Annotated in this window: 51 protein-coding genes (1 of these 51 cut by a window edge); 27 read left to right on the top strand and 24 right to left on the bottom strand. The window is 70.1% G+C overall.

What is annotated here, in order from left to right; translation table 11 throughout:
* The 3 genes in view from MKK82_RS02815 to MKK82_RS02805 are tightly spaced (at most 2 nt apart) and all read left to right on the top strand, a layout consistent with a single transcriptional unit that may run on beyond the window.
* Positions 1 to 1,919: the 3' portion of a branched-chain amino acid ABC transporter ATP-binding protein/permease gene (locus MKK82_RS02815; protein ID WP_238289189.1), read on the top strand. 640 nt of this gene lie to the left of the window's left edge; the window shows 1,919 of its 2,559 coding nt (coding positions 641-2,559); its start codon lies off the left edge, out of view; its stop codon occupies positions 1,917 to 1,919.
* Entirely contained in the window at positions 1,916 to 2,839 is a 924-nt protein-coding gene (locus tag MKK82_RS02810) for a 3-hydroxyacyl-CoA dehydrogenase (protein WP_243984608.1), read from the top strand. The genes MKK82_RS02815 and MKK82_RS02810 overlap by 4 nt, the downstream gene beginning before the upstream one ends.
* Before the next feature lie 2 nt (positions 2,840 to 2,841).
* A complete protein-coding gene (locus MKK82_RS02805) occupies positions 2,842 to 3,771 on the top strand; it encodes a 3-keto-5-aminohexanoate cleavage protein (protein WP_238289193.1) in 930 nt (309 codons plus the stop codon).
* A gap of 195 nt (positions 3,772 to 3,966) precedes the next feature.
* Here MKK82_RS02805 and MKK82_RS02800 read toward each other — a convergent pair whose 3' ends face one another.
* Genes MKK82_RS02800 through MKK82_RS02790 form a run of 3 tightly spaced genes read right to left on the bottom strand, consistent with a single transcriptional unit; the run spans position 3,967 to position 6,881 of the window.
* Positions 3,967 to 4,248: a DUF167 family protein gene (locus MKK82_RS02800; protein ID WP_238289195.1), complete on the bottom strand. Its 282-nt coding sequence runs from the start codon at positions 4,246 to 4,248 to the stop codon at positions 3,967 to 3,969.
* 11 nt (positions 4,249 to 4,259) lie between these two features.
* Complete coding sequence (locus tag MKK82_RS02795) at positions 4,260 to 5,627, bottom strand: FAD-binding oxidoreductase (protein WP_238289197.1); 1,368 nt, start codon at positions 5,625 to 5,627, stop codon at positions 4,260 to 4,262.
* A gap of 60 nt (positions 5,628 to 5,687) precedes the next feature.
* Complete coding sequence (locus MKK82_RS02790; protein WP_238289199.1) at positions 5,688 to 6,881, bottom strand: fumarylacetoacetate hydrolase family protein; 1,194 nt, start codon at positions 6,879 to 6,881, stop codon at positions 5,688 to 5,690.
* Between the two features lie 317 nt (positions 6,882 to 7,198).
* Here MKK82_RS02790 and MKK82_RS02785 point away from each other — a divergent pair, with 317 nt between their 5' ends.
* The 6 genes from MKK82_RS02785 to MKK82_RS02760 all read left to right on the top strand — a co-directional run bounded on the left by MKK82_RS02785 (position 7,199) and on the right by MKK82_RS02760 (position 14,628).
* Positions 7,199 to 8,260 (top strand): ABC transporter ATP-binding protein, encoded by a 1,062-nt coding sequence (locus MKK82_RS02785; protein ID WP_238289201.1) that lies wholly within the window; start codon positions 7,199 to 7,201, stop codon positions 8,258 to 8,260.
* A gap of 69 nt (positions 8,261 to 8,329) precedes the next feature.
* Positions 8,330 to 9,640 (top strand): ABC transporter substrate-binding protein, encoded by a 1,311-nt coding sequence (locus MKK82_RS02780; RefSeq protein WP_149308077.1) that lies wholly within the window; start codon positions 8,330 to 8,332, stop codon positions 9,638 to 9,640.
* 23 nt (positions 9,641 to 9,663) lie between these two features.
* Positions 9,664 to 10,620: a carbohydrate ABC transporter permease gene (locus MKK82_RS02775; protein WP_238289204.1), complete on the top strand. Its 957-nt coding sequence runs from the start codon at positions 9,664 to 9,666 to the stop codon at positions 10,618 to 10,620.
* A 47-nt stretch (positions 10,621 to 10,667) separates the two neighbouring features.
* Positions 10,668 to 11,555, top strand: coding sequence for a carbohydrate ABC transporter permease (locus MKK82_RS02770; RefSeq protein WP_149308615.1), 888 nt, complete (start codon positions 10,668 to 10,670; stop codon positions 11,553 to 11,555).
* A gap of 111 nt (positions 11,556 to 11,666) precedes the next feature.
* Positions 11,667 to 13,295, top strand: coding sequence for a dihydroxyacetone kinase subunit DhaK (locus tag MKK82_RS02765; RefSeq protein ID WP_238289206.1), 1,629 nt, complete (start codon positions 11,667 to 11,669; stop codon positions 13,293 to 13,295).
* 376 nt (positions 13,296 to 13,671) lie between these two features.
* Positions 13,672 to 14,628, top strand: a complete 957-nt coding sequence (locus MKK82_RS02760) for a D-2-hydroxyacid dehydrogenase family protein (RefSeq protein WP_238289282.1) — start codon at positions 13,672 to 13,674, stop codon at positions 14,626 to 14,628.
* 2 nt (positions 14,629 to 14,630) lie between these two features.
* Here the strand turns inward: MKK82_RS02760 and MKK82_RS02755 are convergent, their stop codons facing one another.
* The 6 genes from MKK82_RS02755 to MKK82_RS02730 all read right to left on the bottom strand — a co-directional run bounded on the left by MKK82_RS02755 (position 14,631) and on the right by MKK82_RS02730 (position 21,161).
* Positions 14,631 to 15,716, bottom strand: a complete 1,086-nt coding sequence (locus MKK82_RS02755) for an ABC transporter permease (RefSeq protein ID WP_243984607.1) — start codon at positions 15,714 to 15,716, stop codon at positions 14,631 to 14,633.
* 14 nt (positions 15,717 to 15,730) lie between these two features.
* Positions 15,731 to 16,654, bottom strand: a complete 924-nt coding sequence (locus MKK82_RS02750; RefSeq protein ID WP_238289209.1) for an ABC transporter permease — start codon at positions 16,652 to 16,654, stop codon at positions 15,731 to 15,733.
* Entirely contained in the window at positions 16,651 to 18,237 is a 1,587-nt protein-coding gene (locus MKK82_RS02745; RefSeq protein WP_238289211.1) for a peptide ABC transporter substrate-binding protein, read from the bottom strand. The genes MKK82_RS02750 and MKK82_RS02745 overlap by 4 nt, the downstream gene beginning before the upstream one ends.
* Before the next feature lie 2 nt (positions 18,238 to 18,239).
* Complete coding sequence (locus MKK82_RS02740; protein WP_238289213.1) at positions 18,240 to 18,677, bottom strand: GlcG/HbpS family heme-binding protein; 438 nt, start codon at positions 18,675 to 18,677, stop codon at positions 18,240 to 18,242.
* Positions 18,678 to 18,971: 294 nt separating this feature from the next.
* Positions 18,972 to 20,000 (bottom strand): alpha/beta fold hydrolase, encoded by a 1,029-nt coding sequence (locus MKK82_RS02735; RefSeq protein ID WP_238289215.1) that lies wholly within the window; start codon positions 19,998 to 20,000, stop codon positions 18,972 to 18,974.
* A 96-nt stretch (positions 20,001 to 20,096) separates the two neighbouring features.
* Positions 20,097 to 21,161 carry a WcbI family polysaccharide biosynthesis putative acetyltransferase gene (locus MKK82_RS02730; protein WP_238289217.1) on the bottom strand — a complete coding sequence of 355 codons (1,065 nt, stop codon included), beginning with the start codon at positions 21,159 to 21,161 and terminating at the stop codon, positions 20,097 to 20,099.
* A gap of 736 nt (positions 21,162 to 21,897) precedes the next feature.
* On the opposite strand from MKK82_RS02730, the gene MKK82_RS02725 reads away from it, so the two are divergent.
* A complete protein-coding gene (locus tag MKK82_RS02725; protein WP_243984605.1) occupies positions 21,898 to 22,671 on the top strand; it encodes a hypothetical protein in 774 nt (257 codons plus the stop codon).
* A 56-nt stretch (positions 22,672 to 22,727) separates the two neighbouring features.
* Here MKK82_RS02725 and MKK82_RS02720 read toward each other — a convergent pair whose 3' ends face one another.
* Positions 22,728 to 23,582: a LysR family transcriptional regulator gene (locus tag MKK82_RS02720; protein WP_243984603.1), complete on the bottom strand. Its 855-nt coding sequence runs from the start codon at positions 23,580 to 23,582 to the stop codon at positions 22,728 to 22,730.
* 95 nt (positions 23,583 to 23,677) lie between these two features.
* Between MKK82_RS02720 and MKK82_RS02715 the strand changes: the two genes are divergently transcribed.
* Positions 23,678 to 24,979, top strand: a complete 1,302-nt coding sequence (locus MKK82_RS02715) for an aspartate aminotransferase family protein (protein ID WP_238289223.1) — start codon at positions 23,678 to 23,680, stop codon at positions 24,977 to 24,979.
* Between the two features lie 56 nt (positions 24,980 to 25,035).
* Here MKK82_RS02715 and MKK82_RS02710 read toward each other — a convergent pair whose 3' ends face one another.
* Complete coding sequence (locus tag MKK82_RS02710; protein ID WP_238289225.1) at positions 25,036 to 26,901, bottom strand: ABC-F family ATP-binding cassette domain-containing protein; 1,866 nt, start codon at positions 26,899 to 26,901, stop codon at positions 25,036 to 25,038.
* 323 nt (positions 26,902 to 27,224) lie between these two features.
* On the opposite strand from MKK82_RS02710, the gene MKK82_RS02705 reads away from it, so the two are divergent.
* Positions 27,225 to 28,304, top strand: coding sequence for an HD-GYP domain-containing protein (locus MKK82_RS02705; RefSeq protein ID WP_243984601.1), 1,080 nt, complete (start codon positions 27,225 to 27,227; stop codon positions 28,302 to 28,304).
* 16 nt (positions 28,305 to 28,320) lie between these two features.
* On the opposite strand, the gene MKK82_RS02700 is transcribed toward MKK82_RS02705, so the two are convergent.
* The gene (locus MKK82_RS02700; protein WP_238289230.1) at positions 28,321 to 29,232 is read right to left on the bottom strand and encodes a UDP-3-O-acyl-N-acetylglucosamine deacetylase; all 912 of its coding nucleotides are present in this window, start codon (positions 29,230 to 29,232) and stop codon (positions 28,321 to 28,323) included.
* 245 nt (positions 29,233 to 29,477) lie between these two features.
* Between MKK82_RS02700 and MKK82_RS02695 the strand changes: the two genes are divergently transcribed.
* From MKK82_RS02695 to MKK82_RS02675, 5 genes are all read left to right on the top strand, one after another.
* The gene (locus MKK82_RS02695) at positions 29,478 to 30,164 is read left to right on the top strand and encodes a Crp/Fnr family transcriptional regulator (RefSeq protein ID WP_238289231.1); all 687 of its coding nucleotides are present in this window, start codon (positions 29,478 to 29,480) and stop codon (positions 30,162 to 30,164) included.
* A 3-nt stretch (positions 30,165 to 30,167) separates the two neighbouring features.
* On the top strand, positions 30,168 to 31,226 hold the full coding sequence (locus MKK82_RS02690) for an ABC transporter ATP-binding protein (RefSeq protein WP_238289233.1): 1,059 nt from the start codon (positions 30,168 to 30,170) through the stop codon (positions 31,224 to 31,226).
* A gap of 352 nt (positions 31,227 to 31,578) precedes the next feature.
* On the top strand, positions 31,579 to 32,499 hold the full coding sequence (locus tag MKK82_RS02685; RefSeq protein WP_238289236.1) for an ABC transporter permease: 921 nt from the start codon (positions 31,579 to 31,581) through the stop codon (positions 32,497 to 32,499).
* Complete coding sequence (locus tag MKK82_RS02680; RefSeq protein ID WP_238289238.1) at positions 32,496 to 33,269, top strand: ABC transporter permease; 774 nt, start codon at positions 32,496 to 32,498, stop codon at positions 33,267 to 33,269. The genes MKK82_RS02685 and MKK82_RS02680 overlap by 4 nt, the downstream gene beginning before the upstream one ends.
* A 106-nt stretch (positions 33,270 to 33,375) precedes the next feature.
* Positions 33,376 to 33,600 (top strand): hypothetical protein, encoded by a 225-nt coding sequence (locus MKK82_RS02675; protein ID WP_238289240.1) that lies wholly within the window; start codon positions 33,376 to 33,378, stop codon positions 33,598 to 33,600.
* Between the two features lie 21 nt (positions 33,601 to 33,621).
* On the opposite strand, the gene ureG is transcribed toward MKK82_RS02675, so the two are convergent.
* The 6 genes from ureG to MKK82_RS02645 form a co-directional block, all read right to left on the bottom strand.
* Positions 33,622 to 34,239, bottom strand: a complete 618-nt coding sequence (gene ureG, locus MKK82_RS02670) for an urease accessory protein UreG (RefSeq protein WP_238289242.1) — start codon at positions 34,237 to 34,239, stop codon at positions 33,622 to 33,624.
* A gap of 9 nt (positions 34,240 to 34,248) precedes the next feature.
* Positions 34,249 to 34,956 (bottom strand): urease accessory protein UreF, encoded by a 708-nt coding sequence (locus MKK82_RS02665; protein WP_238289244.1) that lies wholly within the window; start codon positions 34,954 to 34,956, stop codon positions 34,249 to 34,251.
* The gene (locus MKK82_RS02660; protein WP_243984634.1) at positions 34,922 to 35,410 is read right to left on the bottom strand and encodes an urease accessory protein UreE; all 489 of its coding nucleotides are present in this window, start codon (positions 35,408 to 35,410) and stop codon (positions 34,922 to 34,924) included. Before MKK82_RS02660 ends, MKK82_RS02665 begins: the two co-directional genes overlap by 35 nt.
* Before the next feature lie 137 nt (positions 35,411 to 35,547).
* Positions 35,548 to 37,275 carry an urease subunit alpha gene (ureC, locus tag MKK82_RS02655; RefSeq protein ID WP_243984600.1) on the bottom strand — a complete coding sequence of 576 codons (1,728 nt, stop codon included), beginning with the start codon at positions 37,273 to 37,275 and terminating at the stop codon, positions 35,548 to 35,550.
* 2 nt (positions 37,276 to 37,277) lie between these two features.
* Positions 37,278 to 37,898 carry an urease subunit gamma gene (locus tag MKK82_RS02650; RefSeq protein ID WP_238289248.1) on the bottom strand — a complete coding sequence of 207 codons (621 nt, stop codon included), beginning with the start codon at positions 37,896 to 37,898 and terminating at the stop codon, positions 37,278 to 37,280.
* Between the two features lie 71 nt (positions 37,899 to 37,969).
* Positions 37,970 to 38,983, bottom strand: coding sequence for a LysR family transcriptional regulator (locus MKK82_RS02645; RefSeq protein WP_238289250.1), 1,014 nt, complete (start codon positions 38,981 to 38,983; stop codon positions 37,970 to 37,972).
* A gap of 95 nt (positions 38,984 to 39,078) precedes the next feature.
* Between MKK82_RS02645 and MKK82_RS34145 the strand changes: the two genes are divergently transcribed.
* Genes MKK82_RS34145 through MKK82_RS02630 form a run of 3 tightly spaced genes read left to right on the top strand, consistent with a single transcriptional unit; the run spans position 39,079 to position 41,139 of the window.
* On the top strand, positions 39,079 to 40,320 hold the full coding sequence (locus MKK82_RS34145; RefSeq protein WP_308445447.1) for a GNAT family N-acetyltransferase: 1,242 nt from the start codon (positions 39,079 to 39,081) through the stop codon (positions 40,318 to 40,320).
* Positions 40,317 to 40,931 carry a cysteine hydrolase family protein gene (locus MKK82_RS02635; RefSeq protein WP_238289252.1) on the top strand — a complete coding sequence of 205 codons (615 nt, stop codon included), beginning with the start codon at positions 40,317 to 40,319 and terminating at the stop codon, positions 40,929 to 40,931. The genes MKK82_RS34145 and MKK82_RS02635 overlap by 4 nt, the downstream gene beginning before the upstream one ends.
* 52 nt (positions 40,932 to 40,983) lie before the next feature.
* Positions 40,984 to 41,139, top strand: coding sequence for a hypothetical protein (locus MKK82_RS02630; RefSeq protein WP_238289254.1), 156 nt, complete (start codon positions 40,984 to 40,986; stop codon positions 41,137 to 41,139).
* Here MKK82_RS02630 and MKK82_RS02625 read toward each other — a convergent pair whose 3' ends face one another.
* From MKK82_RS02625 to MKK82_RS02615, 3 genes are all read right to left on the bottom strand, one after another.
* Positions 41,140 to 41,394 carry a hypothetical protein gene (locus MKK82_RS02625; protein WP_243984598.1) on the bottom strand — a complete coding sequence of 85 codons (255 nt, stop codon included), beginning with the start codon at positions 41,392 to 41,394 and terminating at the stop codon, positions 41,140 to 41,142. It lies immediately after the preceding gene.
* Between the two features lie 13 nt (positions 41,395 to 41,407).
* Positions 41,408 to 41,803 carry a MucR family transcriptional regulator gene (locus MKK82_RS02620; protein ID WP_279602686.1) on the bottom strand — a complete coding sequence of 132 codons (396 nt, stop codon included), beginning with the start codon at positions 41,801 to 41,803 and terminating at the stop codon, positions 41,408 to 41,410.
* A 267-nt stretch (positions 41,804 to 42,070) separates the two neighbouring features.
* Complete coding sequence (locus tag MKK82_RS02615) at positions 42,071 to 42,307, bottom strand: HOOK family protein (RefSeq protein ID WP_238289259.1); 237 nt, start codon at positions 42,305 to 42,307, stop codon at positions 42,071 to 42,073.
* Positions 42,308 to 42,606: 299 nt separating this feature from the next.
* Between MKK82_RS02615 and MKK82_RS02610 the strand changes: the two genes are divergently transcribed.
* The 6 genes from MKK82_RS02610 (at position 42,607) to MKK82_RS02585 (ending at position 51,192) form a co-directional block, all read left to right on the top strand.
* On the top strand, positions 42,607 to 43,890 hold the full coding sequence (locus tag MKK82_RS02610; RefSeq protein ID WP_243984596.1) for an efflux RND transporter periplasmic adaptor subunit: 1,284 nt from the start codon (positions 42,607 to 42,609) through the stop codon (positions 43,888 to 43,890).
* A gap of 46 nt (positions 43,891 to 43,936) precedes the next feature.
* Positions 43,937 to 47,104 (top strand): efflux RND transporter permease subunit, encoded by a 3,168-nt coding sequence (locus MKK82_RS02605; RefSeq protein WP_243984595.1) that lies wholly within the window; start codon positions 43,937 to 43,939, stop codon positions 47,102 to 47,104.
* Between the two features lie 167 nt (positions 47,105 to 47,271).
* Positions 47,272 to 48,408, top strand: a complete 1,137-nt coding sequence (locus tag MKK82_RS02600; RefSeq protein ID WP_238289264.1) for a CaiB/BaiF CoA transferase family protein — start codon at positions 47,272 to 47,274, stop codon at positions 48,406 to 48,408.
* The gene (locus tag MKK82_RS02595) at positions 48,344 to 49,198 is read left to right on the top strand and encodes an SDR family oxidoreductase (protein WP_283206439.1); all 855 of its coding nucleotides are present in this window, start codon (positions 48,344 to 48,346) and stop codon (positions 49,196 to 49,198) included. The genes MKK82_RS02600 and MKK82_RS02595 overlap by 65 nt, the downstream gene beginning before the upstream one ends.
* Before the next feature lie 10 nt (positions 49,199 to 49,208).
* Positions 49,209 to 50,357, top strand: a complete 1,149-nt coding sequence (locus MKK82_RS02590) for an acyl-CoA dehydrogenase family protein (protein ID WP_238289266.1) — start codon at positions 49,209 to 49,211, stop codon at positions 50,355 to 50,357.
* A 1-nt stretch (position 50,358) separates the two neighbouring features.
* Positions 50,359 to 51,192: a MaoC family dehydratase N-terminal domain-containing protein gene (locus MKK82_RS02585; RefSeq protein WP_238289268.1), complete on the top strand. Its 834-nt coding sequence runs from the start codon at positions 50,359 to 50,361 to the stop codon at positions 51,190 to 51,192.
* Positions 51,193 to 51,433: 241 nt separating this feature from the next.
* On the opposite strand, the gene MKK82_RS02580 is transcribed toward MKK82_RS02585, so the two are convergent.
* Positions 51,434 to 51,859, bottom strand: coding sequence for an organic hydroperoxide resistance protein (locus tag MKK82_RS02580; protein ID WP_238289270.1), 426 nt, complete (start codon positions 51,857 to 51,859; stop codon positions 51,434 to 51,436).
* Between the two features lie 87 nt (positions 51,860 to 51,946).
* On the bottom strand, positions 51,947 to 53,668 hold the full coding sequence (gene ade, locus MKK82_RS02575) for an adenine deaminase (RefSeq protein ID WP_238289272.1): 1,722 nt from the start codon (positions 53,666 to 53,668) through the stop codon (positions 51,947 to 51,949).
* 129 nt (positions 53,669 to 53,797) lie between these two features.
* Between ade and ilvD the strand changes: the two genes are divergently transcribed.
* The gene (gene ilvD / locus MKK82_RS02570; RefSeq protein ID WP_238289274.1) at positions 53,798 to 55,627 is read left to right on the top strand and encodes a dihydroxy-acid dehydratase; all 1,830 of its coding nucleotides are present in this window, start codon (positions 53,798 to 53,800) and stop codon (positions 55,625 to 55,627) included.
* 269 nt (positions 55,628 to 55,896) lie between these two features.
* On the opposite strand, the gene MKK82_RS02565 is transcribed toward ilvD, so the two are convergent.
* Positions 55,897 to 56,071, bottom strand: a 175-nt coding sequence (locus MKK82_RS02565) for a helix-turn-helix domain-containing protein (protein WP_243984633.1), incomplete at its 5' end; no start/stop codon positions are given.

Below are 56,071 nucleotides of genomic sequence, written 5' to 3'. Positions count from 1 at the left end.
ACGCCACCAACCGCTACAAGCTCGCGGCCTTCGTGATCTCGGCGACGATCACCGGGCTCGCCGGGGCGCTCTCGGCCTACAGCCACCGCTTCACCTCCGCGGACCCAATCTCCATCGCCTTCTCGGGCGAACTGCTCGCCATGGTGGTGATCGGCGGGATGCGCTCGTTCCTCGGGCCCGCGCTCGGCGCCCTGTTCTACATCCTGTTCCGCGAGTTCCTGTCGATCTACACCGCCGACTGGCTGCTCTATTTCGGCCTTCTGTTCGTCGCCTTCATCGTGTTCTCCCCGGACGGGCTGGTCGGCATCGCGGCGCGGCTTCTGAAGCCCTTCCGGCGCGTGCCCGCCGAGGGCGCCGCCATGTCGGCGCGCCGGACCGGCGCGTCGGGGCGGGTCCCGGCGCGCTTCATCGCGGAGGGGCGTACCGAGGGGCCGGTCCTCGTCGCTGACGACATCAGGAAGAGCTTCGGCCCCGTGGCGGCGGTGCGCGGCGTGTCCTTCGCGGTGGCCGACCGGACGCTGCACGCCCTGATCGGCCCGAACGGCGCCGGCAAGACCACGGCCTTCAACCTGCTCTCCGGGATGTTCCGGCCGAGCGGCGGCAGCATCCGCCTCGACGGGCGCGAGATCGCGGGCCTGGAGCCGCACGCGATCACGCGGGCCGGCCTCGGCCGCTCGTTCCAGATCACCAACCTGTTCCCGGGCCTGTCGGTGGAGGAGAACATCCGTCTCGCGGTCCAGGCGCGGCACGCGGCGCATTTCAGCCTGTGGCGGGATGCCCTTTCGATCCGCGAGGTCGCCGACGACACCGCCGAACTGCTGCGCTGGACCGGCCTCGCCGGAATCGAGCGGGCCGAGGCCGGCAGCCTCTCCTACGGCGGCCAGCGCCTCCTCGACATGGGGCTGGCGCTGGCGACCCGGCCCCGATTGCTGCTCCTCGACGAGCCGCTGGCCGGCCTCGCGGCGGCCGAACGCGAGCGCGTCGGCGACCTGATCAAGGCGCTCTCGGCCGACATCCCGGTGCTGCTGGTGGAGCACGACATCGACCGCGTGTTCCGCCTCGCGGACCGCGTCACCGTGATGGCCGACGGCGCCGTGCTGGTCGACGGATCGGTCGCGGACGCCCGGGACGACGCCCGGGTGCAGGCGGTCTATCTGGGCTCCGGCACCGCGGCGATCGCCGCCAAGCCGCGGGCGAGCGCCGCCGAGGCCGAGACGCTGCTCGCCATGGAGGGCGTCGACACCTTCTACGGCAAGTCGCATATCCTCAACGGTGTGAACCTCGCGGTGCGCCGGGGCGAGGTCGTAGCCCTGCTGGGCCGCAACGGAGCCGGCAAGTCGACGCTGCTGAAGACTCTGATCGGCACCGCGCCCCCGGCCGCCGGCCGCATCGTGCTCGGCGGCAAGGACATCGCCGGTCTGTCGCCGGACCGGATTGCCCGTCTCGGCATCGGCTACGTGCCGCAGGGCCGGGCGCTGTTCGCCGGCATGAGCGTCGCCGAAAATCTCGGCCTCGGCCGGCTGCGGCGGCTCACCGGCGCCGGCATCCACTGGGACGAAGACAAGGTCCTCGAGTTCTTCCCGCGGCTCAAGGAGCGTTGGAACGTCGATGCCGCCCGCCTGTCGGGGGGCGAGCAGCAGATGGTGGCGGTGGCGCGCGCCCTGTCTGGCGACACGCGGCTCCTGCTCCTCGACGAGCCGTTCGAGGGCCTATCGCCAGCGGTGACGGAGGAGCTGTTCGAGGCCTTCGACCGCCTGCGCCGGGAGATCGCGATCATTCTGGTGGATCATCACCTCGACCTGGCGCTGGCACTCTCCGACCGGACGGTGGCGCTGGAACGGGGCAGCGTGCAGTGGACGGGTGAATCGCGCCTCCTGCGCGAGGATCAGGATCTGAGGCGGAAGGTGCTGTGGCTATGACCGAGAGCGTCGCGATCGTCGGCAGCGGCCTGATCGGCCGGGCCTGGGCGATGATCTTCGCCCGCGCCGGCTGGGACGTGCGCCTGTTCGATGCCGCCGCGGGCGTCGCCGAGGCCGCCGTCCCGCTCTGCGCGGAGGGGCTGCGGACGCTGGCGGAAAACGGCCTCTGCCCCGATCCGGAGGGCGCAGCGCGCCGCATCCGGGCCGCGGCGACTCTCGCCGTTGCTCTCCAGGGCGTGACGTTCGTGCAGGAGAACGGGCCGGAGCGGCTCGACGTGAAGCGAAGCCTCTTCGCTGAACTCGATGCCCAGGCGCCGCAGGACGCCATCATCGCGTCCTCCTCCTCGGCGATCCGCTGCTCCCTGTTCACCGAGAACCTCCCTGGCCGGGCGCGCTGCCTGATCGGCCATCCGGTGAATCCGCCCCACCTGATCCCGCTGGTGGAGATCTCCGGCGCCTCCTGGACCGCGCCGGACGTCCTGACGCGGGCGCGGGCGGTCTACGAGCGGATCGGCCAGGTGCCGATCACCGTGCTCAAGGAGATCGAGGGCTTCATCCTCAACCGGCTGCAGGGCGCGCTCCTGGCGGAGGCGTTCCGTCTCGCCTCCGAGGGCTACGTGACCCCTCAGGATCTCGACAAGACCGTTTCGGACGGGCTCGGCCTGCGCTGGAGCTTCATGGGCCCGTTCGAGACGATCGAGCTGAATGCGCCGGGCGGCATCGCCGATTACTGCGCCCGCTACACGGGCTTCTACAAGAATCTCGCCGCCGATCCCGCGCCGCCGAGCGTTTACGAGGCGCCGGCCACCGAGGCCATCATGGCGAACTGGCAGGCCCCCGCCGATCTGCCCGCCCGCATGAACCGCCGCGACGCGCGGTTGGCGGCGTTGCGGGCCCACAAGGCTTCACAGAAGGACTGAGCATGGCCTCACAGCGGAAAGTCATCATCACCTGCGCGGTGACGGGCGCGATCCACACGCCGAGCATGTCGCCGCATCTCCCGGTGACCCCCGAGGAGATCGCCGACGCCGCCATCGGCGCCGCCGAGGCGGGAGCCGCCATCGTCCACCTGCACGCCCGCAACCCGGAGAACGGCCAGCCGGACCAGTCGCCCGAGGCCTTCGCCAAATTCCTGCCGGTGATCAAGCAGCGCTCGTCCTGCGTGGTGAACATCACCACCGGCGGCGCGCCCACCATGTCGATCGAGGAGCGGGTGCGCCCGGCGGCGACCTTCCAGCCGGAGGTCGCCTCGCTGAATCTCGGCTCGATGAATTTCGGCCTGTTCGGCATGCTCGACCGCTTCAAGGATCTGAAGCACCAGTGGGAGCGGGACTACCTCGGCAACAAGGACATCATCTTCCGCAACACCTTCGGGCAGATCGAGCACATCCTCACCACCTGCCGCCCGAACGGGACGCGCTTCGAGTTCGAGTGCTACGACACCGCGCATCTCTACAACCTGAAATACTTTTTCGATCGGGGCCTCGTGCAGGCGCCGCTGTTCATCCAGACGGTGTTCGGTCTTCAGGGCGGTATCGGCGCGCATCCTGACGACGTGATGCACATGAAGCGCACCGCCGACCGGCTGTTCGGCGACCAGTACCGCTGGTCGGTGCTGGGGGCCGGCCGCAACCAGATGAACATCGCCGCCATGGCGGCCGCGATGGGCGGCAACGTCCGCGTCGGTCTGGAGGACAGCCTCTGGGACGGGCCCGGCAAGCTCGCCGAGACCAACGCCGCGCAGGTCCGGCGCGTCCGCTCGATCATCGAGGGGCTCGGCCTCGCGGTCGCGTCGCCCGACGAGGCGCGCGAGATCCTGTCGCTGAAGGGCGGCGACAAGGTCGCGTTCTAGAGGCGCCGTCCTTCAGGAGATGGACGATGCGTCGCGATGGCGGGATGCATCGTCCGAGGGCTGCTCGTGTTCACGCAACCCTTCCGTCCCTGCGCGCGGAGCGAAGCAACCCAGTCTGGCGCGACATCGGAGATCTTGCCGCCCCGGGATTGTTTCGCTCAGCACGCAAGGACGGTCGCGATCGCTGTGCCTCCTTCAGGGCTGGCCCAAGATGCGCTCCAGATCCATCCGCGCGACACCCTCGATCTCCAGGATCTTCAACCGAGTCTGATCGCCGGAGGCGATCCGGACCGAGCGGCGGCTGATCTTGAGCGCCTTCGCCATCATCAACACGAGCGCCGCGTTCGCGGACCCGTCCACCGGCGGAGCCGCAACACGGGCCTTCAGGTAGAACTGGCCCTTCTCGTCGCGGGCCCAACCGTCGATCGCGTCACGCCCGCCGCGGGGTGTCAGGCGGACTGCCAGCCGGATCGCCACCGCAAGTAAGCTCAGAAGATCTTGCCGGGGTTCAGCCGGTTGTCGGGATCCAGCGCCCGCTTGACCAGCCGCATGGCGGCGATCTCCTCCGGTGAGCGCGACAGCGGCAGCTTGCCCCGTTTCTCTAGCCCGATCCCGTGTTCCGCGGAGACGGAGCCGTTCAGCTCCGCGAGCGGCGTGTAGATCGCCGCGTCGATGGCGGCGTTGCCGGCCGCGTCGAGGCGGGTCGTGTTCCAGTGCAGGTTGTTGTCGCCGATGTGGCCGTAGACGACGGCGCGGCAGCCCGGGATGGCAGCGAGCCGGTCGAGTGCCCCGCGGACGTAGCCGTCCATCCTGGACAGCGGCACGCTGACGTCGAAGGCCCGCTCGATCCCGTCGGCGTTGAGATGCTCCACGCGGTCGCGGATGCGCCACATGCCCCGGCGCTGCTCCTCCGACGAGGCGATCGCCGCGTCGAGGATCGTGCCGTCGTCCATCAATCCGTCCAGCAGCCCGAGGAAGCGGTCGGCCTCCTCGGTCACGCACTCGATCTCGATGATCGCGTAGAACGGATAATCGTGCCCCAGGGGCGGCGTCGCGCGCCCGGGCGCCGTCATCAGCCGGTAGAAATCCGGCCACAGTCCCTCGAACGACGAGACGCGCCCCTGGAAGGCGCTCTGCGCCGCGCGCAGCACCCGCGCCCCGTCGTCCACCCCCGGGCAGGCGATCAGCGCCGTGGCGTAGCCGGCGGGTTCCGGGCGCAGCCGCAGCACCGCCCGCGTGACGAGGCCCAGCGTCCCCTCGGTCCCGACAAAGAGCTGCTTCAGGTCCAGCCCGGTGTTGTTCTTGATCAGCGGCCGCATGGACGACACCACGGTGCCGTCGGCGAGCACGGCCTCCAGGCCGAGCACCATCTCGCGCATCATGCCGTAGCGCAGGACGCGCAGGCCGCCCGCATTGGTGGAGACGGCGCCGCCGATCGTCGCCGAGCCGCGGGCGCCGAGGTCGAGGGGGAAGAACAGGCCTGCGGCCGCAGCCGCATCCTGAACGCTCTCGATGGTGGCGCCGGTGCCGACCACCACCGTCATGCCCAGCGGGTCCACGGCCTCGATGCCGGTCATGCGCTCCGTCGAGAGGGTGATCTCGTCGGGCGCGCAGAGGGTGCCGTCGACGAGGCCGGTGGCGCCGCCCCGCGGCACGATCGCGACGCCGGCTTCGTGGCACGCCGCCATGACGGCGCTGGTCTCACCGGTGTCGCGCGGCCGGACCAGCGCCAGGGCGGCGCAGGGCTCGGTCGGCCGCGTCCAGTTGGCCGAGCGCCCGCGCAGCTCGTCGCCGGTGACGACGCCGGACGGGCCGACGATCGCGGCGAGGCGGTCGAGGAAGGCGGCGTCGGTCATCGGCATCATCTCAGGAGTGTTCGGGTTGCCGCGTCGGGCGTCGCTCCGCCCGACGCTCTGTCACAGAATCCCGCGCGCCGCGAGGTTGCGCATCAGCGCGCGGGCGCCGAACGTCCAGGGCTCGCAGGCATCGCAGGGACGCATGCGATTGACGAGGCTGCCGAGTTCCGGGCTCGCCACCACCACCCGGTCGCCCTCGGCGTGGGTGAAGCCGAGGCCCGGCCCGTGCCGGTCCTGGATCGGCGCGAACATCGTGCCGAGGAGGAGGAGGGCGCCGTCCGGGTAATTGTGGGTGGTCCCCATCAGCGCCTCCGCCAGATCTTCCGGGTCGCGGCTGATCTCGGCCAGCGGCGAGGCGCCCTCCAGCCGGAAGCCATCCGTGCCGGTGACCTCCAGGGTGACGGTGGTGCGGCGCACGTCGTCGAGGCCGAAGGTGTCGTCGAACAGCCGCAGGAACGGTCCCAGCGCGCAGGAGGCGTTGTTGTCCTTGGCCTTCCCGAGGAGCAGCGCCGACCGGCCCTCGAAATCGCGCAGGTTCACGTCGTTGGCGAGCGTCGCGCCGACGATCCGCTGATCCGAGGCGACGGCGAGCGCCACCTCGGGTTCCGGATTGTTCCAGTGCGATTCCGGATGGAGACCCGCATCCGCCCCGCAACCCACCGCGGAAAGCGGCTGCGCCTTGGTGAAGATCTCGGCGTCCGGACCGATCCCCACCTCCAGGTACTGACTCCAGGCGCCCTGCGCGACCAGCACCTCCTTGAGCGCCATGGCCTCGGCCGAGCCGGGCTTGAGCCGGCGCAGGTCCCGGCCGACCAGACGCTCGACTTCGGCGCGGATCGCCGCCGCGGCGGCGAGATCGCCCCGGGCGCGCTCCTCGATCACGCGCTCCAGCATCGACGTGGCGAAGGTGACGCCCGCCGCCTTCAGGGCCTGCAGGTCCACGGGGGCGAGGAGCCACGGCCGTGCTGGATCGCGCCCGTCGGGCGGCGTGTTCGCCAGGATCGCGTCGAGGCTGCCGAGATCCACGCCCTCAGCACTCCGCAGAGCCGCGCCGGGATCGCGGGCCTCGCACAGGTCGCTGACTGTCGGGAAGGCGGCGCTGATGTCGATGACCCGCGCCGCGCCCGCCGCGTCCGCGCGGATCGCCACGACGCTCGGGCCGGATACGTCCGGCCGCCACACCCGGCCCACGAGGGCTCCGCGACATCCATCCGCGGGCAGGATCTCCCGCGCGGTCAGGCCCGATGACGACATGCGCTCACTTCCCCTGAGATCTCCGCCAGCGGGGCGCCCGGCTCGAACGCCGCAGTCACGAAGAGGCGGTCCCGCGCGGCGGATCCGAATCGTCGCCCCGGCATCGCGGCCGGAGTGCGGTCCCATAGCATCCCGGGCCGCGCCTGATCCCGCCTTGTGTTTCACCGCGGCGGCCTCGTCACCCGTCCGCAACGGATCGCCTGACAAATCGAAGATTATCTGCAGCTTTGCCGTGGAGCCCGCTTGCTTTCCCGCACACCCTCCTTTGTACTGATGTTCTAGAGCCGCCGACAGAGTGGCCTAGATCGGGAGGAAGCATGGCCTCGGTGGGAATCCGCGAGGTTCGCAAGGCTTTTGGATCGACGAACGTCCTGCACGGTGTGTCCGTTGACATCCGTGATGGTGAATTCGTGATTCTGGTCGGCCCATCGGGCTGCGGAAAGTCGACTCTGTTGCGGATGATCGCGGGGCTGGAAAACATCTCCGGCGGCGAGATCCGCATCGGGGAGCGGGTCGTGAACGATGTGCCGCCCAAGGAGCGGGACATCGCGATGGTGTTCCAGAACTACGCGCTCTACCCGCACCTGACGGTCCGCGAGAATATGGCCTTCTCGATGCGGATCCGGAAGGCGCCGACATCCGAGATCGACCTGCGGGTCAACAAGGCCGCGCAGATCCTGGGGCTCACCCACCTCCTCGACCGCTACCCGCGCCAGCTTTCGGGCGGCCAGCGCCAGCGCGTCGCCATGGGCCGGGCGATCGTCCGTGACCCGCAGGTGTTCCTGTTCGACGAGCCGCTCTCGAACCTCGATGCCAAGCTGCGCGTCGCGATGCGGACCGAGATCAAGGAACTGCATCAGCGCCTGAAGACGACGACCATCTACGTCACCCACGATCAGATCGAGGCCATGACCATGGCCGACCGGATCGTCGTGATGCATGACGGGATCGTCGAGCAGATCGGGCCGCCCCTCGAACTCTACGACCGGCCCGATAATCTGTTCGTCGCGGGCTTCATCGGCTCCCCCTCCATGAACTTCGTGCCCGGCAAGGTTCGGACGAACGGGAGCCTCGTCTTCGCCACCGACACGGGACTGACGATCCCGCTGACCGGCGCGCCGGCCGGCGTCGAGGGCAGGCCCCTCATCCTGGGTGTCCGGCCCGAGCATTTCGACCTCGCGCCCGACGGCATCGCCGCCGAGGTGGTCGTCGTGGAGCCGACCGGCTCGGAGACCATGCTGGCGGTGCGTGCCGTCGGCCAGGATCTCACCTGCGTCCTGCGCGAGCGCGTCAGCGAGCGCCCGGGTGAGACCGTCTCCCTGCGGCCGAACCGCGTGCATTTCTTCGACGCCGAGACCGGCCGTCGCTTGGCCAACTGACCTGCACCCCAGCGGATGCAGGAGGCGGGGCGCCCGCCGACACCAGGATCACCGAGGGAGTAGCCTACGATGTCCGTACTCGATCGCCGTTCCCTCCTCGCGGGCGCTGCCGCGACCGGTCTCGCCGCCGGCAGCGACCTCCTGGGCTTCGCCCGGGCCTGGGCGCAGAGCACCGAGTGGAAGCCCGAGCCCGGCGCCAGCCTCTCGCTGCTGCGCTGGAAGCGCTTCGTGCCGAGCGAAGACGAAGCCTTCATGAAGATGGTCGACGCCTTCACCAAGGCGACCGGCGTCAAGGTCACGGTGACCAACGAATCCTTCGACGACATCCAGCCCAAGGCATCGGTGGCTGCCAATACCGGGCAGGGGCCCGACATGGTCTGGGGCCTGTTCTCGTTTCCCGCCCTGTTCCCCGACAAGTGCCTGCCCCTGGAGGACGTGGCCGATTCCCTGGCCAAGAAGTACGGCCCCTGGTTCCCGTCCGCCGAGGCCTACGGCAAGGTCAAGGGCAAGTGGATCGCGATCCCCGTGGCCTTCAACGGCGGCTATCCGAACTACCGCATCTCGGCGATGAAGAAGGCCGGTTTCGACAAGTTCCCGACCGACACGGCGGGCTTCCTCGAGCTGTGCCGCGGCCTGAAGAAGAACAACACGCCGGCCGGCTTCGCCCTCGGCCACGCCACGGGCGACGGCAACACGTGGTGCCACTGGGCCCTTTGGTCCCACGGCGCCAACCTCGTGGACGCCAACGAGAAGATCGTGATCAACTCGCCCGAGACCGCTAAGGCGCTCGAATACGTGAAATCGTTGTACGAGACCTTCGTCCCCGGCACCGTGTCGTGGAACGACTCGTCGAACAACAAGGCGTTCCTGGCGGGCGACCTGTACCTGACCAACAACGGCATCTCGATCTACGCCGCCGCCAAGAAGGACAACCCGAAGCTCGCCGAGGACATGGACCACGCGGTGTGGCCGATCGGACCGGCCGGCAAGCCCACGGAGTTCCAGCTCGCCTTCCCAATCCTGGCCTTCAAGTACTCCAAGGTGCCCAATGCCTGTAAGGCGTTCATCGCCTTCATGATGGAGGCGGCGAACTACAATCCCTGGCTGGAGGCGGCGCAGGGCTACCTGTGCGAGCCGCTATCCAACTATCCCAAGAACCCGATCTGGACCAACGACCCGAAGAATGCGGTCTTCGCCGAGGCGGGCCGCCGCTCCCTGGCCGCAGGCGGCCTCGCCCCGGTGAGCGAGCGCATCGCCGCGGTGCTGGCCGACTTCGTGGTCGTCGACATGTTCGCGTCCCACTGCACCGGCCGGGAGGACGTGAAGGGCGCCATCAAGAACGCCGAGCGCGCCGCCACCCGCATCTTCCGGAACACCTGACCGCACCCGCCGGAGGCGAGACCATGGCGCACACGGCCCTGACGCAGCCCGCCCCGGCCGCAATCCCGACCCGCTCGGCCTGGCAGCGCATGCGCGCGAGCCGCGGCTGGGCGGGCTTCTGGTTCATGCTGCCCACCGCGCTGATCCTCGGCCTGTTCCTGGCCTACCCGCTGCTGAAGGGCATCTGGTTGTCCTTCACCAACACCCGGATCGGCCGGGAAGGGGTCTTCATCGGCCTGGAGAACTACGCGTGGCTCTGGGACGACGACGTCTTCTGGCTGTCGGTGTTCAACACCTGCCTCTACACGGCGGTCGCCTCCGTGGTGAAGTTCGGGGTCGGGCTCTACCTCGCCCTGCTGCTCAACAAGAACATGCCGTTCAAGTCGATCGTCCGGTCGATCGTGCTGATCCCGTTCGTCGTGCCGACCGTGCTCTCGGCCATCGCGTTCTGGTGGATCTTCGACAGCCAGTTCTCGATCATCTCCTGGTCGCTGCGTCATCTCGGGATCATCGACGGGAACATCGACTTCCTCGGTGACCCGGCCATGGCGCGCGCCTGCGTGATCTTCGCCAATATCTGGCGCGGCGTTCCGTTCATCGCCATCACGCTCCTCGCCGGTCTCCAGACGGTCTCGCCCTCGCTCTACGAGGCCGCGACCCTCGACGGCGCCTCCAACTGGCAGATCTTCTCGCGCATCACCCTGCCGCTGCTCACCCCGATCATCGCGGTGGTGATGACCTTCTCGGTGCTGTTCACCTTCACCGATTTCCAGTTGATCTGGGCCATGACCCGCGGCGGGCCGGTCAACGCCACGCACCTGATGGCGACCCTGTCGTACCAGCGCGGCATCCTCTCGGGGACGCTGGGGGAGGGGGCCGCCATCGCCACCGCCATGGTGCCGTTCCTGCTCGCAGCCATCGGCATCTCGTGGTTCGGCCTGCAGCGCCGGGCCTGGCAGTCCGGGGAGTCCGACCGATGAGCGCGCCCGCACCGCCCGCCCATGCCGATCCGCACCTCACGCCCGTCATGGCGGCCCAGCCGGCCGGCATCACCGACAATTCGGAGGGCATGGCCTATCTGGAGCGGCTGCCCCGGCGGCTCGTGACCACCTACCTGCCGCTCCTGATCATCCTCGCGGTGCTGCTGTTCCCGTTCTACTGGATGGCGCTCACCGCCATCAAACCGGACGAGCAGCTGATAGACATGGAGCGGTTCAACCCGTTCTGGGTGGTGGATCCGACGCTCAAGCACATCAACAAGCTCCTCTTCGAGACGCAGTATCCCCGCTGGCTGTGGAACACGATGTACGTGTCGGTGGCGGCGACGGTGCTGTCGCTGTTCGCGAGCGTGCTGGCTGCCTACGCCTGCGTGCGCGTCCGCTATCGGGGCGCGGGCTGGGTGGGGGCGGCGATCTTCCTCGCCTACCTCGTGCCGCCCTCGATCCTGTTCATCCCGCTCGCCACCATCATCCAGGCCTACGGCCTGTTCGACTCCCCGATCGCCCTCATCCTCGCCTACCCGACGATCCTGATCCCGTTCTCCACCTGGCTCCTGATGGGCTACTTCAAGACCATCCCGTACGAGCTCGAGGAATGCGCGCTGATGGACGGCGCCAGCCGGTGGCAGATCCTCACAAAGATCATCCTGCCGCTCGCCTTCCCCGGCCTGATCTCGGCCGGAATCTTCTCCCTGACCCTGTGCTGGAACGAGTTCATCTACGCGCTGACCTTCCTGTCCTCCACCCAGAACAAGACGGTGCCGATCGCCGTGGTCAGCGAATTCGTGGACGGCGACGTCTACAAGTGGGGCTCGCTGATGGCCGGCGCCCTGCTGGGCTCGCTGCCGCTGGTGATCCTCTACTCGTTCTTCGTCGAGTACTACGTCTCGGCGCTGACCGGCGCCGTGAAGGAGTGACGGCGGCCGGTTCGGCGACGGCGGACGTTGCGCGGGTCGCCCAAGTCCGGGAACGATGCCGGCGCCGCCGCCCCTGACGAATCGCGGACTGGCTTCCTCGAAGGTCACGTCATGGCCCACTTCATCGACGCCCGGTCTTCCCTCGTCAACGACGCCCTCGACGGCCTGCTGGCAGGCAGCGGCGGGCGCCTCGCCCGGCTCGACGGCGATCCCGGCATCCGCGTCGTGCTGCGCGCCGAGCGTCGGGCCGGACAGGTCGCGGTGGTGTCCGGCGGCGGCTCCGGCCACGAGCCGGCCCATGCTGGCTTCGTCGGGCCGGGCCTGCTGAGCGCCGCCGTCTGCGGAGACGTCTTCGCGTCGCCGAGCGTCGACGCGGTGCTGGCCGGCATCCTGGCCGCGACGGGCCCGGCGGGATGCCTGCTCGTCGTCAAGAACTACGCGGGCGACCGGCTGAATTTCGGCCTCGCCGCCGAGCGTGCCCGGGCGCTGGGCCACAAGGTCGAGACCGTCATCGTGTCCGACGACATCGCCCTGCCCGGGGCCAGGCAGCCCCGCGGCGTGGCCGGCACGCTGTTCGTGCACAAGGTCGCGGGCCACGCCGCCGAGGCCGGGGCGTCGCTGGAGCGTGTGGCCGCCCTCGCGCGCCGCGCAGCCGCGGCCGCGAAGTCGCTCGGCATCGCCGTCTCGACCTGCACGATCCCGGGCTCGCCCCGCAGCGAGCGCTTGGCCGAGGGGCAGGCCGAGCTCGGCCTCGGCATCCACGGCGAACCCGGCGTCGAGCGCATCGCGTTGCCGCAAGCCAGCGACCTCGCCCGCATGATGGCCGAACGCCTCTCCCGTGCGATCGGCGGGGCCGACCGGCTGGCGCTCCTCGTCAACAATCTCGGTTCGGCCTCGGCACTCGAGATGCAGGTGCTGACCCGGGCGGTGCTCGCCACCGAACTCGGCCGGCGCGTGCGCCTCCTGCTCGGCCCCGCGCCTCTGATGACCGCACTCGACATGCACGGCGCCTCGCTGTCGGTGCTGCCGCTCGACGACGAGTTGGAGGCGGCGCTGGCGGAACCCGTGCCCGTCCACGCCTGGCCGACCGCGGTACGCGTCGCCCCGCCGGTCCTGCGTCCGCTGCCGGAGGGGCTCGCCGGTGAGGCCTTCGCGGCGTCGCGCGACGCGGTCACGGCCGCGCGGATCGCCGCCGTCGCGGAGGCGCTCGTCGCCGCGGAAGGCGCGCTGAACGCCCTCGACGCCAAGGTCGGCGACGGCGATGCGGGCACGACCTTCGCCGGGGCGGCCCGTGCGGTCCGGGCCGATCTCGACCGGCTGCCGCAGGCCGATCCCGCCGCCCTCTGCCGGGCCCTCGCCGAACGGATCGGGCGCGCCGTGGGCGGGTCGAGCGGCGTGCTCGGCTCGATCTTCTTCGCCGCGGCCGCCGCGGCCCTGGCGGACGGCGCCGCGTGGCCGGAGGCCCTGGGGCAGGGCGTCGCACGGGTGCAGGGCTACGGCGGCGCCAACCCCGGCGATCGTACGCTGCTCGACGCCCTGATTCCGGCCGTCGCGGCTCTGAAGGGCGGCGACCTTCGGCAGGCCGCCGCCGCGGCACGTGCAGGCGCCGAGGCCACCGCCCGCATGGACCGGGCGGGGGCCGGCCGGTCCAGCTACCTCGCGGCCGGAGATCTCGCGGGCGTCCAGGATCCGGGCGCCGCCGGCGTCGCGGAGGCTTTCGCGGCACTTGCCGGCGCGTAGGCGCGCGGCTGCTCCCGCGCGGCCCGGGACCGCCGAGCGCGTCCGCGTGAAGGCGCACCCGATCCCCCTGCCTGAGCTGCCCGCGCCGGCGGACCTTCGCGGACGGCTTTAGCAATCGCGTCGCCGGCCGGAGGCTTCGCGGAAGCCTCGGCTGCGCTCCGGCACATCAAGATCGGGATCCGCCTTGGTGAGCCGTCCGCGCCGGGATGGTTCGGCCGCCCGGTCGTGTCCTGTGCGCAGCGCCATGTCGGCGGTCTTGGTTGTCAGGGGCGGCGGCGCCTCGTCCCGGGACGCGTATACCGGCTTCCGGCAGGATGCCGTCCGCCATCGGCAACCGTCGATTGACGCTCCAGGCACCGAGCCCTACGCCATCGCCATGCGGACGTGCCTGATCCTCGACGATTACCAGCAAGCGGCCCTCGCGCTCGCCGACTGGGGGCGCATCGCCGATCGCGTGGCGGTCTCGGCCATCGCCGAGCACATTCCGGATCGCGAGACCCTCCGCGCCCGGATCGATCAGGCCGAGATCCTGGTGATCATGCGGGAGCGCACGCCCTTCCCGGCGGCGCTGCTGGAGCGTCTGCCGCGGCTGAAGCTGCTCGTCACCAGCGGCATGCGCAACCTCGCCATCGACGTGGCGTCCGCCCGCTCCCGCGGCGTGACCGTCTGCGGGACCGAGTCGAGCCCGACGCCGCCGACCGAGCTGACCTGGGCGCTGATCCTCGGGCTCGCCCGGCACGTGGTGCCGGAGAGCCGAAATCTGCGCGACGGCGGACCGTGGCAGAGCACCATCGGCTCCGACCTCGCCGGCGCGACCCTCGGCATCCTCGGGCTCGGCAAGATCGGCACGCGGGTCGCCGAGATCGCCCGCGCCTTCGGCATGCGGGTGATCGCCTGGAGCCCGAACCTGGACGAGGCCCGCGCGGCCGCCGCCGGGGTCGAGCGGGCGGCGTCGAAGGAGGCGCTGCTGGAGGCGAGCGATGTCGTCACGATCCACCTCGTGCTGGGCGAGCGGACGCGCGGCCTGCTGGGCGAGGCCGAGCTGCGCCGGATGCGGCGGGGCGCCGTCCTGGTGAACACCTCCCGCGCGCCGATCGTCGATCAGGTCGCCCTCGTGCGTGCGCTGGAGGCGGGCTGGATCGCCGGGGCCGGCCTCGACGTGTTCGAGACGGAACCGCTGCCCGCCGACAGCCCGTTCCGTCGCTTGCCGAACGTCCTGGCGCTGCCGCATCTCGGCTACGTGTCGCGCAACAACTATCGGACCTTCTTCACCCAGGCGGTGGAGGACATCGAGGCGTGGCTCGCGGGCTCTCCGATCCGCGAACTGGGCTGAGGTCACCCGACGCGCGGATCCAGGGCATCGGCGAGGCCGTCGCCCAGCAGGTTGAGCGCCACCAGCGTGGCGATCAGCAGGACCGCCGGTCCCGCGAGCAGGTGGGGGGCCGCCTCGATGGAGCGGGCACCCTCCGCGATCAGCACGCCCCAGCTCGTCTGCGGCTCCTGCACGCCCAGGCCCAGGAACGACAGGAAGCTTTCCAGCAGGATCACCTGCGGCACCAGCAGCGTGGCCGTCACCGCCACCGGGCCGAGCGTGTTGGGCACGATGTGCCGGAGGATGATGCGGGGCGTGCCGAGCCCGAGGGCGCGGGCCGCCCGGACGAAGTCGCGCTCGCGCAGCGACAGGGTCACGGCGCGCACCACGCGGGCCATGTCGAGCCATTCCACGGCCGCGATCGCCACCAGCATGAGCAGGAGGCTCGGGCGGAAGAACACCAGCAGCAGGATCACGAAGAACACGAAGGGGAGGGCGTAGAGCACGTCGACGAGGCGCATCATCACCGCATCGACGGCCCCGCTCAGGAAACCCGCCGTGGCGCCGTAGGCGACGCCGATGAGCAGCGCCACGAGGCTTGCTGCGAGCCCGATCGCCAGAGAGACCCGGCCGGCGACGAGGCAGCGCGTGAGGAGATCGCGCCCCTGCACGTCGGTGCCGAGGGGGAAATGCAGCTGTCGGATCGGGACCGCGATCGCGAGGCTGCGTCCGGCGTCCCGCTCCTCCAAGACGTCCGGCGGCCCGAACAGCCCTGAGCGCGGCAGGTAGGCGAGGCTGCGCCGGTCGACGCCCGCGTCGGAGCGCAGGGTCAAACGCAGGGTGTCGCCCTCGCGGGCCACCGCCTCCAGCTTGACCCGCATGCGGAAGGCGAGGCGCTCCAGAGCCGGTCCGAGATGCGCTGGATCCGGCTGCGCAGCGAGGCCGGCCGGCAATTGGCGGAGGTCCGGATAGGCGCGTTCGGGCTCGTGACCGGTGACACCCGGACCGATCAGGCAGGCGAGGCCGATCAGGACCAGCACGATGAGAGCCGCCATCGCCGTGCGCGTCCGGCCGAGGCGGCTTAGGGCGCGCCCGGCCGGGCTCGTCATCGCGGGCGCCGCGCTCACGCGTCGGCCCGCAGGCGCGGGTCGAGCCACGCGCAGGCGAGGTCGGCCGCGAGGTTGAGGGCGATGACGAGCCCGGCGACCAGAAGCACCGTGCCCATCACCAGCGTGTAGTCGCGGTTGAGCGCGCCCTCCACGAAGTAGCGACCGATGCCCGGCAGGCCGAAGATGGTCTCGACGACCACGGATCCGGTCAGCAGCGCCGCGGCCAGCGGCCCGAGATAGGCGACCACCGGCAGCAGCGCCCCCCGCAGGGCATGGCGCGTCACACGGGCCGGCGGCAGGCCGAGGCTGCGCATGGTGCGGATCGGCTGCGTGCGCAGCACCTCTCCCAGAGAAGCCCGCGTCAGCCGGGCCAGGGCGCCGACCTGGGGCAGGGCGAGGGTGACGACCGGCAGGACAAGGTGGCTCGGCGATCCGCCCTCCCAGCCGCCGAGCGGCAGCCAGCGGAGGGTCAACCCGAAGGCGATCTGAAGGAGGGGGGCCACCACGAAGCTCGGCAGCGAGAGCGTCAGGGCCGCACCGACACCCAGGAGCCGGTCGACGGCACCGCCACGCCGGAGGGCCGCCGCGATCCCGAGACCGACACCCAGGAGGGCCGCGAGGCCGAGCGCGAGGGCGCCGAGCGTCGCCGACACCGGCAGCCCCCGGACGATGAGGTCGAGGACGCTCTGATCGCGGAACGAGAAGGATGGCCCGAGATCGCCCCGTGCCAGGGATGCGAGGTAGCTCCCGAACTGCACGATCAGGGGACGGTCGAGGCCGTAGACACGACGCAGGTTCTCCAGGGCGGCGGGCGCCAGCGGGCGTTCCAGGTCGAAGGGCCCGCCGGGCGCCAGACGCATCAGGAAGAAGCTGACGGTGACGACGGCGAGCAGCGTCGGGAGCGCCTGCGCGAGGCGGCGCAGGATGAAGCGGATCACGCGTCGAGCCTCAGGAACCGGGTCGGCGCGGCGTTGCGCAGGTTCGGGTGGTAGCCGTGCAGCCGCGGCGCGATCAACGCCTTGGACCGGTAGTGCATCAGCGGGATCCAGGGCAATTCGCGCAACGCGATCGCCTCCGCTTGGTAGAGCAGATCCGCCCGCCGGGGGATATCGCGCTCGGCTGCGGCCCGGGCCATCAGGTCGTCGTAGGCGGCGTTCGACCAGTGCCCGGCGTTCATTCCGACGTTCCCGCTCTGGAGCAGGAACAGGAAGTTCTGCGGATCGGAATAATCCGCGATCCAGCTGTAGCGTGCCACGTCGAAGTCGCCGCCGTCGCGCAGATAAGCGAAATGCGTCTTGGCATCGGTGTAGACGTAGCGGGTCACGATCCCGAGGTCGCGCCACATGTCGCCGACGGCCAGGGCGACGGTGCGGTTGTTGTCGCTGACGTTGAACCGGTACTCCACGGTGAGGGGGCGGTCGGGCCCGATGCCCGCCTCGGCGAGCAGGCGGCGCGCCTCCGCCTCGTGATCGATCGGCAGGCCGAGCCGCCCCGCGGTCTCGGGAGGCGTCCGGTAATTGTCGAGGCCGGGTGGGCACAGCGAATAGGCGGGGCTCATGGTCCCGCCGTTCAGCCCGTCGGCGAGGTATTCCCGGTCGATGACCAGCGAGAGCGCCTGCCGGACGCGCGGGTCCGAGAACGGCGCCTTGCGGGTGTTGATCACCAGGGCCGCCAGGCCGAGGCCGGGCCCGAGCACCACCTGCGGTCCGAAGCGGCGGCGCAGATCGGCGATCTGATCGACCGGCAGATCGGCGAGGGAGTCGATCTCGCCGGCGGCGTAGCGGCGCACGGCCGAGGCCATGTCCGGCGTGGGCAGGAAGTCGACCCGGCGTATCGCCAGCGTCGCCGCCTCGGGATGGTGCGGGTTGGCGTGCAGGCTGATGGCGCCGCCCGGAACCCGGTCGCGGAGGCGATAGGGTCCGTTGGTCACGAGATTGCCGGGGCGGGTGAAGCTGTCGCCGTGACGCTCCACCGACGCGCGATGCACCGGCAGGGCCGTCTGGTGGGTCAGGAGCTCCAGGATGTACGGGGTCGGCTGCTCCAGCGTGATGGACAGCCGAAGCGGTGCCTCGGCGGCGACCCCGAGGGCGGTGGCGGGCTTCTCGCCCCGGTTGACGGCGGCGGCATTCCGGATCGGGAACAGCACCTCGGCGTATTTCGCCCCCGTGGCCGGGTCGAGGATGCGCCTGAGCGAGTAGGCGAAGTCCGCGGCCGTGACCGCCTCGCCGTTCGACCAGCGGCCGTCCGGCCGCAGGTCGAAGAGCAGGGTAACCCCGTCCTCCGCGACGGTCCAGTGTCGCGCGGCGCCCGGGATGAGCGCGCCGTAGTTGTCGTAGGTGAGCAGGCCGTCGCAGAGATCCCGCAGGATGTGCGCCTCCGCGACCGTGGACGAGCGGTGCGGATCGAGGGTCTCCGGATCGGCGTCGTTGCCGCGGCGATAGACTGCCTCGACCGCCTCGGCCGGACCGACCGATGCCAGGGCGGCGGCGCCGGCCAGCCAGTCGCGGCGGCGCAGACGCATTGTCAGGCGCCGGTCTCCGCCATCAGGCCGGCCGCCTCGATCCCCGCCACCGCGCAGATCTCGTCGTTGTCGGATGTGTCACCGGAGATGCCCACCGCGCCGAGCAGCCGCCCGTCGCCGGCGCGGATGAGGACGCCGCCCGGCACCGGCACGAGGGCAGCGGGGCCGGCGAGGTGGGTCACCGCGGCCACGAAGTAGGGCTGCGCCTCTGCGCGGGCGTGGATCGCCCGGGAGCCGAGGCCCAGCGCCAGTGCTCCGTTGGCCTTGCCGCAGGCGATCTCGGCGCGACGCAGGGAGGTCCCGTCCTCGACGGACACGGATTTCAGCGCGCCGCGGGCGTCGTAGACCACCACGGCGAGCGGCTTCAGGCCACGCGCCCGCGCCTCGCGCAGCGCGGTCTCCACGATGGTGCGGGCGGCCTCGAGGGTCAGGTCGATCATGGGATACCAGGGCGCGGACCGCTTCGGGCGGCCGCCCAGACCTTATGGATCGGGTCGCGGCTGGTCCACTGCTTCCGGGCGCGCCTGGATTCGGATGGCCCGCGACGGCGGATGGATGCGCCGAGCGGCCGGCCGCATCCGTGTCGTCTCAGCGCGACGCGACTCCGTCGCGTTGACCCATCCACGCGGACGCCGGACCACCCGGGTGGCGTCCCCCGGTCGACGAGGGGTGCGGCTGCGGAGACGCCGGGCCCAGGCTGACGCAGGGATCGGCCAGTCCGTCCGCGCGATCCATCACATCGGTCGAGCCGGTGGCAGGCGCGTGATGCCGGCCAGGAACGCGTCGTAGCCGGCGGTCACCGCGTCCGGTTGCTCGAAATGCGGGAAGGCGCCGGTCGGCAGGGTCTCGACGCGCCAGTTCTCCCGGCCTGCGACGCGGGGTACCAGGCGGTAGTCGACGAAGTCGCCGCGCACGCCGTGGACCATCCAGACCGGCAGGCGCAGCCGCTCGTAGAGCCGCGTCGTGTCGGTCGGGAAGAGATGGCCGGCGATGAAGCACCACGGGGCATGCTCGGCGCCGGGCTGGTGCGCCGAGGCGTGATCGTAGTCGAACAGGCCCTCGTCGATCCGCGGCGAGCCGAAGGTCTTCTGAAGGAAGAAGCGCATGCTCGGCCGCGTGACCAGGGCGTCGAACACGGGCCGGCCGAAGGGCGGCCGGTCGAGGGCATCGCGCAGCCAGTCCCGCCCGCGATGGCCATCGGGCGGCCCCTCACCGGAGAGCTTCGCGTCGAAGCCGGTCGGGCTGATCAGGGCGAGGCTCCGGTAGCAGTCCGACCGCTCGAGGCTCGCGCGGGCCAGGAAGGAGGCCGAAAGGGACAGGGCCAGGGCGTCGATCGGCAGGTTGTCGTGGCGGCGCCGGATCTCGTCCGTGGCGGCGTGGATCGCCTCCACCATCAGCCGGGGGGTGTAGCGGCGGCGCGAGCGCTCGGAGAAGCCGAAGCCCGGCAGGTCGAGGGCGTAGACCGGCCGCAGGCCGCGATAGTGCAGGTACAGCGGGCGCACCTCGTACGCGTTGGCCGCGGCGTTGATGGAGTGGATCAGCAGGAGCGGCACGCCCTGCGCATCGGCGGTGCTGTAGAGCGACAGATCGCCGGCTCGCGCTGTCTCGAGCCGCTCGTGCCGGCCGGGCAGCGCCGGCGGAAGCGGCATGCGCCGGTTCACGGCGAGCCGGCTCCAGCCGACGAGGCCGACCGCCGCGCCGGCGAGCGTGAGGGCCGCCGCGGCCGCCGAGCGGCCGGCGCGGTGCCGGAACGGGGACGTCATCGCAACACCTCGCCATCAATCCCGCGCTGTGGGCGGTGGGCGACAACGCCGGTCCTGCCGGGAAGTGCCCGCACGATCGTGCGAAGTCCGGGTTACCTACGAGGCGTGACCGGCGAGGCTCCCGGCTTTGAGTGCCGGCACCTGGGCCGCCGAGCGAAGGGGAGCGTCGCCGCGGCCCGCCGCCTCGCGGAGGAAGTCCACGGTCGGCGGATCGTTGCGCCAGCCCTGCACGCGCTGGGAGACCAGCAGGTTCCGCGCGCGCCGGTCGTAGTTCGCGTACGAGGCCGCCACGAACTCGGCCCGGCTCATGGTGCGGGCGGGACCGGAGCGGCGCGTCTCCGCCTTGAAGAACAGGGCGCTGCCCGGGATGCCGTAGTGCTGGGCGATCTCGGGATAGACCGGCCAGCTGCCCTGGCCGCCGAGATCGTCCGGCAGGAAGGCGTCGAGGTCGCATTCCTCGAAGGGCACGCCGGCTTTGGTCAGGAGGCCCCGGGTGAGATCGCAGACCACGTAGAGCTTGGTGTGGTTGATCGAGTGCATGAAGCAGCCGCGCCGCGCCCAGCGCGTCAGATGCGTGTCGAGGTCATAACCCGCCTGGACGCCCAAACTGCGCAGGTAGGCCACCGACTCGTCCCAGAGATTGTAGTAGCCGAGGCGCTCGAATACCGGCTCGGCGAACAACCGCAGCGCCTGCGCCTGCGACAGACCCGCGAGGTAGGCGTAGAGCGTGACGGCCGAGTGCGAATGTCCCATCGGCCCGGAGATCAGGCCGTTGAGCGTCACGTGATCCTGCACGCCGACATGGACGAGGTCGGGATGGTAGGCGCCGAACACGATGGTCGGAATCAGGCGGACCTTGGGATGGGTGCGCAGCGTGTCGATCGTGCCGCCGCCCTTGAACCGGGGCAGGTAGATGCTGGAGAAAACGTGATCGTAGCCGTCCGCGTGCGCCATCAGGTCGGCGAGTCGCGGGAAGCGTCGCGCCGCCGTGAAGGCGGAGACGAAGTCCACGTGTGCGTCGGGCAGCAGGTAGCGCATCGCCTTGGCGATCGCGCCGGCCTGACACACGCCGATCACGAGGATGCGCGGAGAGCCGGTCCGCTTCTTTCCGAATTGCGCGAGCCGGTGCCGCGCGCGCCAGAGGCTATCGACGGTCAACATCCGGCTTCAATCGCATGTCCGCCGGCCGCGGGCAAACGGCTCTGTCGGCCTGGGGCGCCGTCGATCCAGGATCGGTCCGCCATGGCCACGCCGACACCGGGCATTGGGGGAAAGCCTCCGCCGTCGTCGCTCCCGTCCCCGTCGGAGGACGCCGCGGATGGCTCCCGCACCGTGATTTGTCGACCAGCCGTGTCGACGCCAAAGGGCGCAAATGGCAATGCGGTCGATTTTAAGAGACGGATTGAAGATATTGTAGAATGATGTTGAGGCGTAATCTAGTAAATCCAGGATGTGGTAATACATACTTTATGCGGATTGGGTTGAGGGATCTTGCCTGGGACAACATTTGAGCTGGGATGATCTGCCATTGACAGGGATATCCTGTGGCGCGCACATTCGACATCGCAGAGCATGAAGCTCAAGAATCGCGCACCTCCGGGCATGACGACCGCCGGGTGCCCGTCGAGCGAGGTGACTCGCCTCCGTCCGCGAAGTGTCGGGGCCTTACAGGTTTCATGTCTGTGCCTACCGGGTTGCGTGTAGACGATCCAGAATCGGCACGTCGGGTCGATGGGTTTCGATCCGTTTGTGACGCTGCATGGGCGTGAGGCGACGGCGGACGCGATCAGAGCGTCCACTGGCCCGATCGTTCTTGTTGGCGATCCGGCCTGGGCAATCGTCGGTATCGGCGTCCCCGCAATTCCAAGGTTCCTGTTTGAGGGGCCGATCGCCAAGAATGCAGCAAGTACAGTTGAGATATCGTCCCATCAGCGATCGTAGTGTTCTGTCAGCGAAGCCGGGGTGGGTTTGGGCAGGAGGAGGGGTCGCAATGGACCACATACCGTCGATGGCCGCGATCTCCGCGGCGACGCAGAAAGCGCAAGCGGCCGACGCGGCTTCACTCACGGTGGCGAAGGAACTCGAAACGCCGGTCGCGGCGGGGCTCGATCCGCGGTCGATCTACACGCTGTCGCCGGTCGCGGCCGACGCCGTGCTGTCACTCGCGCAGAGCAGGACGCAGGCAGTCCAGACTGCGGAATTCGGCACGCGATACGGGCACGGCGCTCAAGCTGCCGACGCGGTGATCGCCACGGCCGTGACGGCGACACCGATCATCACGACGGAGCCCACGAAGTCGGTCAGCGCCGCGAATCGGAACTGGAACGAGGATGTCCGGCTGCAGCCCGTCGTATTCCGGAAGGTCGGCGCCGATCTGACCGTCCGATACGACAACCCGCGGGTGATGGCGGCGTGGAGCGCGGCGTTCCCGGATATCGCGGGCCGGAAGTTCCGTGGTCTTCAGGTCTCGGACACGCACGTCAAGTCGGCGCTCGCCGAGGCCGCGAAGGAGGCCGGGTTCAACGGACGGCAGACGGATATCTACCTTCTCTGCAACAGTGAGAAGTTCAAGGCTTTCAGCGACGACCATCCGGGTACGAAGATCAACTGGATCAACATCGACGACGATGACATCCTGCTGTTCTGGCCGAAAGAGGCGGACCCGGACTAGGTGATCGTCGTCGCGGGCGCAGCCGCTCTCACGGAGGCGCCCGCTCGCCGTTTGCCTCAGAGTGCCGGAAGCACGGTACGCAGGTGGGCGGCGAAGGCACGCGTCAGCGGCGAGGCGTGGCGCTCGTCCAGACGGAGCGTCAGTCCGATCCGCGGGAGGGACGGCAGCCCGCTCCCACGGCCCTGGATCCGCAGGTCCGGTGGGACCGCCGAGCGGGTCAGCACCGCCACCGCCTGGCCGGAGCGCACCACCGCCAGCAGCCCCGACAGGCTGGCGCTCGCGTAGGCGATCCGGTAGGCCCGCCCGGCCCCGTCCAGCGCGGCGAGGGCGGCACGGTGATCGAGGGTGTCGGGGTCGCCCAAGGCCAGCGGCAGCGGGTCCGGTCGCGTGACCGTCCCGCCCTTAGGTAAGACCCAGACGAGTTCCTCCCGCCGCAGGATCGCGCGCTCCACCGCGATCGGCACGGAGACGAGGGCGAGGTCGAGGCCGCCGCGCTCGAGCCGTCCCTCCAGGCGCGGTGTCGCGGCGCAGACCACCTCGATCGCCGCGGCCGGATGATGCTGCGCGAAGCCGCGCAGGAGAGTCGGCAGGAATGCTTGGGCGTAATCGTCCGGGCATCCGAACCGGAGGGAGCCGCTCAATGTCCCGCCCGAGAACTCGGCCAGAGCGTCGTCATGCGAAGCGAGGATGCGGCGCGCGTGGACCAGCAGGCGCTCGCCCTGGACGGTGAGGAGGACGCCGCGTCCCGTTCGGGTCAGCAGCGGCCGGCCGACGAGCTCTTCGAGCCGTTTCATCTGCATGCTGAGGGCGGCCTGGCTCCGGCCGACGCGCTCTGCGGCCCGGCTGAGCGCCGCCGTCTCCGCGACGACGGCGAAGCTCCGCAACAGATCGACGTCGAGCGTTCGAGCCATCAGGATCCCTGAACCCTCCGTTCAGAACTATAAGCTTCTCCGGCGATCCGGCCGCTCCTACCATGATCCCGCCGAGCACGAGAGCAGGATCGACCATGACGCGGAACGCCGACCCGGACCTCTGGACCCGGGCCCGCCGGCACTTGGTGCGCTACGGCGGCACCTTCGCACCGGTCATCATCGAGCGGGCCGAAGGCAGCTTCGTCATCGATGCCGACGGACGGAAGATCCTCGACTTCACCTCCGGGCAGATGAGCGCCATCCTGGGCCATGGCCACCCGGAGATCGCCGCCGTGGTGGCCGATCACGCGCGGACGCTCGATCATCTGTTCAGCGGCATGTTGAGCCGACCGGTTGTCGATCTGGCGACGGAGCTGGCCGGGATCGCTCCGGGCGGCCTCGAACGGACGCTGCTGCTCACGACGGGGGCTGAGGCCAACGAGGCCGCCCTGCGCATGGCCAAGCTCGCGACCGGCGGCTGGGAGGTGGTGGGCTTCGCCCAGTCCTGGCATGGCATGACGGCCGGAGCCGCCGCGGCGACCTACAGCGCCGGCCGCAAGGGCTACGGTCCCGCGCAGGTCGGGTCCTTCGCGATCCCGGCGCCGAACGCCTACCGGCCGGCCTTCGAGCGCGACGGCGCGGCCGATTGGCAGGGCGAACTGGACTACGCCTTCGCTTTGGTGGACCGGCAGAGCACCGGCAACCTCGCGGCCTTCCTGGCCGAGCCGATCCTCAGCTCGGGCGGCATCCTCGATCTGCCGCCCGGCTACCTCGCGGCGCTGAAGCGCAAATGCGTGGAGCGCGGCATGCTGCTGATTCTCGACGAGGCGCAGACGGGCATCGGCCGCACCGGCCTCATGTTCGCCTGCGAGCGGGACGGCGTTGTGCCCGACATCCTCACGCTCTCGAAGACCTTGGGTGCGGGGCTGCCCCTGGCGGCGGTCATGACCACCGCGGCGATCGAGGATCTCTGTCACGCCCGCGGGTTCCTGTTCTACACCACGCACGTCTCCGATCCGCTCCCCGCGGCGGTCGGCCTCAAGGTACTGGAAATCGTCGCGCGCGACGGGCTCGTCGCCCGGGCGGCGACGGCGGGCGCGCGGCTCGCGGCGCGGCTTCGCGCGCTCCAGCAGCGCTTCGCCTGCATCGGCGACGTGCGCGGGCGGGGTTTGCTGCAGGGTGTCGAGATCGTCGCCGACCGGGCCACCAAGGTACCCGCCCCGGACCTCGGCGACGCCGTCACCCGCCGCTGCCTCGAACTCGGGCTCAGCATGAACATCGTCCAGCTCCCGGACATGGGCGGCGTGTTCCGCATCGCGCCGCCGTTGACGGCCTCGGACGCGGAACTCGATCTCGGGCTCGACATTCTGGAGCGCGCCCTCGAAAGCTCCGTCTGAGGCGCTGCTGCGCCCGCAACGAGTGCCCGGGCTCGAGGGATCGCGACGCTCCGGCGTTACGCCGCCTCGATCTCCGCGCTCACGGTCAGCCACTCTTCCTCGGCGGCCGCGAGCGCACTCGCCGCATCCGACCGCATCTTGGCGATCTCGCCGGCCTTGGCGGCGTTCTCGCGGAAGGCGGACCCGTCCTCCAGGGCGGCGTCGATCTTCTGGATCGCGGCGGTCAGCTTCGCCATCCGCGCCTCGATCGCTTCCAGCCGCTTCCGGAGCGGCGCCAGGGCCGCGCGCCGCTCGACGCCGGCACGGCGCGCCTCGGCCTTCTGGCCGCCGGAGGATTCGGCGTCGCGCTCCACCTCGCGCTCCGGGCCCGACAGGACGAACCGCCGGTAATCGTCCATATCGCCGTCGAAGGTCTTCACCGTGCCGTCAGCGACCAGCCACAGCCGGTCGGCGCAGGCCTCCACCAGGAAACGGTCGTGGGAGACCAGGATCACCGCACCCTCGTAGTCGTTGATCGCCTCCACGAGGGCCTGCCGGCTCTCGATGTCGAGGTGGTTGGTCGGCTCGTCGAGGATCAGGAGGTGCGGCCCGTGGAAGGCCGCGAGGCCCATCAGCAGCCGCGCCTTCTCGCCGCCCGACAGCTTCTCCACCGGCGTGTCGGACTTGTTGGCGCCGAAGCCCAGCCGGGCGGTGGCCGAGCGCACCTTCGCCTCGGGCACGTCCGGCATCAGGGTCCGGACATGCGCGTAAGCGCTCTCGGCGGGACGCAACTCGTCGAGCTGGTGCTGGGCGAAATACGCCACCTCCATCTTGGACGACCTTTTGACCTCGCCTGCGAGCGGCCCGAGCCGACCGCCGATCAGCTTGCAGAAGGTCGACTTGCCGTTGCCGTTGGCCCCCAGCAGCGCGACCCGGTCGTCGGGGGCGAGGCTCAGATCGAGGCCGGTGAGCACGATCCGGTCACCGTAGCCGGCCTTCACCCGCTCCATGGCGACGATCGGCGGCGATAGCGGCTTCTCCGGGCTCGGCAGATGGATCACCGGCACGTCGTCCTCGATGAGGGCCGCGATCGGCTCCATCTTGGCGAGCCGCTTCATGCGCGACTGCGCCTGGCGCGCCTTGGTGGCCTTGGCCTTGAACCGGTCGATGAAGCTCTGGAGATGCGCCCGTTCGACATCCTGCTTGGCCTTCGCCTTGGCCTGAAGGACGCGCTTCTCGGAGAGCTGCTTGGCGAAGCTCGTGTAGCCGCCGCGATAGATTGTCAGCTTTCCCCGGTCGAGATGGAGGATGTGGTCGACGCTGGTATCCAAAAGGTCGCGGTCGTGGCTGATGATGATCGCGGTGCGCGGGTAACGCTCCAGGTAGTCGTAGAGCCAGAGCGTGCCCTCGATGTCGAGGTAGTTGGTCGGCTCGTCGAGGAGCAGCAGGTCGGGCTCGGAGAAGAGCACCGCGGCGAGCGCCACCCGCATCCGCCAACCGCCGGAGAAGTCCGCGCAGGGCCGCGCCTGGGCGGCCGCGTCGAAGCCCAGCCCGTGCAGGATCGCGGCGGCGCGGGCGGGCGCCGAATGCGCACCGATATCCACGAGCCGGGTCTCGATCTCGGCCCGGCGCAGGCCGTCCGCGTGCTCGGCCTCCGCGATCAGGCGGGTGCGTTCGGTGTCGGCGGCCAGCACGACGGTGTGCAGGGTCTTGGGACCTGCGGGAGCCTCCTGCGCGACGGCGCCGATTCGCATGCCCTTGGGCAGCCCGATCGACTTCGCATCCACCGGCAGATCGCCCAGGATGGCCTTGAACAGCGTGGTCTTGCCCGCGCCGTTCCGGCCGACGAGCCCGACACGGGCTCCCTCCGGGATCGTGAAGTTCGCCGCGTCGAGGATCAGGCGGTCGCCGATGCGGTAGGTGAGGTCGTTGACGCGGAGCATGGCGGCGTTCTGGCGGTCCGGACGCGGCGAGGCAAGCGCCCTGCCGGCGCGCAGGGCCCGCGCGTTCGTCCGCAAGCACAGGAACAGTCCCGGGCCCTATTGCCCGTCCTGAAAGTCGCTCAACCGCCGACATTTTAACGGTTTCGCATCAAAGCTGCGTCAGTATCTGCCGACTAGCCTGCGAATGAAGGCACCGGCCGCTCTGCCGGTACGATCGCGAAGGCAGGCGGATCAGTATTGCGTGGTGACGCGTCGCGCGAGCGGCGCGGCGCAGCCTGCGGTCATCGTACGCTCGGGAGGGAGCGGACGACGGGAGCGAAATCTTGGGCCGGACCCTGATCCTCACCGACGATACCAGCCGCGGCGAGCGCCTCGCGCGCAACCTCGGCGCCGGCGGAAGCGTGACGCTCCACGATCTCTACGGCGATGCCGTGCCGCCCAGCGGATCCTCGCTGATCATCAGCGACGTCAGCGCGCTGACCTCCGAATCCGTGCGTCGCCTGCGCCAGGCGCTCGCCGTCGCGCGGGGCGCCGGCACGCCGTTCCTCGCCCTGATCCACGGCAATCTGGGCCGCGGTGAGATCCAGGCGACGGCCCTCGGGGCGACTCGGGTCCTGCCGGCGTCTGTGGCGGGTGCCATGCTGCTCAACGCGGTCGCCGCTTTGACCGGAAGCCCCGGACCGGCCAGGGCGGCCGGCGTCGCGCGCGGTTCCCTGCTGCGGGATCAGGTCGACGGCGCGCGCCAAGCCTTCGCGGCCATCTTCCGTCCGGATCGGATGCCCGAGCCCGCGATCGTCGAGTCCGGCGCCGTGCTGGTGAACCGCGCCGTCCGCGAGGCGAAGATTCGGGATTGGCTCACCGTCGTCGCCAACTTCGATGACGTGACCCACCGGCACTGCCTGAGCGTCGCCGGTCTGGCCGCTGCCTTCGCGCGGCAGCTGGGCCTGAACGAGGTGGATTCGAACCACCTGATCAAGGGCGCGCTGCTCCACGATATCGGCAAGGCCAAGATCTCCCTCGCCATCCTGAACAAGCCGGCGCCGCTGACGCCGGAGGAGCGGGTCGAGATGAGCCGTCACCCGGCGCTCGGGTACGACATGCTCCTCGCAGGCGGCTACGACACGCTGACGCTGGCGGTGGTCCGCTCGCACCACGAATACCTCGACGGCACCGGCTATCCGGACCGGCTCCACGGTCGGGAGATCCCGGACCTCGTCCGTCTGATCACGATCTGCGACATCTTCGCGGCGCTGATCGAGGAGCGGCCCTACAAGAGGCCGAAACCGGCTCATGAAGCCTTCGCGGTCCTGGAGGGGATGGACGCGAAGCTCGACGTCGACCTCGTGCGCGCCTTCGGCGGCGTCGCGACGGCCTGCGAGACGCCCGTGCGGGCATCCGCCTGATCCGGCACGGTTCGTCTCAGGTCAGGTCCCACGCCGCTTCGTCCCGCATCAGCGCCGCCACCAGGGCGTGGTTCAGCTCGTGCCCGGTATGCAGGGCGGTGATCCGTCCCTCGATCGGGTGACCTGCCAGGGCGAGATCGCCGACGAGATCGAGGATGCGGTGGCGCACCGGCTCGCCCGGAACCCGCATCCCGCCGAGGACACGGCCGCGCACCAGCAGCGCCGCCGAGCGCGGCGACACCCCCTGCAGGAAGCTCTTCCGGGTGAGGCACCCGTAGGCACGCCCGGCCATCGCCCGGCCGAATCGGCCGAAGCTGCGCGAAGGCGCGATCTCGCGCTCGAAGGTCTCCGGGCTGAGGCTACCCGACCAGTCGATCGCGCCGAAATACGCGAGGGCGACATGGCCCGTCAGGTGCAGCCCGGGGCCGGGTTCGATCCACAGGCGGCGCTGACCGCACTCGACCGTGACGGCGCGGCGGACCCGGATGACGCGGCAGGGTGCCGCCTGCTCGATCCGCCCGGCGGACCGGATCGCCTGGCACCACGGCGTGGCGCTCCCGTCGAAGATCGGCAGCTCGTCGGCGTCGATCTCGGCCAGCGCGTTGTCGATCCGCAGGGCGCTCAGGGACGCCATCAGGTGTTCGATGGTCCGGACGAAGACGCCCTCGCGCCGGATCGCCGACGAGAGCGGCTGCGGTTCACGGTAGGGCCAGAGCGCGGGCACGTCGACGCAGCGGCCGTCCTTGAGGCGGCGACGGAAGATGATGCCGTGTCCCGAAGGCGCCGGGCTGACACGAACAGTGGCGTGGCGTCCGGAATGGAGACTGTGCCCGGACCGCTCGAACGAAGCCGCGAGGGTGGCCTGTGGGCGACGTGGCGGTGCGGCGGCACAGGAAGCGTCGCGCGGGACTCTGATCTCGTGAAACATCGCTGCCGCGCCCCCACGCGGCGGCGGAAAATAACCCTGGTTCCTGATCCACGCTAATAAACTCCTGTTCAACGGAGCGCGGCTTGACCGCTCTGCCCGCGCCCGTCACGATCGCGCCCGCCCGACCGGTCAAGCAGCGCTGCGGCGCTGGTCAGCTTCACCGTGCGGGCTGCTCCCGTCCCCTGATCCGTTGGCCGGCACCCGTCAGGGCAGGGATGGAGGCCGGAGTTGAGGGAACACGTTCGATGGCGCGGCTGGGCACGATACCGTTCTTCAAGGATCCGGGCATCGAGCTGAGCCCCTACGAGTCCCGCTGCCACTGGCGCCGGGTCGATGAGAATGAAGTCCTCGTCGACTTCGACGACATCTCTACGGACGTCTACTTCATCGCCTCCGGGGAGGTGCGCATCCTGAACCGCACGCAGTCGGGCAAGGAGGTGATCCTCGGCGAGATGCGCGGCGGCGCCTTCTTCGGCGAACTCGCCGCCATCGACGGGATCGGCCGCTCGGCCAACGTTACGGCGCTCACCCGCGGCGAGGTCTGCGTGGTCCCCGCCGCGGTGTTCCGGCAGATCGTCTTCGCGTCCGAGGCGATCGCCGACCGGCTGTTCCGGCTGCTCGCCAAGCGCGTGCGCGAGCTGAACACCCGGTTGATGGAGCACGCGCTGCTCGACCTCAAGCACAGGCTCTACGCCGAGCTCCTGCGCCTGTCGGTGCCGCGCACCGGCGCCTCGGGCGAGCGGGTCGTCTCGCCGCCGCCCTATCATCACGTCCTCGCGGCCCGGATCGGCTGCCGACGTGAGCAGGTCACACGGGAATTCACCGCGATGGCGGCCGAGGGGCTGGTCGACCGCACCCGTGGCGCGCTGGTTCTGCGCCGGCCGGACCTGCTGGAAGCGCGCGTGGCCGAGGCGCTGCGCGAGGATTCCTGATCCTTGCCCGGCACGCCGGCACCGCGCCTGCGGCTTGAGGATCTGACCAAGCTTTACGGCACGCACCGCGCCGTCGACGCGGTGACGCTGGATCTGGAGCCCGACGAGTTCTTCTGCCTGCTGGGACCGTCCGGCTGCGGCAAGAGTACACTCCTGCGCATGATCGCCGGGTTCGAGGTGCCGAGTTCGGGGCACATCCGGCTCGGCGACGAGAACCTCACGGCGCTGCCGCCGCACCGGCGGCCGGTCAACATGATGTTCCAGTCCTACGCCCTGTTCCCCCACATGAGCGTGGCGTCCAATGTCGGCTACGGCCTCAAGGGCATCGGCCGGGTCGCCGCCGCCGCCCGGGTGGCGGACCTCCTGCGGCTGGTCCGCCTCGACGGCTTCGGCGACCGCCGGCCCGACACGCTCTCGGGCGGGCAGCGGCAGCGGGTGGCCCTGGCCCGGGCGCTCGCCCGCGAGCCGAAGCTGCTGCTCCTCGACGAGCCGCTGGGCGCCCTGGATCGTGGCCTGCGGGAGGAGACGCAGGGCGAACTGCGCGCCGTGCAGCGCCGGCTCGGCACCGCCTTCGTGGTCGTCACGCATGATCCCGAGGAAGCGATGATGCTGGCCGACCGGATCGGCGTCATGGAGGGGGGTCGCCTCGTGCAAGTCGGGAAGCCGGAGGTGCTCTACCGGCGTCCGGCCAGCCGCTTCGTGGCCGGGCTGCTCGGCGACGTGAACTTCATCCCCGGCCGCCTGGGATCCGAGGGGTCGGGCGGCGAGCGCCCCGTTCGGACGCCCCACGGCGACGTGCGGGGCGCGGCGGCGACGCAACTGGCCGAGGGTGCCCCGGTCCTGGTCGCGGTGCGTCCGGAGGATCTGGTCCTCGGAGCCGACGGGCTCCCCGTCGTCGTCGCCGACGCGACGTTCCTGGGCGACCGTGTGCGTCGCACCCTGCGGCTGCCCGACGGATCGATCCTGCGCGCGAGCGGTCGACCCGCCGACGCGGACGCGCCCGTGGGGTCCTGGACGCATGTCGGCTTCGCGCCCGAGGCCGCGGTGATCCTGCCGGCATGAGGGCGCTCGCGCCCCGTACGTGTCGCATCGCCCGCGAGCGCATTGCGGATATGAGGTCCGTCGCGCGTGCGGCCCGATCGATCGCAGCGACGCTGGGACCCGTGCCCGTGGGCGCGCGCGCCTCCTCGCCGGTGCGGGAGAAAACCCCGGGGAATGCACGGCCTGTACGCGGCGGGACGGCGCGCCTCATCCCGGGACTCCTCGCCCCTCGACCGGACCCTCATCCCCATCCTCTGCCCGAGGGAAGGGGACGCAGGTCGCACCCCGGTAGCCACACCCTGCCGCAGATCCGCGGACGCCGCGCGACGCGCGGCTCCCCGTCCTTCGGTGTCCCCAAGCCGAACGGTGCTCCATGAGCCGCGCCAGATTCGGCAGAGGCTTCGACCGTCTGGTGCGGCTGCCGCCGTTCGTGTGGCTGTCGGCGTTCTTCTTCGTGCCGTTCGCGATTACGCTGAAGATCAGCCTGTCGGAGCCGGCCACGGCGATCCCGCCCTACCTACCGGTGCTCGATTGGCGCGCCGGCCTGGACGGCTGGTCGGCCTTTCTCGAAGGCCTGGACTTCGACAATTACGCGACGCTCTACGCCGACCCGCTGTACCGCGACGCCGCCCTCGGCTCGCTGACCTACGCGGCCGTGGCAAGCCTCATCCTCGTGGCGCTCGGTACCCCGCTCGCCTACGCCCTGGCCCGGGCGCCGGTTCGCTGGCAGCCGCTCCTCGTCGCCCTCGTCGTCGTGCCGTTCTGGACGAGCTTCCTGATCCGGATCTACGCCTGGATCGCGATCCTGAAGCCCGAGGGACTGCTCAACCTGATCCTGCTGCGGGCCGGCCTGATCTTCGAGCCGCTGACCATCCTCAACACCGAGGCCGCCATCCTCGTCGGCCTCGTCTACGCGTACCTGCCCTTCATGGTGCTTCCGCTCTACGCCGTGATGAGCCGCCTGGATCCGAGCCTGCGGGAGGCGGCGGCCGACCTCGGCGCGTCGCCCACCCGCGTGTTCTGGAGCGTGACCCTCCCCCTCAGCCTGCCCGGGATCCTGGCTGGCGCAGGCCTGTGCTTCATCCCGATGGTCGGCGAGTTCGTGATACCGGACCTGCTCGGAGGCTCGGAGACCCTGATGCTCGGCCGGGTGCTCTGGACCGAGTTCTTCTCGAACCGTGACTGGCCGCTCGCATCGGCGGTCGCCGTCCTGATCCTCGCCATCATCGTCGGGCCGGTGGTGCTGTTCCGCGACAGCCTGCGCGTCGGCGAGGCGGGGGACGGACGGCCGTGACCTGGGTGACCCGCACCGCCCTGGTGGCCGGGCTCGGCTTCCTCTACGCGCCGATCCTCGTGCTGGTCGCCTACTCGTTCAACGCCTCGCCGCTGGTCACGGTCTGGGGCGGGTTCTCGACGCGCTGGTACGGCACGCTGATGTCGGACGCGCCGCTGATGGCCGCCGCCTGGGTCTCGTTCAAGGTGGCCGTGCTGGCGAGCGGCATCGCCACGGTGCTCGGCACGCTGGCAGCGCTGGTGCTGGAGCGGCACGGACGCTTCCGCGGGCGCCCGCTGTTCGCCGGACTGATCCTCGGGCCGATCGTGATGCCGGAGGTGATGATCGGCCTGTCGCTCCTCTTGATGTTCATCGGCGTCGGCCTCGATCGGGGCCTCGTCACCATCGTCATCGCGCACGCCACCTTCTGCACCGGGTTCGTGGCGGTGGTCGTGGCGGCGCGCCTTCGCGGTCTCGATCGCTCCCTTGAAGAGGCGGCGGCCGACCTCGGCGCGCCGCCCTGGCGCGTGCTCACCACCGTGACGCTGCCGCTGCTGGCGCCCGCCGTGGTGGCCGGCGCGCTCCTCGCCTTCAGCCTGTCGCTGGACGACTTGGTGATCGCCAGCTTCGTCTCGGGGCCGGGCTCCACCACGCTGCCGATGCGCCTCTACAGTCAGGTCCGGCTCGGGGTGAATCCCGAGATCAACGCCGCCTCGACCTTGCTGATCGCGCTCGTCAGTGCGGCCGTGCTGCTGGCCTCCTGGCTGACGGCCCGTCGCGGGCCGGGCTGACGCCGGTCCCGCTCTGTGCGGCGACGCACACGGCCAAGCTCAGCGCGGACATAATCTCGCACACGTTTCGCCGGTCGATCCGGCGGATTCGCGAGGGATCGCCGTCATGACACGCTCTCTGACCATCGTCTCCCTGGCGGCGATCCTGGCCGCCTCGGCGGCGGAGGCCCGCTCGGCACGGATGCCGGCCAAGCCGCAGCCGAGCGCTGCCATCCAGGCGCGCCAGAACGCCATGAACGATTTCAGCGCGCGGATGAGCCGCCTCGACCGACTGATGGGAGTGCCGTCGGTTGCGGCCGCGCGGTCGCGGTCCGCCGAAGCCGGGCGCTGACGCCGAGCCCCCCGCGCCGGATCAGCGGCCGAGGCCGCCCGCCTCCTCGACAAAGCGCGCCACATCGTCCGCGCCAGCACCCCCGCGCAGGGATGCGAACACGTAGGGCCGCGCCCCGCGCATCCGCTTCGTGTCCGCCTCCATGACGGACAGGTCGGCGCCGACCAGCGGCGCGAGGTCGGTCTTGTTGACGATCAGCAGGTCCGACCGGGTGATGCCCGGTCCGCCCTTGCGGGGGATCTTCTCGCCCCCGGCCACGTCGATCACGTAGAGCGTGATGTCGGCGAGTTCCGGCGAGAACGTCGCCGCGAGGTTGTCGCCGCCGGATTCGATCAGCACCAAGTCGAGCTTGGGAAAGCGGCGGCTCATCTCCGCCACCGCCGCGAGATTGATGGAAGCGTCCTCTCGGATCGCGGTATGCGGGCAGCCGCCCGTCTCGACCCCCAGGATGCGCTCCTCCGGCAGGGCGCCGGCCACCGTCAGGATCCGCGCATCCTCCTTGGTGTAGATGTCGTTGGTGATCGCGCAGATCTCGTAGCGATCTCGGAAGCGCTTGCAGAGCTGCTCCATGAGGGCTGTCTTGCCGGATCCGACAGGACCGCCGATGCCGACGCGGAGAGGGCCGTTCGAAGAGGTCATGCTGCGGTCTCACGATCGGAAGATGCGGGAATACTGGGTCTCGTGCCGGAAGGAGCCGAGATCCAGGCGGAAGGTGGCGGCTCCCAGGGCGTCGAGACCCGCACCGGCAGCCGCGTCGGCGAGGCGGGCGATGCGCGGGGCGAGGGCGGCGACCACCCGCGTGCCGGCGGCCTGTCCCACCGGCGCCGCCCGCAGCGCCGCAGAGACAAGGTTCTGCAGGAAGGCGAGACCGTAAGCGGCGAGGACGGGTGCCAGCACCATGCGGTGAGCCCCGGCGGCCAGCCCGACCGCGACCGGATAGGCGACGGGGCCCGGAAGGTGCTCGGTCAGGCTTGAGAGCGGCGCGCAGGGCCATGCGCCGAGGGTGGCGTCGAGGAAGCTCCGACCCTGCTGGCTCGTCTCGAGGTGCAACTCGCGCGACGGCGCGAGGGCGAGGGCGAGGTCGTTGACGGCGCGGATCGCGTCGCTGCCGCACATCGCCGCCCGATGGGCCTCGGCCGCCAGGATCAGGTCGTTGCGCAGCGCGCCGCGCTCGCAGACGTCGCCGATCCAGTCCGCGAGGCTCGCCTCGTCGCGCACGTCACCGGCTTCGACCGCCCATTCCAGGCCGTGCGAGTACGCGTAGGCGCCGACCGGATACCCCGGCGACAGCCACGCCATCAGGCGGAGGGCGTCGAGGGCCTCAGTCGGCGACATGGTGATGGTGATGGCCGCCATGCGCGTGCGCTTGCGCCGAACCACCCGCGTAGGCCCCGCCCTCGGGCCGGAACGGGCGAATCACCGGCTCGACCGTGCCACCGAGCCCACGCACCATCTCGGCGAGCACGTGATCGTCCGCGATCCAGACCGCGTCGGCGTCGATCTCAGCCGGGATGTGCCGGTTGCCGATGTGCCAGATCAGGCGCTTAAGCGCGTGCTCGCTCGGCGCGCGGATCTCCAGGAGGCGTTCCGACGCCGCCTCGACCCAGACGAGGCGGCCGTCTTGAAGGACCAGCGCATCGCCATCCTCAAGCACGGCCGGTTCCGGCAGATCGAGCAGGAAGTCCAGTCCGCCGCTCCCGCGCATGGCGACGCGGCGGCGATGACGGTCGCCGTGATCGAGAACGACGCGGTCGACGATCTCGCCGCCCGAGAGCGCGTCCCGGCGAAGGATACGGGTGGCGCGAATCATGATCTGTGCCGTCTGTTCGGTGACCGGGGTCGATCGAACACCGATCGTCTCCGAAGCCTGGGTGAAGAGGTCGCTCGTGTCCGCGCGCTGCGCAGCCTTCGGCATCGCGGCCCTGGCGTCAGCCACCCCATCCCGTTTCAGAACAGGAAGTAGCGCTGCGCCATCGGCAGCACCTCGGCGGGCTCGCAGACCAGAAGCTCCCCGTCGGCGCGGACGTCGTAGGTCTCGGGATCGACCTCGATCACCGGGGTTGCGTCGTTGAGCACCATGCTCTTCTTCGAGATTCCGCCCCGCACGTTCTCCACCGCAACCAGTTCCTTCTGCACGCCCAGCCGGTTCCGCAGCCCGTCCTCGATGGCCGCCCGGGACACGAAGGTGAGGGCGGTGGCGAAGGGCACCCGGCCGTAGGCGCCGAACATCGGACGGTAATGCACCGGCTGCGGCGTCGGGATCGAGGCGTTCGGATCGCCCATAGGCGCGGCCGCGATGCTGCCGCCCTTCAGGATCAGGTCGGGCTTCACCCCGAAGAAGGCCGGCGTCCAGAGCACGAGATCGGCGAGCTTGCCGGGCTCGACGGACCCGACGTGCCGCGAGATCCCGTGCGCGATCGCCGGGTTGATCGTGTACTTGGCGACGTAGCGGCGCGCCCGCAGGTTGTCGGTGCCCGAGGTGTCGCCCGCAAGGGCCCCGCGCTGGCGCTTCATCTTGTCGGCGGTCTGCCAGGTGCGGATCACGACCTCGCCGACCCGGCCCATGGCTTGGCTGTCGGACGACATCATCGAGAGCGCGCCGATATCGTGCAGGATGTCCTCGGCCGCGATGGTCTCGCGGCGGATCCGGCTCTCCGCGAAGGCGAGATCCTCGGGGATCGACGGGTCGAGGTGGTGGCAGACCATGAGCATGTCGAGATGCTCGTCGATCGTGTTGCGCGTGTAGGGCCGGGTCGGGTTCGTGGAGGAGGGCAGGACGTTCGGCAGACCCGCTACCTTGATGATGTCGGGCGCGTGGCCGCCCCCGGCGCCCTCGGTGTGGAACGCGTGGATGGTGCGGCCCTTGAAGGCCGCGATCGTGTCCTCGACGAAGCCCGATTCGTTGAGCGTGTCGGTGTGGATCATGATCTGGATGTCGTGGGCATCCGCCACCGACAGGCAGGTGTCGATCGCCGCGGGCGTCGTACCCCAATCCTCGTGCAGCTTCAGCGCACAGGCGCCGGCCCGCACCATCTCGACGAGGCTCTCGGGCCTCGACGCGTTGCCCTTGCCGGCGAAGGCGAGGTTCATGGGGAAGGCGTCCGCCGCCTCGATCATCCGCGCGATGTGCCAGGGTCCGGGCGTGCAGGTGGTGGCGAAGGTGCCGTGCGCCGGCCCGGTGCCGCCGCCGAGCATCGTTGTGATGCCCGAGCAGAGCGCCTCCTCGATCTGCTGCGGGCAGATGAAGTGAATGTGGCTGTCGAAGCCGCCGGCCGTCAGGATCTTGCCCTCGCCGGCGATGACTTCGGTCCCGGGGCCGACCACGATGTCGACTCCGGGCTGCACGTCCGGATTGCCGGCCTTGCCGAGCTTGAAGATCCGGCCGCGGACGATGCCGACATCGCATTTCACGATGCCCCAATGGTCGAGCACCACGGCGTTGGTGATCACCGTGTCGACGGCCCCCCCGGCATTGGTGACCTGGCTCTGGCCCATCCCGTCGCGGATGACCTTGCCGCCGCCGAACTTCACCTCCTCGCCGTAGCTGGTGAGATCGCGCTCGACCGTGATCTCCAGGCTGGTGTCGGCCAGGCGGATGCGGTCCCCGACCGTCGGTCCGAACATGTCGGCGTAGGCTGCGCGGGGAAGGCTCGCGGGCTTCGGGGCGTTGGACATGGTCAGAGCTTACCCATCACATCGCCTCGGAACCCGTAGACGGTGCGGCCTCCGGCAAGCGGCACGAGCGTGACTGCCCGGGTCGATCCCGGCTCGAAGCGCACCGCGGTGCCGGGCGCGATGTCGAGGCGCTTGCCGCGGGCCTGCTCGCGCTCGAACACAAGGCCCGGATTGACCTCGTAGAAGTGGTAGTGCGAGCCGACCTGGATCGGCCGGTCACCGGTGTTGGCGACCTCGAGGACGGTGCGCTCCGCGTCCGCGTTGAAGACGATCTCGCCGGGCAAGGTCGTCACCGCACCCGGCCTGTCGCGGGAGGCCGCCCCCCGGATCGGGTGGTGAACGGTCACCAGCTTCGTGCCGTCCGGGAAGGTGGCTTCGACCTGGATGTCGGGGATCATCTCGGCCACGCCCTCCATCACCTGATCGGCCGTGAGGACGGTGCCGCCGGCTCGCATCAGTTCGGCGACGGTCCGGCCGTCGCGCGCGCCCTCGACGACGAAGTCGGTGATCAGCGCCACCGCCTCCGGATGGTTGAGCTTCACGCCGCGGGCCAGACGGTTCCGCGCGACCTGCGCGGCCATGGCGATCAGCAGCTTGTCCTTCTCACGGGGCGTCAGCAGCACGGCAAACCTCGTCGTTGCGGCCGCGGGAGCAAGGATCATGCGCGATGCGCGGTCAAGGATGCGGCAGCCCGCTACCGCTCCATCCCGGCGAATCCGGCGAACAGCTCGGGCATGGTCCCGCCCTTCAGCGTCGCCGGGAGGTCCCGGGGATGGATGAAGGCGTCGCGAAACCACGGATAGCGCACCGGATCGAAGCTGGTGCGGATCCAGTTGATCGCCTGGCGGACGCGGTCGATCCGCTCGGCATCCGGGTGATAGGTCAGCCAGATGTCGAGGCCGATCTGGACAAGTCCGTCGATCGGCACCAGCCGCGCGCCGATCGCCGCCGCGTAAGTGGGCAGCCAGCCGATCCCGGCGCCGTTGGCCACCGCCCAGTAATGGGCGCTGCTCACGTTGGTCTTGAGGGTCACGTAACCGGATTGCGGCTTGTCGGGCGTGTGCCGGTCGTACTCCGCCATGCTGACGGTCTGGTTCGAGACCTGAAGCACGATCCGGTGCCGCGCAGCGTCCTCCACGCCGGCCGGCACGCCGTAGATGTCCAGGTAGCTGCGCGCCGCGAACGCCATGGCGTGCAAGCGGCCGAGCTTGACGACCTTCAGGTCGGGATTGGACGGCCGCACCAGCTGCACCGCCACGTCGGCTTCGAGGCGGCCGACATCGGCCGGATCCATCGCGCAGCGCAGATCCACCACGAGCCGGGGATTCGCGCGCTGGAACTCGACGAGGCGCGGCGCCAGCCAGAACGTGCCGAGGCCCTCGGTGACGGCGATCCGCACCTCGCCGGTCGGCGTCGCCGAAGCGGCATCCCGGGCGCGCAGGACTGAGTAGGCGGCACTCTCCATGGTGCGGGCCGCCGCCAGGATCGCCTCGCCCTCCGTGGTCAGGCGGATCCCGGCCGCGTGGCGCGTGAGCAGGGTGACGCCGAGCTGCGCCTCCAGGTCGTCGATCCGCCGCCGCAGCGTGTTGATGGACAATCCGACGACGGCAGACGCCGCTCGGAAGCTGCCCCGGCGATCGAGTTCCAGGAACAGCCGCAGGTCCTGCCAGTCCGGCATGCCGGCTTCGAAGACCGAGGCGTGTTCCATCTGTGAGACTCCCATACTTCAAGTTTTGCACAGACGCGGATCTTCGGCCATGCGAAGCCGGGGGCTCTTCCCAATCATCTGCGGATTTCGACGCGATGACGGTCCACGTATCCCCGCCCGACCACGTGCCCCATCCCTACGGGACGCCGGAGGCGCGGCACGACATCATCGACCTACGTTCGGCGCGTCTCGCCCGCCATCTGGTGCTGTTCACCCCGACCCAGGACGATCTGGAACGCCTGCTCGACGAGACCCGGTCCGCCCTGCCGGGCGTTGCCGACATCGCGGTGGTCCGCCGCGTGATGACCGCCAATCCCGATACCGTATTCGCCATCGCCCGGCGCGAGGGCTACGACGCGCTTTCGCCCCGCGGCGAGGGCTTGACCGCGGTCCTGCCGCTGAACGAGGCCGGGATGGCGGCCCTGCTGACGGGCAGCTTCGACGCGAGCGATCCGGACATCCGCTTCATCGCCCGGCAGCACGAGCGCCCGGCCGGCATCTATCTGTGGGTGATCCACGCCCGCCGCCGACTGGCGGCGGCGGTCGCCTTGATGCTGCAGCGGATCTCGACGCCGCTGTGCCGCGACGTCGATCTCTTCGCCCGCGCCGCCACCGCGGAGGGCGCGGACTACCTGGAGGGCATCGGGTTCACGAAGGGCGCGGCCTGGCGCGCCCTGCGCGCGCCCGGCCTGCACATGTTCCACCGCTCGGAGCGCGCCGAGCGCCTGCCGCCCTATGACAGCCACCGGCCCGGCGCCACCGGCACCAGCGTCGCCGTGGCGCGGACCTTCGAGGACCTGTCGCGCGTCATCGCCCTGCGCGCCGCCGTGTACATGGCCGAGCAAGCCTGCCCCTACGAGGAGGAGTTCGACGGGAACGATCTCTCGGCGACCCATCTCATCGGCTACGTCGGGGACGAGCCCGCGGGCTGTCTGCGGATCCGCTTTTTCGCCGATTTCGCCAAGATCGAGCGCCTCGCCGTGCGGGCCGAGCACCGCAACACGCGCATGGCCTTCGCGCTGGTCCGGGCCGGGATCGAACTGGCGCGGGTGAAGGGCTACCGCCGCCTCTACGGCCATGCCCAGAAGCGCCTCGTCGGCTTCTGGAGCCGCTTCGGCTTCCGCGTGTTCGAGGGCGCGCAGGAACTGGTGTTCTCGGATTTCGACTACATCGAAATGCTGCTGGAGGCCGAGCCCCATCCCGAGGCCATCGGCATCGGCATCGATCCCTACGTCATCATCCGGCCCGAAGGCCGCTGGCACCGCGCCGGCACCCTCGACCGCTCCCGGGCCCGGGCCGTCACCCGGCCCTCCGTCGATCAGAAGGCGGCGCGATGATCCGGACCTTCAACCCGGCGCTCTACCGCCGGCCGCGCAGCGTCCCGGTGCTCGTGCTGGTGGACATGCAGCAGGAATACGAGGTTGCGGGGCGTCCGCTCGCCCTTACGGGGATCGCCCCGGCCCTGGCGAATTGCCGGTTGGCCCTCGGCCACGCCCGCGAGAGCGGCATCCAGGTCGCCTACGTGCGCTGGATCGGTGCGCCCCTGTTCCAGGCGGGTACCCGCTTCGCCCGATGGATCGAGGGCTTCGAGCCGCATGGCTGCGACATGATCTTCGACCGGGATCGTCCTTCCTGCTACGCGAGCCCGGCCTTCGCCGACGCCATGGAGCGCGGCTGCCCGCCTCTCGTTATCGCGGGCTTCGCCGGCGAGGCGGCCTGCCTCGCCACGGCGGTCGACGGCTTCCACCGTGGCCAGGAGGTGACGTTCCTTGCGGACGCCTCCGCCAGCCACGGCCTGGAGGGGATCGCCGCCAGCGACATTCATCGCACGGTGAGTGCGGTGATGCGCGCGTTCGGTGATGTCACGGACACGCAGTCCTGGATCTCCGGCTCCGCACCGTTCCGGCCCACGACGGCCGCTTCAAGCCAGACGCACGCGAATGACTGATCGAGGCCAACACGACCGGGCCCGTGGCCACGCCGGAATCGACGACGACGAGGTGCTCCAGCGCCTCGGCCGGCACGCGATCGCGCTGCTTCAGGCGGCGCGGGATGCGGGTGATCCCGCGCTGATCGCCCAGGCGGAAGCCATGGCGATGGCAGTGGGCTTCGCGCTGGCGGCGCATCTTCCGTTGAGCGCGCACACCGCGGATTGATCAGGCGGCCTCGTCCTCGCCCGCGATCAGGCGCATCGCGCGGAGGCGCGCCGTGCGCTCATCCCGCGCACGGTAATCGGCATCGAGAGCCGACCAGAGGGCCATAAGCTCGCTCTTGTCCCGCGGCTCGACCGTTACGGTCGTGTCACACGAAGAATCGCCGTGTTCGAAGGCGTCCATGCCCGGATCCCCGCGCGTCGAGATGCTGTCCGCTAACAGGACATCCTGGCGAGCGTCCACCCCGACATTGTACATCCCGCGCCGATCGTTACGCGGTGACTTCGGCGCGCTCGTCGGGCTGCGTTCCAACCATCGCGTGATCTGGTCCGAGACGCCGGGCCCGCTCGACCCGGGCCGACGGCCTGGCCAGTGCGGAACGCTGCCCGGCATGCCATGGCACGACCACCCGATAGTCCGCCGGAAGCCCGGAGTGATCACGGTAGCTTCGCGGGTCGAGGCCGCGGCTCGCCAAGTGGCTCTTGAGCGACGTGTGGCTCTTCCCGTCGGGGAAACTGACCATCCCGTCGCCCTGGATCGACTTGCCGATCTGAGCTCGCGTCGGCTTCTCCACGGAAACGTCCGGAGCGCGCTCCGCCTCCGGCGACCCGATTTGCGTCAGTGCCGCGCTCAAGCGCGCCATGATGTCCGGCAGAGCGGCGGGCATACTGTACTGATGTAACGGCGTGCGAACCGATCCGCCGGAAGTAAGTTTCGCTTCAAAGGTTTTTATGTCTTGGTTAGATACAGTATGATACCCATGATTTGATGAGACCGCGCCGGAACCTCAAGATCGGCCGGCTGGCCCGAGGAAGCGCCGGCAACGGAAGTCATCGGGAAACCCAGAAACATATCGGACACCGGGGCGCGCTACGGCTCCGGAGCGCCTCACCCGTCCCCCGCAGGCCTGCGCCGATCTGCTGGCGACGGCCGGTCAGACATCGTGGGCTTCGGACGCCATCAGGGTGGCGATGATGGATTCGACGACTGCGATCTGCTGCTGCACGGCCACGAGGCGGGGCCCGGCTTCCGACCCATCGCCCATCACGAACGTGCCCCTCTGGCGCCGGGTCTCGCGGAGCTTGCGCACGGAGGCGACGATGATCTGCCGCTCCTCGATCAGCGCGGCGCGCAGCTCGTTCAATCCGTCAAGTTCCAGCGTCGAGGCCATGCGCCGTCCCGGTCTCAGATCCGAGGCGCGGACGGGTGCGCCCATCGAAGTCGTGGGGCGATCGTGTCCGGTCCGCGCCGATGATTCCGCGCCGGCTTCGCAGGTCGCGATGGCGGCCAGCGGGCGACGACGGTCCCCGCGACGCTACCCCGCAACGGGCGCGGTTGCACGCCCTCCGTCGGCGGTCCGCCACGGTCGGGAGCGTGTCGCCTCAGTGTCGGCGTGCGGGATTGTATGCTAATGAATGCAAAATTATCTTCGGCTGACCGGCGGCCGGACCTGAGGGCGGAAGCGGACGCATGCTGAGCGGGGAGGAGCACCATCGCGGCGCGTCCCGAACGGAGGAGATCGTCGCGTTCGACGATTCGGGCGGTGGGAAGCCGGTTCGGGCCGAACGGAAACCGAGCCGATCACGCGGGATGGCCGTGGTGTTGCTCGTGCTCGCGGCAGCGGGCGGTGGCGCCTACGGGTACACGCAATACAATCAGCCGAAGGCCAGACCCAAGGCGAGCGCACCGCTCCCGGTGCCGGTGACGCTGGGGACCGTCGAGCAGGGGCCCTTCGCGCTCATGGCGAACGGGCTCGGCACGGTGCAGGCCTACAACACCGTCCAGGTGCGCACGCGGGTCGACGGCGAGATCCAGCAGGTCGCGTTCCGCGAGGGGCAGACGGTCCACAAGGGGGACGTGCTGGTCCAGGTGGATCCGCGGCCCTACCAGGCGACGCTCGATCAGGCGAAGGCCAAGAAGGAGCAGGACACCGCCAACCTCAACAACGCCAAGGTGGACCTCACCCGCTACACCGGCCTCGGCGTCTACGCGTCGCGGCAGCAGACCGAGACGCAGACCGCGCTGGTCGCTCAGCTGACCGCGCAGGTGGCGTCCGATCAGGCCGCCATCGACAACGCCACGACGCAGCTCGGCTACGCCACGATCCGCGCGCCGATCGACGGCGTCACCGGCTTCCGTCAGGTCGATATCGGGAACATCGTCAACGCGGCGGGCATGTCGGCGATCGTGACGATCACGCAGGTCGAGCCGATCTTCGTGGTGTTTACAGCGCCCGAGGATCAGCTCCCCGCCATCACCGCGGCGCTCCGGAAGGGCGACGTTCCGGTGGAGGCTTGGAGCTCGGACGGTCTCACCAAGCTCGCCGACGGCAAGCTCGCCCTGTTCAACAATCAGGTCGACACGGCGACCGGCACCATCCGCCTCAAGGCCGTCTACGAGAACAAGAACCACGCTCTGTGGCCGGGCCTCTCGGTCTCCACCAAGATGCGCGTCGCGACGCTGGCCGTGGCTACGACGGTGCCGGACGACGCCGTGCAGCACGGGCCTTCGGGCCTGTTCGCCTTCGTGGTCGACGAGGCCGGGCGGGCCCATCAGGTCGCCCTCAAGGCCGGGCGCTCGGATTCCGGCCGGACGCAGATCCTGAGCGGCGAGTTGAAGCCCGGCGAGCGCGTCATCGTCGCCGGGCAGTACAAGGTCCAGGACGGCAGCCTCGTGGCGGATCCGCGGGCGGCGCACACCGCGCAGGCGAGCGAGCCGGATGCAGGCCGGCAGCCCGAGGCGGTGCGCCGATGAGCGCAGGACCGAACGCGGATGGGACGCGGCAGGACGGGGGGCACCGATGACAGGCGGCATCTCCGCACCCTTCATCCGGTTCCCGGTGGCGACCACGCTGATCATGGTCGGCATCCTGTTCCTCGGGCTGGTGGCCTACCCGCTGCTCGGCGTCGCGCCCCTGCCGCAGGTGGATTTCCCGACGATCCAGGTGACCGCGCAGCTGCCGGGGGCCAGTCCCGAGACCATGGCGTCCTCGGTGGCGCAGCCCTTGGAGCGGCAGTTCTCGCAGATCCCGGGCGTGTCGCAGATGACCTCGACGAGCTCGCTGGGCATCTCGACGATCACGGTGCAGTTCGACTTGAACCGCAACATCGACGGCGCCGCCAGCGATATCCAGGCGGCGGTCAACGCGGCGAGCGGGCAGCTGCCCAAGAACCTGCCGAGCCCGCCGACCTACCGCAAGGTCAATCCGGCCGACTCGCCGATCCTGCTGCTCTCGGCGGTCTCCGACACCCTGCCGCTGATTGACGTGGACGATGCGGTCGACGTGCAGCTCGCTCAGCGGATCAGTCAGATCTCCGGCGTGGCGCAGGTCTTCATCGGCGGCCAGCAGAAGCCCGCGGTGCGTATCCAGGTCGATCCGGCCAAGCTCGTCGCCAAGGGACTGTCCCTGGAGGACGTGCGCAACCAGCTCGCCATCACCACGGTGAATAACCCCAAGGGCAGCATCGACGGAACGAGCCGCAGCTACACGATCTACGCCAACGACCAGCTGACGGCGGCCCGGGACTGGAACGACGTCATCATCGCCTACCGCGACGGCGCGCCCCTCCGCGTGCGCGACATTGGCCAAGCGATCGCCGGGCCCGAGGACATGAAGCAGGCGGGCTGGACCAACGGTCGCCGCGGCGTGTTCCTGGTGATCTTCAAGCAGCCCGGCGCCAACGTGATCGATACGGTCGACAGCATCAAGGCGCAGCTGCCGCGGCTGACCGCGACCCTGCCGGCCGGGATCAAGGTCGACATCCTCAGCGACCGCACCCAGACGATCCGCGCCTCGGTGGAGGACGTGCAGTTCACCCTCCTGCTGACCATCGTGCTGGTCGTGGCGGTGATCTTCGTGTTCCTGCGCAGCTTCTGGGCGACGGTCATCCCGAGCGTGACGGTACCCCTCGCCCTGCTCGGCGCCTGCGCGCTGATGTGGATGGTGGGCTACACCCTCGACAACCTGTCGCTGATGGCGCTGACCATCGCGGTCGGCTTCGTGGTCGACGACGCCATCGTCGTCCTGGAGAACATCAGCCGCTACGTCGAGGAGGGGATGCGGCCCATGGAGGCCGCGTTCAAGGGCGCGGGCGAGATCGGCTTCACCATCGTGTCGATCTCGGTGTCGCTGATCGCGGTGCTGATCCCGCTGCTCCTGATGGGCGGCATCATCGGCCGCCTGTTCCGCGAATTCGCCGTGGTGCTGTCCATGACGATCGCGGTCTCGGCCTTCGTCTCGCTGACGCTCACGCCGATGATGGCGGCGCGGCTGCTCAAGCCCCACGGCGCTGCGCGCCACGGGCGTCTCTACCGGATGAGCGAGGCCGGGTTCGACGGGTTGCTCTCGATCTACGAGCGTGCCCTCGACGTGGCCCTGCGCCACCACCGCATCACGCTGCTGACCTTCTTCGCGACCCTCGGGCTGACAGGCTACCTGTTCGTCGCGATCCCGAAGGGCTTCTTCCCCCAGCAGGACACCGGCTTCATGATCGGCGTCACCGAGGCGGGCCAGGACACCTCCTTCTCGGCGATGAAGGCGCTGCAGGAGAAGGTCGGAGCCATCGTCCAGGCCGATCCGGGCGTGGCCACCGTCGGCATGTCGCTGGGCGGCAACGGGCAGGCGCTCAACTCGGGCCGGATGTACATCACCCTGAAGCCGAGGGACGAGCGGGACGTCAACGCCTTCCAGATCATCGCCCGGCTTCGGCCGAAGCTAGAGCGCGTGGAGGGCATCCGGACCTTCATCCAGGCCACCCAGGACGTGCGCACCGGCGGGCGCACCTCCCGCACCCAGTTCGAGTACACGCTGCAGGATCCCGACCTCGCCGAGCTCAACACCTGGGCACCCCGCATCCTCGACCGGCTGAAGACGCTGCCCGAACTCCGCGACGTGGCGACCGACCAGCAGACGCGCGGAACCACGCTGACGATGGCGATCGATCGGGACGCCGCCTCGCGCTACGGCATCACCCCGCAGCTGATCGACGACACGCTCTACGACGCGTTCGGCCAACGGCAGATCGCGCAGTACTTCACGCAGCTCAACAGCTACCACGTTGTGCTGGAGGTGCTGCCGGTCCTCCAGGGCAGCCTCGACAGCCTGGACAAGATCTACATCAAGGCGCCGAACGGCGGCGGGCAGGTGCCGCTTGCGGCCTTCGCCCGCTGGACCACCGACCCGGTGGCGCCGCTCTCGGTCAACCACCAGGGCCAGTTCCCCGCGGTAACCATCAGCTTCAACCTCGCCTCCGACGTGGCCCTCGGGCAGGCCACGGAGGCGATCGGCCGGGCGATGCGGGACCTCCAGGTGCCGCCAACCGTGGTGAGCGGCTTCCAGGGCACCGCCCAGGCGTTCCAGCAGTCGCTCTCGACGGTGCCGCTCCTGATCCTGGCGGCGCTGTTCGTCGTCTACCTGATCCTCGGCATCCTCTACGAGAGCTTCATCCACCCGATCACCATCCTCTCGACGCTGCCGTCGGCGGGCGTCGGCGCGCTGGCGGTGCTCATGGCGGCGGGCTTCGACTTCAGCCTGATCGCGCTGATCGGCATCATCCTGCTCATCGGCATCGTGAAGAAGAACGGCATCATGCTGGTGGACTTCGCGATCGTCGCCGAGCGCGAGGAGGGCATCGGCCCCGAGGAGGCGATCCGCAAGGCGGCGCTGCTGCGCTTCCGCCCGATCCTGATGACCACCATGGCGGCGCTCCTCGGCGGCATCCCGCTGATGTTCGCGCACGGAACCGGCTCGGAGATCCGCCAGCCGCTCGGATACGCCATGGTGGGCGGCCTCGCGGTGAGCCAGATCCTGACGCTGTTCACGACGCCGGTGATCTACATCTACCTCGACCGCTTGGCGCACCGCCTGTCGTTCCGGGACAGGCCGGAGGCGGTGGACGCCGCTGTCGGTGCCGCGGACGATCCGGTGGAGGAGGTCCGCGGGCCGCCCGCTCTGCGCGCCGCGGAGTAAGGGGGGTACGAAGGCGCGATCCGCGGCCGTCTTCGCTGCGCTCGCGATCACGGGGGCGTCGACGGCGGCTCCCCCCCTGTCACCGCCATCAGCTTGGCACGGTCCTGAGCCGAACCAGTTGATGCGTGAACGGCCCCGCGGGGTCGCAGCGCTCCGGAACGATGCGGATGAGCCAGACTCTGCCCCTGCGAGGGCTTACCGTCCTCGCCCTGGAGCAGGCGGTCGCCGCTCCCTACTGCACGTCGCGGCTTGCCGATGCCGGCGCACGGGTCATCAAGATCGAGCGGCCGGAAGGCGATTTCGCCCGGGGCTACGATGCCGCCGTCAACGGGCTGGCGAGCTACTTCGTATGGCTCAACCGCGGCAAGGAAAGCCTCGTTGCCGACATCAAGGACCCGGCGGATGCGCGCCTGCTCCACGCGATCCTCGCGCGGACCGACGTGTTCGTGCAGAACCTCGCGCCCGGCGCCGCCAGGCGGGCGGGCTTCGACGCGGCGGACCTGCGGGCGCGCCATCCGCGGCTCATCACCGTCGACATCTCCGGCTACGGTGCCGGCCACGCCTACAGCGACATGAAGGCCTACGACCTGCTGGTCCAGGCGGAGAGCGGGCTCGCCGGCATCACCGGCCACCCGGCGGGGCCCGGGCGGGTCGGGGTCTCCGTCTGCGACGTCGCCTGCGGGATGGACGCGCACGCCGCTGTGCTGGAGGCGCTGATCGCCCGCGGGATCACGGGAGAAGGCTGCGCCCTGGAGGTCAGCCTGTTCAGCGGCGCGGCCGACTGGATGAACGTGCCGCTCCTCTACTTCGAGGGCACGGGCCGAATGCCTCAGCGGGTCGGGCTCGCCCATCCCACGATCTGCCCTTACGGCGCCTTTCCCACCGCGGACGGCGGCCTCGTGCTGATCTCGATCCAGAACGAGCGGGAATGGGCGCGCTTCTGCGGGGGCGTGCTGGGGGAGCCGGACCTCGCCACCGCCGAGGGGTTCGGCTCGAACAACGCCCGCGTGGCCAACCGGGCAGCCGTCGATCAGCGCATCGGCTTGGAACTGGTGCGTCTTACCCGCGACGCGGCCGCGTCCAGGCTGAAGGCGGCGGGTACCGCCTACGGCTTCGTCAACACGCTCGCCGACCTGTCGACCCATCCGGCCCTGGTCCGCGCCGAGGTCCAGACCCCCGCCGGCCCGGCCAGCATCGTGGCGCCGCCGGTCCTGATCGACGGGCAGGTGCGGGCGCTCGGTGCCGTTCCCGCAATCGGCGCGCACAGCGATCGCATCCGCGCGGAATTCGCCGCCGCACCCTGAAAGCCTACATCGGACCACGACGTGGGAACGGGAGGGGACGAAGAGGCTCGACGGCAAGGTCGCGATCGTCACGGGGGCCGGCGGCGGCTTCGGAGCGGGCATCGCCCAGCACTTCGCCGCCGAGGGCGCCGCCGTCGCCTGCGTGGATATCGACCTTGGGGCGGCCGAACGCGTCGCCGCGGGGATCGGCGCCAAGGCCCTCGCCGTCGGCGCGGATGTCGGCAGCGCCGCCGATGTCGAAGCCAGCGTCGCGGCGACCCGCGAGCGTTTCGGGGTACCGCACATCCTGGTCAACAACGCCGGTACGACCCACCGGAACAAGCCGCTCCTGGAGGTGACCGAGGACGAGTTCGACCGCGTGTTCCGGGTGAACGTGAAATCGATCTTCCGCTATGTCCGCGCGATCGCGCCGGTGATGCGCGACGCGGGCGGTGGCGTGATCCTCAACGTCAGCTCGACGGCGGCGCTCCGGCCGCGACCCGGGCTCACGTGGTACAACGCTTCCAAGGGCGCGGCGAGCCTCGCCACCAAGTCGCTGGCTCTGGAACTGGCACCCTGGAAGATTCGGGTGAACGCCCTCTGCCCGGTCATGGGGGCTACCGGCCTGCTCGAGCATTTCATGGGCGTGCCCGACACGCCGGAAAACCGGGAGCGCTTCATCGCCACGATCCCGCTCGGGCGTCTCTCGCAGGCCCGCGACATCGCGGCGGCGGCCCTGTTCCTGGCCTCCGACGAGGCCGAATTCATCACCGGGGTCGACCTGCCGGTCGACGGCGGCCGCACGGCCTGAGGAGCCCGTCATGGAAGCCTATACCGAGATCCGCGAGGCGGTCGCCAAGCTTTGCGCAGGCTTTCCCGGCCCGTACTGGCGGGCGCTGGACCGGGAGATGGCCTATCCGACCGAATTCGTGAACGCGCTGACCGGGAGCGGGTACCTGTCGGTCCTGATCCCGGAGGCGTTCGGCGGTGCCGGCCTGCCGCTCTCCGCTGCGGCGGCGATCCTCGAGGAAGTTCAGCGTGCGGGCTGCAACGGGGGCGCCTGCCACGCGCAGATGTACACGATGGGCACCCTTCTGCGGCACGGCTCGGACGCCCAGAAGGCCGAGTACCTGCCGCCCATCGCGGAGGGGCGCCTGCGGCTCCAGGCCTTCGGGGTCACCGAGCCCACCTCCGGGACCGACACCGGCAGCCTCAAGACCACGGCGCGCCGCGAGGGCGACGCCTACGTGGTCAACGGCCAGAAGATCTGGACGAGCCGCGCCGAGCATTCGGACCTGATGCTGCTCCTGGCCCGCACGACCCCCCGCACGGAGGGCATGAAGCGCACGGACGGATTGTCCGTCCTCCTCGTCGACATGCGCGAGGCGCGAGGCAACGGCCTCACCATCCGGCCGATCCGCACGATGATGAACCACGCCACAACCGAGGTGTTCTTCGACAACCTCCGCGTGCCGGCCCAGAACCTGATTGGCGAGGAGGGCAGGGGCTTCCGCTACATCCTGTCCGGCATGAACGCCGAGCGCATCCTGATCGCGGCGGAATGCGTCGGCGACGCCAAGTGGTTCATCGACAAGGCGAAGGCCTACGCGGGTGACCGATCGGTCTTTGGCCGTCCGATCGGTGCCAATCAGGGCGTGCAATTCCCGATCGCCCGCGCCTACGCCAACATGCGGGCCGCGGAGTTGATGGTCCGCGAGGCACTGAGCCTCTACGAGGGCGGCGCCAATCCCGGCGCCGAGGCCAACATGGCCAAGATGCTCGCCGCGGACGCCTCTTTCGAGGCCGCCAATGCCTGCATCCAGACCCACGGTGGCTTCGGATTCGCCGAGGAGTACGACGTGGAGCGCAAGTTCCGCGAGACGCGCCTCTACCAAGTTGCGCCCATCTCCACGAACCTCATCCTCGCCTACCTGTCCGAGCACGTCCTCGGCATGCCCCGCTCGTACTGACATGACGGACTTCGCTGCCTGGATCGGACGGACGCGCACGGCGTCCGACCTCGTGACGCCGCGCCTCCTGGCCGAGTTCCGCGCGACCCTCGCGCCGCATCTGGCACCGGTCGCCGAGGGACACGCTTTGCCGGCCCTGCACTGGTGCCTCGCTCCGGAGACGCCCCCCGCCGATGCACTGGGACCGGACGGTCACGCCGCCAAGGGCGGGTTCCTGCCGCCCGTGCCGTTGCCGCGGCGCATGTGGGCCGGCGGGCAGATCGAGACCATCGCGGAGCTGCGCGTGGGGGATCTGGTGACGCGCACCGAGACCGTGCGGGACGTGGCCTTCAAGGAGGGGCGCAGCGGGACCCTATGCTTCGTCACCGTCGATCACGCGATGGCGACGGAGCGCGGCGTCGCGATCCGAGAGCGGCAGGACATCGTCTACCGCGAAGCGGCCGCCGCGCAGGCCGGCCGCCCGGTCGAGGCTGAGCGGGACTCGGCCGAGGCCTACGCGCGGGTCTGGGCCGTGCCGGCGACGCCGACGCTCCTGTTCCGCTACTCGGCGATGACCTTCAACGGCCATCGCTTCCACTACGACCAACCCTACGCCACGCAGGTGGAGGGCTATGCGGACTTGGTTGTCCATGGTCCCATGCAGGCGACGCTGCTGATGAACCTCGCGGCCACGCTGCTGGATCGGGCGCCGCGCAGCTTCGCCTATCGCGGCGTCTCGCCGATGACCGCCAACCAGACCTTCCGGGTGTGCGGCCGGCTCACGGAGACCGGCTTCGAGGGCGTGACGCTCGACGAGGCGAGCCGGGTGTGCATGCGGGCGCGGGGTGAGGGCTAGCGCCCGACCGATCAGCGATCCGTCCGACCGGGAAACGCGATCGGCTCGATCGGCAGATCACCGGCGCCGTGGTCGTGCGCAGCGACGGCGCCCTGCGTCGCTGCACTCGCAAGGTCGGTGACGGGTTGGGGATGCCGGTGGGGTCTGCAGGCCTACGCGCTGGTTCCGGCTCACCCACGATGCCCGTGGATCACGTTCGTCGCGGCGGGCTCCGCGGAGGCGAGGCCCGCCGAAGCTTCGCTCAGGCGAGCTTCAGCCCGACGTTGACGTTGCCGCGGGTGGCGTTCGAGTACGGGCACACTTGGTGCGCGGCGTCCACGAGCTTCTGCGCGTCGGCGCGGTCCAGGCCGGGCAGGCTGATGGTCAGGTCGGCCGTGATGCCGAAGCCGCCTTCGGAGCGCGGGCCGATGCCGACATCGGCGGTGACGCTGGTGTCGGCCGGGACCTTCAGCTGCAACGACGGCGCCACAGCCTTCATGGCGCCGAGGAAGCACGCCGAGTAGCCGGAGGCGAAGAGTTGCTCCGGATTTGCGCCCGGGCCGCCCGCGCCGCCGAGCTCCTTCGGGGTCGAGAGCTTGACCTCGAAGTTGCCGTCGGCCGTCCGCGCGGCGCCGTCGCGGCCCCCGGTGGCGGTGGCGGTGGTGCGGTACTTCACGTCTACGGACATGGCGGTCTCCGATGTCTGGAAGAGGGTCAGCATCAAGCGGTCAGCGGGCAACCGCGTTCCATCATTTTAATTGCGCGCAATCTAATTTCAAGGATCGATCAGGGTGAATCTGTCGACATCCACCAGCCCCCGGTCGGTGATCTTGAGGTGCGGGATCACCGGAAGCGGCAGGAATGCCACCTGCAGGAACGGCTCGGGCAGGACAACGCCGAGGCCGCGCGCGGCGGCGCGCAGGGCGACCAGATCGCGCCGAATGGCATCGAACGGCATCAGGCTCATCAGGCCGGCCAGGGGGAGGGCGATCTCGGCGAGCACGCGGCCGTCCGCGACCACCACGAAGCCGCCCTCGATCTCGCCCAGGCGGTTCACCGCCACGGCCATGTCGGCCTCGTCCGCGCCGACCACCGTGATGTTGTGGCTGTCGTGTCCCACCGACGACGCGATGGCGCCGCGCTGCAGCCCGAACCCCTTCACGAAGGCGACCCCGATGCCGCGTTCCCCGGGCGCGGTCCGGCCGTGCCGCTCCACGACGGCGACCTTGATGACGTCCTGGCCGAGATCGACGCGACGCTCGCCGCCCCGGTAGGGCAAATTCAGGTCGTGCCGCAGCGTGATGATCTTGCCCGGCACCACGCCGATCACCGGCGTCGACGGTCCCGAGCCCGGGGCCGCGAAGTCGGACGCCTGCACGTGCCGCGCCCGCACGCTGCCGCGCCCGATCGGCGCCACGGGTGTCCGACCCGCGAACAGCGCGTCGTCGACCGGGCGCCCAGCGCTGATCACCCGCGACACCGCGCAGGCGGCCAGATCGTCGAGCACGACGAGGTCGGCCCTCTGCCCGGGCGCCACGAGGCCGCGGTCGTGGAGGCCGAAGGCCCGGGCCGCGGACCACGAGGCGGCCCGGTAGGCCGCCAGCGGCGGTGCGCCCAGCGCGATGGCCGTGCGGATGACGTAGTCGAGGTGGCCCTCCTCGGCGATGTCGAGGGGGTTCCGGTCGTCGGTGCAGAAGGCGAGGAACGGCGCGGTGCGTTCGGTGAGGATCGGCGCGAGGGCGTGCAGGTCCTTGCAGACGGATCCCTCGCGAATCAGCACGGTCATCCCCTTCGAGAGCTTCTCCAGGGCCTCCTCGGGGGTCGTCGCCTCATGCTCCGTGCGGATGCCGGCCGCGATGTAGCCGTTCAGCGCCGCCCCGCGCAGGAGGGGCGCGTGGCCGTCGATGTGCCGGCCCTGGAAGGCGGCGAGCTTCTCCAGCACGGCCCGATCGCCCGCCAGCACGCCGGGGAAATTCATGAATTCGGCGAGACCGATCACCTTCGGGTCCTGCGCGAAGGGCATGAGATCGGCTGCGGTGATCCGAGCGCCGGACGTCTCCAGATGGTCGGTCGCCGGAACGCAGGAGGAGAGCTGCACCCGCAGGTCCATCGCCAGCGTCCCGGACGATTCGAGGAACCACGCGAAGGCGTCGGTCCCGAGGACGTTGGCCATCTCGTGCGGGTCGCAGATCCCCGTGGTGACCCCGTGCGGCAGGACGCAGCGCTCGAATTCCTGCGGCGGCATCAGCGAGGATTCGACGTGGAAATGCGTGTCGATGAAACCCGGCACCACGATCTTGCCGCGCAGATCGATCTCCCGGCGGCCGCGATACGATCCGAAGGTGCCGACGATCCGCTCGCCGCAGATCGCGACGTCGGAATCCACCAAGTCGCCGGTGACGAGGTCGAGGAACCGCGCGCCCTTCAGAACGAGGTCGGCCTCCGCGTGGCCCTGCCCCTGCGCGATCGCGCGCCGCAGGAGATCCACCTGTGTCATCGGCTCACACTCCGTCCCGTCCCGTCATCCGCCAGAAGCATGCCATGGCTGCGTGCCGCCCGGCGACGCTTGCGGACATGCGCCTGCGGGCGCAGAAGCCCACCACCTTCGAACCGGTCGAATCGCGCGATGCCTGCCTATCGTTCCCGTACCACCACCCACGGTCGCAACATGGCCGGCGCTCGCGGACTCTGGCGCGCCACCGGCATGAAGGATGCCGATTTCGGCAAGCCGATCATCGCGGTGGTCAACTCGTTCACGCAGTTCGTGCCGGGTCACGTCCACCTCAAGGATATCGGCCAGCTGGTCGCCCGCGAGATCGAGGCGGCCGGCGGCGTCGCCAAGGAGTTCAACACCATCGCGGTCGATGACGGCATCGCGATGGGCCACGACGGCATGCTGTACTCGCTCCCGTCCCGGGAGCTGATCGCCGACTCCGTCGAGTACATGGTCAACGCGCACTGCGCCGACGCGATGGTGTGCATCTCGAACTGCGACAAGATCACCCCCGGCATGCTGATGGCGACGTTGCGCCTCAACATCCCGACCGTGTTCGTCTCGGGTGGCCCGATGGAGGCCGGCAAGGTCCAGCTCCCGGGCATCGCCAGGAAGGTCGACCTCGTCGACGCGATGATCGCGGCGGCCGATGACCGGATCTCCGACGCGGACGTCGCGGTGATCGAGCGCTCGGCCTGCCCGACCTGCGGCTCGTGCTCGGGCATGTTCACCGCGAACTCGATGAATTGCCTCACCGAGGCGCTGGGACTCGCGCTGCCGGGCAACGGCTCCGTGCTGGCCACGCATGCCGACCGCAGGCGCCTGTTCGTCGAGGCCGGCCACCTCATCGTCGACCTCGCCCGGCGCCACTACGAGCAGGACGACGCGAGCGTGCTGCCGCGCGCCGTGGCGAGCTTCAGAGCGTTCGAGAACGCCATGACCCTCGACATCGCCATGGGCGGCTCGACCAACACGGTGCTGCACCTGCTGGCCGCCGCCCATGAGGGCGAGGTGCCTTTCACGATGGCCGATATCGACCGCCTGTCCCGGCGGGTTCCGGTGCTCTGCAAGGTCGCCCCGGCGGTCGCCAACGTCCACATGGAGGACGTGCACCGCGCGGGGGGGATCATGGGGATCCTGGGCGAGCTCGACCGGGCGGGCCTGATCGACACCGAGGCCGGCAACGTGTCGGCCGGGACCCTCGGCGCGGCCCTGGCCCGCTGGGATGTGCGCGTCGCGCCGAGCACCGCAGTGCAGACCTTCTACCGGGCGGCCCCCGGCGGCGTGCCGACCCAGGTGGCGTTCAGCCAGGAGTCGCGCTTCGACGAGCTCGACCTCGACCGGGCGGGCGGCGTCATCCGCGACGCCGCGCACGCCTACTCGCAGGATGGCGGCCTCGCGGTGCTCTACGGCAACCTCGCCGAGCAGGGCTGCATCGTGAAGACCGCGGGCGTCGACGCGGCGGTTCTCACCTTCACGGGTACGGCTCGGGTGTTCGAGAGCCAGGACGCGGCCGTGAACGGGATCCTGAACGGCAAGGTCACGGCCGGTGAGGTCGTGCTGATCCGCTACGAGGGCCCTCGGGGTGGCCCCGGCATGCAGGAGATGCTGTACCCGACGAGCTACCTGAAATCGAAGGGTTTGGGGAAGGCCTGCGCCCTCGTCACAGACGGTCGGTTCTCCGGCGGCTCCTCCGGGCTGTCGATCGGCCACGTGTCGCCGGAAGCCGCCGAAGGTGGCCTGATCGGCCTCGTGCACGACGGTGACATTATCGCGATCGACATTCCGGCACGCACCATCCGCCTGGACGTGGATCCGGTCGAACTGGAGCGTCGGCGCGCCGCGCAGGATGCGGCGGGCTGGCAGCCGGAAAACCCGCGCCCGCGCAAGGTCAGTGCGGCGCTGCGCGCCTACGCGATGCTGACCACCAGCGCGGCCCACGGCGCCGTCCGACGGGTGTAGCCCCGCATCCGGGTTCGCGGAGCCGCGACGGCCGGAGCGGCTCTGCCGGTTCCTGTCGGATGACCGCCAAGGCTGAAACGTCGAAGCGCGGCCCATGTGCCAGCCAACGGGCTGCCGGCGGAGGGCACCCGCGGCGCAGCTCCGCCGCTTCTCCACCGCATCCCGGGCTCGCGGCTCGGGAGGGTGTCGCGCCGCTGCACCGGTCCTGAACGCGAAAACCCCGCGTGGCCGGACCGCGCGGGGTTTTCGAGAAACCGAAGGTGGGCGGATCAGACCGCCATCCGCTCCTCGCCGTCCATCGGCTCACGCAGCACGTAGCCGCGGCCCCAGACGGTCTCGATGTAGTTTTTGCCCTGGCTGGCGTTGGCGAGCTTCTTGCGCAGCTTGCAGATGAACACGTCGATGATCTTCAGCTCCGGCTCGTCCATGCCGCCGTAGAGGTGG

Origin of the sequence: Methylobacterium sp. E-046, from assembly GCF_022829625.1 — a bacterium.
GTDB classification, from domain to species: domain Bacteria; phylum Pseudomonadota; class Alphaproteobacteria; order Rhizobiales; family Beijerinckiaceae; genus Methylobacterium; species Methylobacterium longum.
This window is presented reverse-complemented; position numbering and strand designations above follow the sequence as displayed.

Coding starts and splice junctions, on each gene's coding strand:
- MKK82_RS02810 (WP_243984608.1), top strand. CDS start 1,916: ATGACCGAGAGCGTCGCGATCGTCGGCAGCGGCCTGATCGGCCGGGCC.
- MKK82_RS02805 (WP_238289193.1), top strand. CDS start 2,842: ATGGCCTCACAGCGGAAAGTCATCATCACCTGCGCGGTGACGGGCGCG.
- MKK82_RS02795 (WP_238289197.1), bottom strand. CDS start 5,627: ATGACCGACGCCGCCTTCCTCGACCGCCTCGCCGCGATCGTCGGCCCG.
- MKK82_RS02790 (WP_238289199.1), bottom strand. CDS start 6,881: ATGTCGTCATCGGGCCTGACCGCGCGGGAGATCCTGCCCGCGGATGGA.
- MKK82_RS02785 (WP_238289201.1), top strand. CDS start 7,199: ATGGCCTCGGTGGGAATCCGCGAGGTTCGCAAGGCTTTTGGATCGACG.
- MKK82_RS02780 (WP_149308077.1), top strand. CDS start 8,330: ATGTCCGTACTCGATCGCCGTTCCCTCCTCGCGGGCGCTGCCGCGACC.
- MKK82_RS02775 (WP_238289204.1), top strand. CDS start 9,664: ATGGCGCACACGGCCCTGACGCAGCCCGCCCCGGCCGCAATCCCGACC.
- MKK82_RS02770 (WP_149308615.1), top strand. CDS start 10,668: ATGGCGGCCCAGCCGGCCGGCATCACCGACAATTCGGAGGGCATGGCC.
- MKK82_RS02765 (WP_238289206.1), top strand. CDS start 11,667: ATGGCCCACTTCATCGACGCCCGGTCTTCCCTCGTCAACGACGCCCTC.
- MKK82_RS02760 (WP_238289282.1), top strand. CDS start 13,672: ATGCGGACGTGCCTGATCCTCGACGATTACCAGCAAGCGGCCCTCGCG.
- MKK82_RS02755 (WP_243984607.1), bottom strand. CDS start 15,716: ATGACGAGCCCGGCCGGGCGCGCCCTAAGCCGCCTCGGCCGGACGCGC.
- MKK82_RS02745 (WP_238289211.1), bottom strand. CDS start 18,237: ATGCGTCTGCGCCGCCGCGACTGGCTGGCCGGCGCCGCCGCCCTGGCA.
- MKK82_RS02740 (WP_238289213.1), bottom strand. CDS start 18,677: ATGATCGACCTGACCCTCGAGGCCGCCCGCACCATCGTGGAGACCGCG.
- MKK82_RS02735 (WP_238289215.1), bottom strand. CDS start 20,000: ATGACGTCCCCGTTCCGGCACCGCGCCGGCCGCTCGGCGGCCGCGGCG.
- MKK82_RS02730 (WP_238289217.1), bottom strand. CDS start 21,161: ATGTTGACCGTCGATAGCCTCTGGCGCGCGCGGCACCGGCTCGCGCAA.
- MKK82_RS02725 (WP_243984605.1), top strand. CDS start 21,898: ATGCAGCAAGTACAGTTGAGATATCGTCCCATCAGCGATCGTAGTGTT.
- MKK82_RS02720 (WP_243984603.1), bottom strand. CDS start 23,582: ATGGCTCGAACGCTCGACGTCGATCTGTTGCGGAGCTTCGCCGTCGTC.
- MKK82_RS02715 (WP_238289223.1), top strand. CDS start 23,678: ATGACGCGGAACGCCGACCCGGACCTCTGGACCCGGGCCCGCCGGCAC.
- MKK82_RS02710 (WP_238289225.1), bottom strand. CDS start 26,901: ATGCTCCGCGTCAACGACCTCACCTACCGCATCGGCGACCGCCTGATC.
- MKK82_RS02700 (WP_238289230.1), bottom strand. CDS start 29,232: ATGTTTCACGAGATCAGAGTCCCGCGCGACGCTTCCTGTGCCGCCGCA.
- MKK82_RS02695 (WP_238289231.1), top strand. CDS start 29,478: ATGGCGCGGCTGGGCACGATACCGTTCTTCAAGGATCCGGGCATCGAG.
- MKK82_RS02685 (WP_238289236.1), top strand. CDS start 31,579: ATGAGCCGCGCCAGATTCGGCAGAGGCTTCGACCGTCTGGTGCGGCTG.
- MKK82_RS02675 (WP_238289240.1), top strand. CDS start 33,376: ATGACACGCTCTCTGACCATCGTCTCCCTGGCGGCGATCCTGGCCGCC.
- ureG (WP_238289242.1), bottom strand. CDS start 34,239: ATGACCTCTTCGAACGGCCCTCTCCGCGTCGGCATCGGCGGTCCTGTC.
- MKK82_RS02665 (WP_238289244.1), bottom strand. CDS start 34,956: ATGGCGGCCATCACCATCACCATGTCGCCGACTGAGGCCCTCGACGCC.
- MKK82_RS02660 (WP_243984634.1), bottom strand. CDS start 35,410: ATGATTCGCGCCACCCGTATCCTTCGCCGGGACGCGCTCTCGGGCGGC.
- ureC (WP_243984600.1), bottom strand. CDS start 37,275: ATGTCCAACGCCCCGAAGCCCGCGAGCCTTCCCCGCGCAGCCTACGCC.
- MKK82_RS02645 (WP_238289250.1), bottom strand. CDS start 38,983: ATGGAACACGCCTCGGTCTTCGAAGCCGGCATGCCGGACTGGCAGGAC.
- MKK82_RS34145 (WP_308445447.1), top strand. CDS start 39,079: ATGACGGTCCACGTATCCCCGCCCGACCACGTGCCCCATCCCTACGGG.
- MKK82_RS02635 (WP_238289252.1), top strand. CDS start 40,317: ATGATCCGGACCTTCAACCCGGCGCTCTACCGCCGGCCGCGCAGCGTC.
- MKK82_RS02625 (WP_243984598.1), bottom strand. CDS start 41,394: ATGTACAATGTCGGGGTGGACGCTCGCCAGGATGTCCTGTTAGCGGAC.
- MKK82_RS02620 (WP_279602686.1), bottom strand. CDS start 41,803: ATGCCCGCCGCTCTGCCGGACATCATGGCGCGCTTGAGCGCGGCACTG.
- MKK82_RS02615 (WP_238289259.1), bottom strand. CDS start 42,307: ATGGCCTCGACGCTGGAACTTGACGGATTGAACGAGCTGCGCGCCGCG.
- MKK82_RS02610 (WP_243984596.1), top strand. CDS start 42,607: ATGCTGAGCGGGGAGGAGCACCATCGCGGCGCGTCCCGAACGGAGGAG.
- MKK82_RS02605 (WP_243984595.1), top strand. CDS start 43,937: ATGACAGGCGGCATCTCCGCACCCTTCATCCGGTTCCCGGTGGCGACC.
- MKK82_RS02600 (WP_238289264.1), top strand. CDS start 47,272: ATGAGCCAGACTCTGCCCCTGCGAGGGCTTACCGTCCTCGCCCTGGAG.
- MKK82_RS02590 (WP_238289266.1), top strand. CDS start 49,209: ATGGAAGCCTATACCGAGATCCGCGAGGCGGTCGCCAAGCTTTGCGCA.
- MKK82_RS02585 (WP_238289268.1), top strand. CDS start 50,359: ATGACGGACTTCGCTGCCTGGATCGGACGGACGCGCACGGCGTCCGAC.
- MKK82_RS02580 (WP_238289270.1), bottom strand. CDS start 51,859: ATGTCCGTAGACGTGAAGTACCGCACCACCGCCACCGCCACCGGGGGC.
- ade (WP_238289272.1), bottom strand. CDS start 53,668: ATGACACAGGTGGATCTCCTGCGGCGCGCGATCGCGCAGGGGCAGGGC.
- ilvD (WP_238289274.1), top strand. CDS start 53,798: ATGCCTGCCTATCGTTCCCGTACCACCACCCACGGTCGCAACATGGCC.